Raw genomic sequence first — 56,376 nt, forward strand, 5'->3', positions numbered from 1 at the left:
CGCGCACCACGGTGTCGATCCCGGAGACCCACACCTTGCCGTCGCCGATGCGCCCGGTCTGCGCGGTCTTGACGATGATCCCGACGATGTCGTCGGCGTCCTCGTCGTCCACGACGATCTCGATGCGGATCTTGGGCACCAGCGCGATGTCGTACTCCGCGCCGCGGTAGACCTCCGTGTGGCCCTTCTGGCGGCCGTAGCCGCTGACCTCGCTGACCGTCATGCCGGTCACGCCGAAGGTCTCGAGCGCCTCGCGGACGTCCTCCCACTTGTGCGGCTTGATGACTGCGGTGACGAGCTTCATCTTCCCACTCCCTCCGGCCCCTTCGGGTTCGTGCGCCTCACCCAACGCGGCCGAGGTTTCGGCCCCGCCGTCGTCGTGTTTCAGACGTGTAACAGCGTCCCAGGCCGAGGTAACTTCCGTGCTCAGCCGAGCAGGGCGTCCACGAACGCGCCGGCGTCGAAGGGCGCCAGGTCGTCGGGGCCCTCCCCCAGACCGACGAGCTTGACCGGCACGCCGAGCTCACGCTGGACCGCCACCACGATGCCGCCCTTGGCCGACCCGTCGAGCTTGGTGAGCACGATGCCGGTGACGTCGACGACCTCGCTGAAGACGCGCGCCTGGACCATGCCGTTCTGACCGGTGGTCGCGTCGAGCACGAGGAGCACCTCGGTGACGGGCGCCTGCTTCTCGATCACGCGCTTGACCTTGCCCAGCTCGTCCATCAGGCCGGCCTTGTTCTGCAGGCGACCGGCGGTGTCGACCAGGACCGTGTCGACGTCCTCGGCCACGCCCTGCTTCACGGCCTCGAACGCGACGCTGGCCGGGTCGGAGCCCTCCGGCCCCCGCACGACCGGCACGCCGACCCGCTCGCCCCAGGTCGCCAGCTGCTCGACCGCGGCGGCGCGGAACGTGTCCGCCGCGCCCAGCACGACCGAGCGGTCCTGGGCCACGAGGATCCGGGAGATCTTGCCAACGGTCGTGGTCTTGCCGGCGCCGTTCACGCCGACCACGAGCACGACGCCCGGAGCGCCGTCGGCGCCGCTGACCTTGAGCGTGCGGTCCATCGTCGGGTCGACGAGCTTGACCAGCTCCTCGCGCAGCGCGGCGCGGACGTCGACGGAGTCGCCCTCGACGCGCAGGCGGGTGCGCAGGCCGTCGACGAGCTCCTGGGTGGGCGCGACACCGATGTCGGCGGTCAGCAGCGTGTCCTCGATGTCCTCCCACGCGTCGTCGTCGAGACGGTCGCGCGACAGGATCGCGAGCAGTCCGCGGCCCAGCCCGCCCTGGGAGCGCGAGAGCCGCTGGCGCAGCCGCACCAGGCGCGACGCCGTGCCCTCGGGCTTCTCGACGACGGGCGTCGGCACCGCCGTCGGCGCCTCCGGCTCCAGCGGCTCGACGACCGCGTGCGTGGGGTCCTCGGGCGCCTCGACCGGGCGCGGTGGCGCCAGCGTGTCGGAGCCCGGCGTGTCGGGGGCCTGCGAGTCCGGCGCCTCGACCGGCGGCACGGGCCGGCGCCGGCCGACCGTGACGAGTCCGACGATGACGACGACGGCCAGCACGGCCACGCCGATGACGAGGTACAACCACTCACCCATGGGCGCCATCCAACCACCCGGGCCCCACGGGTCCGAACGCGACCGAGGTCCGACGCGGCCCGGCGGGACGGGTCACCGGAGCACCCATCCGGTTCGGCGTCCGGGACCGCTGGCTCGGACGCCGGCGGACCTCGCCGGCGCGGTGGGCATCTCACGTCGGCGTCTGTACGCCTCCACGCCCGGCATCGAGGCGCTAGCGATCGACGTGCTGCGCGACGGCCACCAGCGCTGGGTCGTGGCCGCCCGCGACGCGACGGCGGAGGACCCGGCCGCGGTGAGGGATCCGCTGGCCCGGCTGGTGGCCCGGTCGACCGACGGTCTCCCGACGACGAGCGCGGTGCCCCGCCTGCTGGTCGAGCTGCGCGGGCGGGTGGGCGAGCCGGAGCGGGTGCACGCGCAGGTGTGCGCGGAGCGGAGGCGGATCGTGACCGACACCTGGCCGGACGCACCGGACCACCTGCTGATGCTCGCGGAGCAGCCGGTGATCACGGGAGCCGGTGATCACGCGAGCTGGTGGTCACCGGCGCAGGTGCACGTCCTCGTCCTCGCGGATGACCGGCAGGGTCGGCAGCGCGTTGCGGACCCGCTGCGCGAGGGGGTGGTCGGCGGCCTCCCGCGACGAGCTCGCGACGACGGCCACGACGCCGCCCGCGACGAGGAGGATGACGAAGAGGGACACGGCGATGACGAGCACGGGGAAGGCCTTCCGAGAACGGTCCAGCAGCGAATGACGACAGCGTCGTTCACAGGGTGACAGGCGCCACCAACAACCGCCAAAGGCTCAGTCGCGGCGCAGCGGCTCCACGGCGGCGCGGATCTCCGGGGGCACCGGCACGCTGGTGCGTCCGTCGGGTCCGCCGGTGTTGTCGACGTAGACGTGGACGAACCGGCCCTCCGCCGCGGCCTCCTCGTCGGGCCCTCCGTCCGGGCCCTGGAACAGGCCGATCCGGTACGTCACGGACGACGTGCCGAGCCGCTCCACCACCAGGCCGGTGTCGATGGGCGCGGGGAACCCGAGCTGACGGAAGTAGCGGCAGGACGTCTCCGCGACGACGCCGATCTGCGGGAGCGCCCGGACGTCGAGGCCGGTGGCCTCGTAGAGGTGGGCGTTCACGGCCGTGTCGAACAGCTCGTAGTAGGTCGCGTTGTTGAGGTGGCCGTACGCGTCGTCGTCGCGCCAGCGGGTGGTCACGCGGCGCCAGGCCACGAAGTCGGACCGGGTGGGGCGGGCGGGACGGGTCATGCGGAGGCCTCCTCGCGCAGTCGCTGGCTGATCACGGCCGACACGCCGTCGCCGCGCATGGTCACGCCGTAGAGCGCGTCGCCGACCTCCATCGTCCGCTTCTGGTGGGTGATCACGAGCAGCTGGGAGCTCTCGCGCAGCTCCTCGTAGATCTCCAGCAGCCGCCCCAGGTTGGTGTCGTCGAGGGCCGCCTCGACCTCGTCGAGGATGTAGAACGGCGACGGGCGGGCCTTGAACAGCGCCACCAGGAACGCCACCGCGACGAGCGAGCGCTCGCCGCCCGAGAGCAGCGAGAGCCGCTTGACCTTCTTGCCGGGCGGGCGGGCCTCGACCTCGACGCCCGTGGTGAGCATGTCGCTCGGGTCGGTCAGGAGCAGGCGCCCCTCGCCGCCCGGGAAGAGCCGGGCGAAGACGTGATCGAAGGCCTGGCGCACGTCCTCCCACGCCTCGGTGAACACCTGCTCCACCCGGGCGTCGACCTCGCGCACGATGTCCAGGAGGTCCTTGCGGGTCTTGCGGAGGTCCTCGAGCTGCTCGGTGAGGAACTGGTGACGCTCCTCCATCGCGGCGAACTCCTCCAGCGCCAGCGGGTTGACCCGGCCGAGCTGGGAGAGGGCACGCTCCGCGGAGCGCAGCCGCTTCTCCTGCTCGGCGCGGACGTACGGCGTCGTGGCCGGCTCGGGGTGCGCGTCGCCGTCCCCGCCCCCGTCGGCGTCGACCGCGTCGCCCTCGGCCCCGGCGGGCGCGTCGACCGGCACCGGCACGTGGGGCCCGTACTCCGCCACCAGCACGTCCGCGTCCGTGCCCAGCTCGTCGACGGCGCGCTGCTCCAGCTGCTCGACCCGCATCCGCTGCTGCGCGCGCGCCATCTCGTCGCGGTGCACGCCCTCGGTGAGCTCGTCGTGCTCCTTCGCGAGGTCCCGCGCCCGCGCCCGGACGGCCACGAGGTGCTCCTCGCGCCCCCGACGGGCCTCCTCGATGCGGCCCCGGACGACGGCCGCCTCCGCCACCGACAGCTCGAGCCGCGCCAGGGTGACGTCGGCGCCGGCGAGGACGGCCCGTGCGGCGGCCGCCTGGCGGCGTACCCGCTCCCTGCGCTCCGCCGCCCGCGCCCGCGCCTCCCGCTCCTGGCGGGCCTGGCGCAGCAGGGCGTCGGCGCGGCCGTGGATCGCGCGAGCCCGCTCCTCGGCGGTGCGCAGGGCGAGCCGGGCGTCCATCTCGCCCTGCCGAGCCTCCCGGGCCGCGGCGGCGCGCTCCTCCCGCTCGGTCGTGTCGGGCTCCTCGTCGGGCGCCGACTCCGCCTCGGCGAGGCGGCGCTCGAGGTCGGCGAGACCGGCCACGCCCTCCTCGCGGGCCTTCTCGGCCGCGGCGATCGCCTTCTCCAGCCGGTCAGCCTCGCCCCGGGCGGCCCGCGCCTGGGACCCGTGCTGCGCCAGCTCCTCGGCCACCGCCGCGAGCGCGGCGTCGGACTCGTGCAGGCGCGCGAGCGCCGCGTCGACCCGCTGCCGGGCGCCGGTGAGCTCGCCCTCGGCCTGCGCGAGGTCGGCGGCCAGCCGCTCGACCTCCCGGTCGGCCGCGCCGAGCTGGTCGGTCGCCTCGTCCACCGCCGCCTGGACCTCCAGCAGGCTCGGCTGGGCCTGCGACCCGCCGCGCGCCCAGTGCGTGCCCAGCACGTCGCCCTCCTGGGTCACCGCGACGAGCTCCGGGTGGTCGTCCAGGAGGTCGCGGGCGGCCGCCAGGTCGTCGACGACGACGTGGCGCTCCAGGAGGTGCGCGAGGGCCGGCCGAGCGGCCGGCGGCGCCTCGACGACGTCGATGACGTAGGTGGCGCCCGGGGGCAGCGGCGCGCGTCCGGCCCCGGCCGCGGGGTCCGCCGGGGCGCCCGGGCCGCCCGCGACCACCAGTCCCGCGCGGCCGGCGTCGTCGGCCTTGAGCAGCTCGATGGCCGCGGACGCGGAGCCGACGCCCTCCACGACGACCGCGTCGGCGGCTGCGCCCAGGGCGGCGGCGACGGCCGTCTCGTGGCCCGCCCGCACGGTCAGCACCGCGGCCGTCGACCCGGTGATGCCGTCGAGCCGGTCGCCCGCGGCGAGCAGCGCGCCGGCGGCGTCCTTGCGCGCGAGCCCGAGCTCGAGCGCCTCCTTGCGGGCCGCGAGGGCCGCACGCTGCTGGCCGGCTCCCTGCTGCGCCGCGCGCAGCTCCGCGATCCGCTCCTCGACGCCACCGAGCAGGTCGCTGGCGGTCTCGTGCTCCGCGTCGAGCCCCTCCTCACCCTCGTCGAGACCCGCGACCGTGCCCTCGAGCGCCGCCAGGTCCTGCTCGGCTCGCTCGGCCCGGGCGAGGGCGTCGGCGCGGGCGAGCGTGAGCCGACCGACCTCGTCCTCGGCCGCCGTGGCCCGCGAGCGCACCACGTTGACCTGGCCGTGCAGCCGGGCGAGGCCCTCACGGCGGTCCGCCGCGGCCCGCTGCAGGGTGGCGATGCGTCGCTCCTCGGCGGCCGCGGCCTCCTCCGCCTCACCGCGACGCTCCACGGCCTGCTGGAGCGCGGCGGACTTCGCGGCGACTTCGGCAGCGATCCGCTCCTCGTTCTCGCGCACCTTCGCGGCCTCGGTCTCGAGCTGCTCGGGGTCGCGGCCGGAGGTCGGCGCGGGCTCCGCGTCGGCGGCCGTACGCACGCGCTCCGCGGCCAGCGACCGCGTGCCCTGGATCCGGTCGCGCAGGCCCGCGAGCCCGAACCAGGTCTCCTGCGCGGCCGCCAGCGCCGGCAGGTCCTCGCGCAGCGCCGCCTCGACCTGACCCTCCTCGGCGCGCGCGCTCTCGAGAGCGGCTGCGACCTCCTTGCGCCGCTCGACCAGCACGGACTCGTCGGCCAGCTCCTGCGCCAGGGCGTCGCGGGCGGTGACCAGGTCGTCGGCGAGGAGGCGGGCGCGGGCGTCGCGCACGTCGGCCTGCACGGTCCTGGCCCGCCGGGCCACCTCGGCCTGCCGGCCCAGCGGCTTGAGCTGGCGCCGGATCTCGGTGAGCAGGTCGCCCAGGCGCGTCAGGTTGCCCTCGGTCGCGTCCAGCTTCCGCAGCGCCTTCTCCTTGCGCTTGCGGTGCTTGAGGACCCCGGCCGCCTCCTCGATGAAGCCCCGCCGGTCCTCCGGCGTCGCGTGCAGGATCGAGTCGAGCTGGCCCTGGCCCACGATGACGTGCATCTCGCGGCCGATGCCGGAGTCGCTGAGGAGTTCCTGCACGTCGAGCAGGCGGCAGGCGGTGCCGTTGATCGCGTACTCCGACCCGCCGTTGCGGAACATCGTGCGACTGATGGTGACCTCGGCGTACTCGATCGGCAGGGCGCCGTCGGCGTTGTCGATGGTCAGGGCCACCTCCGCGCGGCCCAGCGGCGGGCGGCCGGAGGTGCCCGCGAAGATGACGTCCTCCATCTTGCCGCCGCGCAGGCTCTTGGCGCCCTGCTCCCCCATCACCCACGCGAGCGCGTCCACGACGTTGGACTTGCCGGACCCGTTGGGCCCGACGATGCAGGTGATGCCGGGCTCGAGCAGGAGGGTCGTCGACGAGGCGAAGGACTTGAACCCCTTGAGGGTCAGGCTCTTCAGGTACACCGGCACGCTCCTCGTCGGAAGATGGTGCGGGTCAGGCTAGTCCTCGTCGTTGTCGGCGTGGGCGATCCGGGGAAGCCAGGACCAGATCAGCGCGAGGATCAGCGCCGAGCCGACGCAGCTGACCGCGAGGGTGAGGCGTACCCCGCCCAGCTGGGCCAGCGCTCCGCCCGCGAGCGCGCCGACGACGATGCCGCCGCGCACGCCGAGCAGGTAGACGCTGGTCACCCGGCCCTGCATCCGGTGGGGCACGGCGCGCTGGCGCACGGCGGTCGAGGTGGTCCCCCACACCGACGCCTGGAAGCCGAACAGCACGAGCAGCGCCCCGGCGACCGCCGGGATCGTCGTGATCGCGAGGAGCCCGTGCAGGAGGGTCTCGTAGAGCAGCCCGAGCCGCATCATCGACCCGAGGGCGAAGCGGCGCTCGAGCCGGCCGTACACCGAGGCCCCGACGACACCGCCCACCGCGGCGCAGGCGGTGAGCAGGCCGAAGCCGATCTCGCCGAGCCCCAGCTGCTGCGTCGCGTAGAGCACGAGGATGCTCCAGGTGGCGCCGAACGTCAGGTTGAACATGAGGATGGCCAGCGCCAGCGTGCGCACCGGAGGGTTCCCGGCCAGCCAGCGCACGCCCTCGACGACCTCGCGCACCAGCGAGGTGGACCCCGGCTCGCGCGGCGCCCGGGGCGGCAACCGCAACCGTCCCAGCTGCACAACGACGAGGGCGAGGAAGACGGCCTGCGTGACGACGGGCCAGTACGCACCCGCGGCGAACAGCGCCGCGCCCAGCGGCGGGCCGCCCAGCTGGTTGATGGTCATCACCCCGACCATCACGCGGGCGTTGGCGATGCCGAGGTCCCGCTTGGCGACGAGCATCGGCAGCAGGGTCGAGGCGGTGGTGTCCGTGAAGCACTCCGCGATCCCGAGCGCGAGCAGGCTGAGCAGCACCCAGGCGACGGAGACGCAGCCGGTGGTGATGGCGGTCGCCAGCACGACGAGCACGGCCACCCGCACGACGTTGGTGACCATCAGCAGGAGCCGGCGGTCGACCCGGTCGGCGATCGCCCCGGCGTACAGGCCGAAGGCGACCCAGCCGGCGTGCTGCGTCGCGGCGCCGAGGGCGATCAGGAAGGGGTCGCGCGTCAGCGACGCGACGAGGAGGGGGCCGGCGGCCAGCATGACGCCGTCGGCGAGGTTCGCGGTCCAGAAGGCGCCGAGCAGCCGGCGGAAGTCCGGGCCGAGGCGCGCAGGGGCGAGGAGCTCCGAGATGCTGCGCATGGGGGCACCCGCGCCGCAGGGGGTGCGGGCGTGCGGGCGATCAGGCTCAGGCGGGCTGCAGCTCGCTCGCGGCGTCCTCGAGGTCGAGGAGCACGGCGGCGTGCGCGGCGGCCAGCCTGTCGTTCTCGGCCTGGAGACGCAGCACGAGCGCCTCGAGGTCGCTGACACGCGCGCGGAGGCGGGCGTTGTCGACCGCCAGCCCCGAGGGAACCCGCAGGTCGCTGTTCAGGTAGCCGATCAGCGCCTTGGCCATGGACGTTCCTCCGGAGAAAAGTGCGTGGTGGGTGGGGTGGCCGGAATGGGCCGTCGTCAAATGTCTCACCCGGCCGCGCGTCGGTCAATCCGACGCGGGACCGGCTGGCAGCGGGGGCAGAAGTAGGAGGAGCGGTTCATGAACGCGACCCGCCGCACCGCGGTCCCGCACCGCCGGCACGGCCGACCCTCCTGGCCGTACGCGTCGAGCGAGCGGTCGAAGTAGCCCGACTCGCCGTTGACGTTGACGTAGAGCGCGTCGAACGACGTCCCGCCCTGCGCCAGCGCCTCCGCCATCACCGCGCGGACCTCGGTCAGCAGCGAGCGCACCTGCACCGGCCGCAGCCGCTGCCCCGGTCGCTCGCCGTGGATCTGGCTGCGCCACAGCGCCTCGTCGGCGTAGATGTTGCCGACCCCCGAGACCACCGTCTGGTCGAGCAGGATCCGCTTGACCGCCGACGCGCGCCGCCGGACCGCGGCCACGAACGCCGCGTCGTCGAAGTCCGGGTCGAGCGGGTCGCGGGCGACGTGGGCCATCTCGGGCGGGAGGTCCGCGCCGCCGACACTGACCGCGACGCCGCCGAACATCCGCTGGTCCACGAAGCGCAGGTCGGTGGCACCGGTGCCGTCGGGCCCACCGTCGGGGGCGCCGTCGAGGCGGAAGCGCACCCGCAGGTGCCGCTCGTCCGGGGCTGCGGCGGGCTGGACCAGCATCTGGCCGCTCATGCCGAGGTGGGCGGTGAGGGCGTCGCCGTTGTCGAGCGGCAGCCACAGGTACTTGCCGCGGCGCCGGGCCCCGACGATGCGCCGGTCCCGCAGGGCGTCGGAGAAGCCGGCGGGTCCGCCGGGGTCGCGGCGGACGGGACGGGGGTGGAGGACCTCGACCGCGGCGATCGTGGCGCCCACGACGTGGCGCTCGAGGCCCGCGCGGACGACCTCGACCTCAGGGAGCTCCGGCACCGTCGGTCGGCTCGGTGGCAGCGGTCTCGGCGGCGGGCTCGGCGGGCTCGGTGACCGCGGTCTCGGCGGGCTCGAGCGCGGCGACCAGCTCCTGGTACGCCGTCTGCGCGGCCTGCTGCTCCGCCTCCTTCTTGGAGCGCCCGACGCCGTGGCCGTAGACGCCCTCGCCGACGCGTACCCGCGCCGTGAAGGTCTTGAGGTGGTCCGGGCCCTCGTCGGTGATGAGGTACTCCGGGACGCCGAGCGAGCGCTCCGCGCCCAGCTCCTGCAGCGACGTCTTCCAGTCGAGGCCGGCGCCCAGCGCGGCGGCGGCCTCCATCAGAGGGTCGAAGAGGAGGTGCACGACGTCGGCGGCGACCGTGATCCCGCCGGAGAGGTGCACGGCGCCGATCACGGCCTCCAGGCAGTCGGACAGGATCGACGCCTTGTCACGACCACCGGTGGCCTCCTCGCCCCGGCCGAGCTTGATGTTCTCGCCCAGTCCGATGCCGCGGGCGACCTGCGCCAGGGCGCGCGCGTTCACGACCGCGGCCCGCAGCTTGGCGAGGCGGCCTTCGGAGAGGTCCGGGTGCGCCTCGTACAGCGTCTCGGTCACGACGATCCCCAGCACCGAGTCCCCGAGGAACTCGAGGCGCTCGTTGTGCGGGAGGCCGCCGTGCTCGTACGCGTACGAGCGGTGCGTCAGCGCGCGGTCCAGCAGCTCGGGGACCAGGTGAGGGTCCCCGAGCGCTGCCCGGAGGTCTGCGTACTCGGTCAGGACGACGAGCGTGAGGAGTCGTGCCGGGTCAGAGGACCTGGCGACGGCTCGCCTTCGCGCCGTACTGGCCGCAGTTGCCGCACGCGCGGTGCGGCAGGTGCTGGGCACCGCAGGCGGGGTTCACGCAGGTCACGAGGGACGGCACGGACGCCTTCCACGCCGACCGACGGTGACGCGTGTTGCTGCGCGACATCTTCCGCTTCGGGACAGCCACTTCTCACTCCTGTTTCGTTGGCCGACGGGGGTCCGCCGGCACCTGACGGGACGCTCTGCGCCCCGGACGTTCAGTTCTCGCCGGTCCCGGAGGAGCCGGCGTCCTTCAGCTCGGCGAGACCGGCCCACCGGGGGTCGATCGGCTCGCCGTGCCCGTGCTCCGGGTCGTCCGCGAGCCGCGCACCGCACTCGGTGCACAGCCCCGGGCAGTCCTCGGAGCACAGCGGCTGGAACGGCAGTGCGAGCACCACCGCGTCCCGCAGCATCGGCTCGAGGTCGACCAGGTCGTCCACGAGCCGCCGGACGTCGAGCTCCTCGTCCGCCTCGGCGTCCGCGTTCCCGTCGTCGTAGACGAACAGCTCCTGGAAGTCCGCCGACATCTCGTCGTCGATCTCCTCCAGGCACCGCACGCACTCGCCGACGAGGACGGCGTGCGCCGTGCCTGTGACCAGGACGCCCTCCATGACCGCCTCCAGGCGCAGGTCGATCTCGACCGGCGCACCTTCGGGGACACCGAGGACCTCGATGCCGAGCTCTGCCGGCGCAGGGACGGTGGTGGACACCTGGTGCTGGGACCCCGGGCGGCGGCCGAGCTCGCGTGTGTCGAGCACGAGCGGCGCTCTCGGGTCCAGGCGGTTCAGGGTATTCACTTCCGACGCACGGGCAGACAGAACCGGGGAATGGTACCCACCGCCCGCCGACGGGACCAAACCCGAGGTCACCGCTGCGCGAGACGCGCGAGGAGCCGCTCGTGGACCGCGGGGGTGAGGAAGGCGGAGACGTCGCCCCCGAGCGAGGCGACCTCCTTGACCAGGCTCGACGAGACGTGGGTGAACTGCGGCCGCGCCGCCACGAACACGGTCTCCACGCCGGAGAGGTGGTCGTTCATCCGGGCCATCGGCAGCTCGTACTCGTAGTCGGTGGACCCCCGCAGCCCCTTCACGAGCGCCTCGGCGCCCTGCTCGGCGCAGAAGTCGGTCAGCAGGCCGGTGAAGCCCTCGACGCGGACCCCCGGGAGGTGGGCGGTGGCCTCGACGAGCATGTCGATGCGCTCCTCGGGGGTGAAGAGCCGGCGCTTGGAGGCGTTCGTGCCGATCGCGACCACGACCTCGTCGAAGAGCCGCGCGGCGCGCGTGACGATGTCGAGGTGGCCCAGCGTCACCGGGTCGAACGAGCCCGGGCACACGGCGCGCGTCATGGCGCGTGACCGTACCAGAGCGTGGTCTCGCCGTAGCGCCGGCTGAGCTCGCGCTCGAGGCCGTCCGGCCAGGTCGGCTCCGGGCTGCGCGAGGACCGCTCGACGACCACCGCGGCGTCGGGCGCCAGCCACCCGTGGGCCACCAGCGCCGCCAGGTCGGCGGCCACCGCGGCCTCGGGCAGCGGGTACGGCGGATCGGCGAAGACCACGTCGAAGACGGCCCCCTCGACCGGTCCGCGCTCGAGGAACGTGGCCACGGCGGCGGTGACGACGCGGACCTCCGCGCCGGCGCCCAGCTCCCTCACGTTGGCGGCGACCACCCCGGCCGTGCGGCGGTCCGACTCGACCAGCGTCGCGGTGGCACCCCGCGACCAGGCCTCCAGGCCGACGGCGCCGGAACCCGCGTACAGGTCGAGGAACCGCAGCCCGTCGACGTCGCCGAGCAGCGAGACCAGCGTGGAGAAGAGGGCCTCGCGCACCCGGTCGGACGTGGGCCGGGTCGCGTCGCCCCTGGGCGTCGCCAACCGTCGCCCGCCCGCGCGGCCGGCCACGATCCGGGTCACGACTTCTCCAGGAACGAGGCGTTGGCCGAGGCCTCCAGCTCGTCGGCGGCCGCGCCGACCTGCGGCAGGCCGCGCAGGGCCGGGTCGGTCTCGAGCAGTGCGAGCGCCTCCTCGCGGGCCGCGACGATCGTCTTCTCGTCGCGCAGGACCCGCAGGTTCCGCAGGCTGGAGCGGAAGCCCGACTGCGAGGCCCCCAGGACGTCGCCCTCGCGTCGCTGCTCGAGGTCGACGCGGCTCAGCTCGAAGCCGTCGGTGGTCGCCGCGACCGCGTCGAGCCGGTCCCGGGCCGGGGTGCCCACCTGGGCGCGGCTGACCAGCAGGCACAGCCCCGGCAGCCCGCCACGGCCGACCCGGCCGCGCAGCTGGTGCAGCTGCGAGACGCCGAACCGGTCGGCGTCGAGGAGCACCATCGTCGTCGCGTTCGGCACGTCGACGCCCACCTCGATCACGGTCGTCGCGACGAGGACGTCGATCTCCCCCGCCGCGTAGGAGCGCATCACGCGGTCCTTCTCCTCGGCCGGCAGCTTCCCGTGCAGGGCGGCGACCCGCAGGCCCGCGAGGGGGCCCTCGGCGAGCTGGGCCGTCGTGGTCTCCACCGCCGCGGGCTGCTCGGTCGGCGGGGCCAGCGCCTCGCCCTCGGCGTCCAGGTCGACCGCGTCGCTCTCGCCCTGCTCGGCGTCGCCGTCCGTGATGCGCGGGCACACCACGTACGCCTGGTGGCCGCGGGAGACCTCCTCGCGCACGCGCTCCCAGACGCGGTCGTACCAGCGCGGCGCGTCGGCCAGCGGCACGACGGTCGACTGGATCGGGGCGCGGCCGGCGGGCAGCTCGGCGAGCACGGAGGTCTCGAGGTCGCCGAAGACGGTCATGGCGACGGTGCGCGGGATGGGCGTCGCGGTCATCACCAGCACGTGCGGCGGCGTGGCCGCCTTCGAGGTGAGCGCCGCGCGCTGCTCGACGCCGAAGCGGTGCTGCTCGTCGACGACGACCAGGCCGAGGTCGGCGAACGAGACCGTGTCCTCCAGCAGCGCGTGCGTGCCGACCACGATCCCCGCCTCCCCCGACGCGATGTCGAGGAGCGCCGGGCGCCGCTGGGCGACGCCCATCGAACCGGTGAGCAGGCGTACGCCCGTCGCCTCGTCCGCCCCGCCGAGCATCCCGGGCTGGGCGAGGTCGCCCAGCATCCGGCTCAGCGAGCGGTGGTGCTGCTGGGCGAGCACCTCGGTCGGGGCGAGCAGGACGGCCTGGCCCCCGGAGTCGACGACCCGCAGCATCGCCCGCAGCGCGACCAGCGTCTTGCCGGAGCCGACCTCTCCCTGGAGCAGCCGGTTCATCGGGTGGTCGGCGGCGAGGTCGGCGGCGATCTCCTCGCCCACCTGGACCTGCCCCGCGGTCAGCTCGAACGGCAGGCGGGCGTCGAAGGCCTCCAGCAGTCCGCCACGCGTGCCGTCGGGGGCCACGCCCGTGCGCGGGGCCGCCGCCACCGCGCGCAGCGCCGCCCGGCGGCGGGCGAGCACGACCTGCGTGACCAGCGCCTCGTCGAAGCGGAACCGGCCGAGGCCACGCTGGACGTCTCCGTAGGAGTCCGGCTGGTGCACCCGCGAGAACGCCTCCCGCAGCCCGACGAGCCCACGCCGCTCCCGCAGGTCCTCGGGCAGCGGGTCCTCCGGCGCCTCGACGACGCTCAGGGCGAACCCGACGGCCGCCTGGAGGTCCCACGACTCCACGCCCGCCGTGGCGGGGTAGACGGGGAACAGGTCGCGCAGGCCCGCGACGGCGACCCGGCCGGCCTCGTCGCGCTGCGTGGTCGGCGCCGTCGTCTCCAGCGGCACCATCGTGGGGTTGGTCAGCTGCCAGCGACCGTTGAAGACGTCGGCCCGGCCGAGGAAGACGCCCAGCGTGCCGGGTCGGTGCCGGCTCTCGTGGTGGCCGGCCAGGCCCTTGTGCTGGGCGAAGTACGTCAGCCGCAGCGCGGGACCGTCGGTCTCCACGACCACCTCGACGCGGTAGGCCGTGCGGCCGGTGCGGCGGTCGCGGTACGTGCGTACCTGCGTGTCGGCGACCCGCCCGACGATGGTCAGCTGCTGGCCCTTCTCCAGGTCGCCGACCTGGGTGAGCTCGCCGACCTTGAGGTAGGTCCGCGGGAAGTGGCGCAGCAGGTCCCCGACGGTGACGAGGCCCAGCTGCTCCTTGACCTTCGCGACCTTCTTGGGGGCGCCGCCGAAGACGGTCTCGACGGGCGAGTCGAACGTGATCATCCGCGCGCCACGCTCACTCGACCGACACCAGCAGCGGGTAGCGCGGCTGGCCGCCGTCGTAGGTGACCACGTCGACGCCCGGGTAGGTCTGCTCGACCCACCGTACGACCCGGTACGCCAGCCCGTCCGCCTCGGCGCCCGCGACCACCGTCACGAGCTCGCCGCCGACCGCCATCAGGCGCGTCAGCACCTCGACGGCCGCCGCGTACAGGTCCTCGCCCACGACGGCGAAGTCCCCCATCACGACCCCGAGCGCGTCGCCCGGCTCGCAGGGGCCGGCCGTGGTGATGGCCCGGCGGGCCGCGCGGGTGACGGCGCCGTGGCGGCAGTGCCGCACGGCGGCGGTCATCTCCAGCACGTCCGCGCCGAAGCCGCGGCCGGGCTCGTGCACCGCCAGCGCGGCCAGACCCTGCACCTGCGTGCGGCTCGGCACGACGGCGACCCGCACGTCGCCGTCCTCCTCCGCGGTGCGCGCCGCCACCTCGGCGGTGCGCACGGAGTCGGGGTCGTTCGGCAGCAGCACGACCTCGGCCGCGCCGCTGCTGCGCACCGCGTCGAGCAGCATGCCGGCCGAGGGCCGCTCGCCCGGGCCACCCGGCACCGGCACGGCGCCCGCGTCGGCGAACACCTGCTCCAACCCCGGCCCGGCGCTGACCGCGACCACGGCACGGCCCGTGCGGCGCACCGACGGGCTCGTCCGGTCGGCGGCGTCCCGGTCGTGGCCGTCCGTCGCCGGCCCGTGGCCGTCGTGGTCGTGGCCCGCGCCGGCGGGTTCGTCGTGGTGGGCGTGCGCGGCCTCGTCACCGAAGTGGGTGATCCGGATCTGGTGCGGCCGGCCGGCCTCGACCCCGGCCTCGACCGCGGCGCCCGGGTCGTCCGTGTGCACGTGCACGTTCCACAGGTCCTCCTGGCCGATCACGACCAGCGAGTCGCCCAGGCCGCCCAGCCGCCGCCGCAGGCCGGCCACGGCCTCGGGGGTGGAGCGGTCCAGCAGGTACATCACCTCGTACGCCGGGGTGCCCGGCGCCGCCTCGCCCGCGGGGCGCGCGAGGGGGATCGTGTGCTGCCCCAGCTGCGTGCGCACCGGCAGCGGGCGGCGCCCGGTCAGCGCGGTCTCCGCGGCGTCGAGGATGACCGTCAGCCCGCGACCGCCCGCGTCGACGACGCCGGCGTCGGCCAGCGCCCGGAGCTGACCGGGCGTCGCCTGCAGGGCCTCGCGGGCCGCGGCTGCCGCAGCGACGTACACGTGCCGGCTGCGCGCCTCGGGGCGCTCGGCCACCGCGACGGCGGCCTCGCTGGCCGCGCGGGCGACCGTGAGGATCGTGCCTTCGACCGGGTCGCCGACGGCCTCGTAGCTGGCGCGCGTGGCCTCCGCGAGGGCGCCTGCCACCAGGGTGGCCGCCCGTACGCCCGGCTCCGCGTGTTCGAGGTGGTGCGTCACCGCACCGAGCATCTGGGCCAGGATCACCCCGGAGTTGCCGCGGGCCCCCAGCAGGGCGCCGCGGCCGAGGGCACGCAGCGCCGCACCCAGGTGCTCCGGCGTGATCTCCACGTCGGGCGCGCCGGCGTGCGCGTCGCCGGCGATGTGCGCCAGGCCGGCGTCCCGCAGCGCCTGCCCGAGGGCCTCGCGGGCAGCGGACATGGTGAGGAACATGTTGGTGCCGGTGTCGCCGTCGGGCACGGGGAAGACGTTGAGGGCGTCGATCTCCTCGCGCGCGTCCGCCAGGGCGTCCGCCGCGATGTCCACGAAGCGGGTGACGATCTCGAGGCGGACGGGCTGCACGAGGGGTGAGGGTAGTCGTCGGGACCGACGGCCCGCACGGTCATCGGCGTCGATTCGCACCCCTCGCTCCCCTGGGCTACTCTTCCGTGGTTGCTCAGTCGACGTTGCGTGCCCGCAGCCGACCGAGGACACCCGATCAAGACTCAATCTCGACTTCAGGAGTTCACGGTGGCTGCCGTCTGTGACATCTGCGACAAGAAGCCGGGCTTCGGCAACAACAGGCCGTGGTCGCGGAAGATCACGAAGCGTCGCTTCGACCCGAACATCCAGCGCGTGCGCGCCAAGGTGGACGGCACCCCGAAGCGCCTCAACGTGTGCACGGGCTGCCTCAAGGCCGGCAAGGTCAGCCGCTGACCCTGCGCCTGCGCAGCTCTTCGAAGGCCCTCCCGGTCGAGACCGGGAGGGCCTTCTGCTGTCCCCGGACGGCCTCCTGACCGGCCTGGCGACCAGCGCGACGCCCGGCGGGCTCAGAAGTGCCGCCACCCCAGGTCGCCCTCCGGCACCTCGCCGTCGACCGTGACCGCGGAGGTGTCGTCGACGCGCAGCTCGTGCACCGCGCCCACCGCGCGCCAGCCCTCCGGCAGGGTCGCGCCGGCGGGGAACGTGCCCAGCAACGGGTGGTCGTCACCCCCGGTGAGCACGAACCGCAGCGGGTCCGCCCCGAGCGCCGACCCGACGGCGTGCAGCGGCTCCGCGACCTCGAGGTCGGCGGTGCGCAGGTCGATCCGCACGCCCGAGGCCTGCGCGACGTGGCCCGCGTCCGAGAGCAGCCCGTCGGAGACGTCCACCAGTGCCGTGGCCCCGGCCTCCGCGGCGGCCGGGCCCGCGGCGTACGGCGGCTCAGGGCGCCGGTAGGCCTCCACCAGCACCCGCGGGGAGCGGAAGCCGCGACCCAGCACGGCCAGGCCGCCGGCGGCCCAGCCCTGGCGCCCGCAGAGGGCGACCACGTCACCGGGTCGCGCGCCGGAGCGCAGCACGGGGGCCTTGGCGACGGTGCCCAGCACCGTCACGGCGACGACCACCTGGTCGCCGCCCGTGACGTCGCCGCCGACCACCCGGGCGCCGACGCGCGCGGCCTCGGTCGCGAACCCGTCGGCGAACTCGCGCACCCAGGCCAGCGGCAGGTCGGAGGGCAGCGCCAGCCCGAGCGTGAGCGAGTGGGCCCGACCGCCCATGGCGTTGATGTCGGAGAGGTTCTGGGCGGCGGCGCGGTGGCCGACGTCGGTGGCGGAGCACCAGTCGCGGCGGAAGTGGCGGTCCTCCACCAGCAGGTCGGTCGAGACCACCGCGTGGCCGCGGCGCACGCGCAGGACGGCAGCGTCGTCGCCCGGGCCGACCAGCACGTCGTCGGGCTCGCCCGCCGCGGGACCGAGCGCGGCGAAGCGCTCCAGCAGGGTCGCCACGACCGCGTCCTCCCCCACGTCCGCGAGCAGCCCCGCGCCCGTGCCGCCCGCTCCCGACCCGGCCTCCGACGTCACCATGGCCCCATCCCACCACCCGGCACCGACCGTGGGACGCTGGGGCCTCCCGCCACGACGACCACCCGGGAGGCCGACCGCATGCGTCCCAGCACCCGCCGCACGCGCTGCGCGCTCGGCGTACCCCTGTCGGCGGCGCTGCTGGTGCTCACGGCGTGCGGAGCCGGCACGGTGACGGTCGAGGGCGCCGCGCAGCTCGAGGACCTGGGAGCGGCCGAGGAGGCGTGCACGGGCCTCCTGGACGCCCTGCCCGACGAGCTCGGCGGCCAGGAGACCCGCGACGTCGAGCCGGCCGGGGTCGCCGCGCAGGCGTGGGGCGACCCGGTGGTCGTGCTGGTGTGCGGCGCCGAGATGCCCCTGGCCTTCGGGCCGACCTCGCCGTGCGACGTGGTCGAGGAGGTCCAGTGGTACGTCGACGAGCGCTCCGCGCTCGACCCGGCCGCCGACGTCGTGCTCACCACGATCGGCTACGAGCCCGTCGTGCAGGTGCGCATCCCGGCGCGGCTGCGCCCACCGGCCGACGAGATGGTGGCGCTGGCGCCGGCCATCCGCGAAAACGCGGAGCTGGTCGAGTCCTGCACCTGAGCGCTCAGCGCAGCCCGGCCTCGCGGGCCAGGGCCAGGCGCACCAGGCGGTCGACCAGCGTCGGGTAGTCGACCCCGCTCGCGGCCCACATCCGCGGGAACATCGACAGGCTCGTGAAGCCCGGCATCGTCTCGACCTCGTTGACGACCACCCGGCCGTCGGGGAAGACGAAGAAGTCGACCCGGGCCAGGCCCTCGCAGTCCAGCGCCTCGAACGCGGCGACCGACAGCTCGCGCACCTGCCGCGCCACCGCCTCGTCGAGCACCGCGGGCACGTCCAGCGCCGTGTTCTCCTCGGGCAGGTACTTCGCCTCGAAGTCGTAGAACTGGTGGTCCCCCGTCACCCGGATCTCGGCGATCTCGCTGGTGCGGTGGTCGCCGAACGACTCGCCCTCGAGCACGCCGCACTCGACCTCGCGGGCGCCGACGGCCGCGGCCTCCACGACCACCTTCGGGTCGTGGCGACGCGCCTCGTCCAGCGCCGCGTCGAGGTCGGTGAGGTCGTCGACGCGGGAGATCCCGAAGCTCGACCCGGCACGAGCGGGCTTGACGAACACGGGCAGCCCCAGGTCGGCGACCCGACGGCGTACGCCCGCCTCGTCGCGCGCCCAGTCGCGCGGCGTGATCGCGACGTAGGGCAGCACGGGCAGGCCGGCGACCTCGAAGAGCCGCTTCATGAAGATCTTGTCGGTGCCGACCGCGGACGACAGCACGCCCGCGCCGACGTAGCGCACGCCCGCCATCTCCAGCAGGCCCTGCAGCGTCCCGTCCTGGCCGAACGGGCCGTGCATGACCGGGAAGACGACGTCGACCTCGCCGAGCACGGGCGGCACCTCGCCCGGGTCGGTGGCGACCAGCTCGGGCGCGTCCCCGGCGACGATCTGCACGCCCGTCCCGCCCTGCACCGTCGGGAGCGCGCCACCCGGGCCGAGCTCGAGCCGGTTGGTCGTCGGGTCCTCCAGCACCCACCGCCCGTCGGTGGCGATGCCGACCGGGACGACGTCGTAGCGCTCCGGGTCGAGCGCCGCGATCACGCTGCCCGCCGAGATGCAGGAGATCGAGTGCTCGGCCGACCGGCCGCCGAACACGACGGCGACCCGCGGACGGCGGGAACTGGGCTCGCTCATGGCGCAGGACCCTACCGGCCTACGCTGGTGGCCATGCCTGACGACGCCCCGCGCCCGACCGTGTCGGTCCCCACGCCGGACACCTCCCCCCAGCACCGCCCCGCGACGCGCGCCGTCCACGCCGGCCGCCCGGCCGTCGTACCGGACGCTCCGCTGAACACGCCGCTGACCATGGCGGCCACCTACGTGGCGGGCGGGGACGTGGAGTACGGGCGCTACGGCAACCCGACCTGGACGGCGTTCGAGGAGGCCCTCGGCGAGCTCGAGGGCGGCCGCGCGCTGGCCTTCTCCTCCGGGCTCGCCGCCGTCGCCACCGTGCTCGACCTCGTCGCCAACGACGCGGTCGTGGTGGCCCCGCAGCACGCGTACCAGGGCACCCTCGGCCAGCTCGGCGACGCGCAGCTGCGCGGTCGCGCGCGCTCGCGCCTCGTGGACATCGAGGACACCGACGCCGTGCGCGCCGCGCTCGACGACGACGTGGCGCTGCTGTGGCTCGAGTCGCCGACCAACCCGGCGCTCGAGATCGCGGACATCCGCGCGCTGACGGCCGCGGCGCGCGAGGCGGGGGCGTACTCGGTGGTCGACAACACCTTCGCGACCCCCCTGCTGCAGCAGCCGCTGGACCTGGGCGCCGACATCGTCGTGCACTCGGCGACGAAGTACCTCGCCGGGCACTCGGACGCGCTGCTCGGCGCGGTCGTCGTGCGCGACGACGAGCTCCACGACGTGCTGAAGAAGCGTCGCGACCTGCTGGGCGCCACCCCCGGCACGCTCGAGACCTGGCTGGCCCTGCGGGGCATGCGCACGCTGCACCTGCGCGTCGAGCGCGCGCAGCAGAACGCGACCGAGCTGGCGCGCCGCCTCGAGGCCCACCCGGCCGTCACGCGGGTGCGCTACCCCGGCTTCGGCGGCATCGTCGGCGTGGAGCTGGCCGGCGGCGCCGGCGCGGCGGACCTGCTGTGCCACGCCACGCAGGTGTGGGTGTACGCCACCAGCCTCGGCGGCGTGGAGTCCAGCCTGGAGCGTCGTCGCCGATGGAGGACCGAGGCCGCGACGATCCCGGAGTCGCTCGTGCGGCTCTCGGTCGGCATCGAGGACGTCGAGGACCTGTGGGACGACCTCGACCGGGCGCTGCGCGCCTGGTCCTGAGGCCCGTGGGCCCCGGCGGGGCTCAGTCCGACTCGGCCTTCGTCTCGCGGGCCACGAACGCCGCCATCATGTCGCGGGCGGTGATCTTGCCGGCGACCACCTCGTCGACGTGCTCGGCGATCGGCACGTCCACGCCGGTGCGCTCGGCGAGGTCGCGCAGCGAGCTGCAGGACTTCGCGCCCTCGGCGACCTGCCGCGTCGAGGCGTAGATCTCGTCGGTGGTCATCCCGCTGCCCAGGCGCTCGCCGAAGGTGCGGTTGCGGCTCAGGGGCGACGAGCACGTCGCGACCAGGTCGCCCAGGCCGGCCAGGCCCATCAGCGTCAGCGGGTTGGCGCCGAGGGCGACCGCGAGCCGGGCGGTCTCCGCGAGGCCCCGGGTGATCACCGAGGCGGTCGTGTTGTCGCCGAAGCCCAGCCCGACCGCCATCCCGACGCCGAGCGCCACGACGTTCTTGTAGGCGCCGCCGATCTCGCAGCCGACGACGTCGGTGGAGGTGTAGGGGCGGAAGGCGGGCGTGTGGCACAGCCGCTGCAGGCGGCGCGCGGTCTCCTCGTCCTCGCAGGCCACCACGGAGGCGGCCGGCTCGCGCCGCGCGATCTCCTTGGCCAGGTTGGGGCCGCTGATCACGGCCACCTGGCGGCTCGGCACGTCCAGCGACTCGGCGATCACCTGGCTCATCCGCTCGACCGTGCCGAGCTCGACGCCCTTCATGAGCGACACCGAGACCGCGTCGCGGGGCACGAGGTCGCGCCACTCGGCGAGGCTGCCGCGCAGGGTCTGCGAGGGCATCGACCACACGACGATGTCCGCGCCCGCGAACGCCTCCTCGGCGTCCGTGGTCGCGGTGACGCTGGGCGGCAGCTGGATGCCGGGCAGGTAGTCGGTGTTCTCGTGCCGCGTCGTGATCCGCTCGGCCACCTCCTCGCGGCGTGCCCACAGGGTCACGTCGCTGCCCCCGTCGGCGAGCACGAGCGAGAACGCCGTGCCCCAGGACCCGGCGCTCGCCACCGCGATCTTCGTCATGCCTTCTCCTCGTCGGTGGTGGTCGGGCGGTCCTCGCCGCGCGCCTCGCGCGGCGGGTCCGACGGCGGCACGGCCTCGGGCCGGCCGAACTCGCTGACGCCCGCCGCGCGCGGGTCGAACCGCTCGCTCGGCGGCTGCTCGTGGCGGATCCCGGCGAGCAGCAGCGTGACGGCGTCCATGATCCGGTGCGTCGCCTCCCTGGCCCGGGCGGCGGCGTCGTTCCCACCCGCACCGTCACGGCCGGCCGCGAGGTCCAGGAGGTCCGCCAGGTCCACCGGGGGGCCGGCCTGCACCGTGACGTGCTTGCGCGGCAGCAGGCGCGGGGCCCTGGCGTACGGCGCCAGCACGTCCTGGGCGCCCCACTGGGCCACCGGGATGACGGGGCATCCCGTAGCCAGCGCGATCCGCGCGGCGCCGGACTTGCCGGTCATGGGCCACAGGTCCGGGTCGCGGGTGATGGTGCCCTCGGGGTAGACCACGACGCACTCCCCCGCCCGCACGGCCGCGACGGCCGCCGCGTACGCCGACGCACCCGCGCTCTCGCGCTGCACCGGGATCTGGCCCGCGCCGTGCAGGAAGCCGCCGAGGCCCTTGACCTCGAACAGACCGGACTTCGCGAGGTAGCGCGGCAGCCGACCGTGGTCGTAGAGGAAGTGCGCCGCGAACAGCGGGTCGACCTTGGTGACGTGGTTGAGCGCGACGACGCAGCCCCCGGTCGCGGGCACGTGCTCGCCGCCGCCCCAGGTATGCCCGACCGCGGAGAACAGCGTCGGCTTCAGGATCCCCGCGCCCAGCGCGTACGCCCAGCCCCGCGGCTGGTCGAGCGGTCGCACCGGTCGCAGTCCCACAGCCCGCACCCCCTCGTCGTCTCGTCGTCGCCCACGGGCCCTGAGCCGGGCCCCGGAGCAGGATAGGTGGTGGCCCGGCCGGTCACCTTCCGGCCACCGGCGCGGGGCTGGGAGGATCACCCCACCATGTCCACCACCACGGCCACCGCCTCCGTCGTCCTGCCGGTGAAGCCCCCGGCCGTCGGCAAGTCGCGCCTCGCGGTCGGCACGGAGCTGCGGGGCGCGCTCGCCGCCGCCTTCGCCCTCGACACGGCCACCGTCGCGCTGGACACCCCCGGGGTCGTCGGCGTGCTCGTGCTCTGCGACGACCACCGCTTCGCCGCCGAGCTGCGCGCGCTCGGCTGCGTGGTCGTGCCCGACCCGCTGCACGGCGACCTGAACGGCACCCTGCGCCAGGGTGCGGCCGAGGCCGTGCGCCGTTGGCCGGACGCGCTGCCGGTCGCCCTCTGCGCCGACCTCCCCGGCCTCGCGGTCGACGACCTCGCCGCGGCCGTGGCCGCCGCGACCGACCTCGGCGCCCCCTGCTTCGTGGCCGACGCCGACGGGACCGGGACGACGATGTACGCCGCCCCGCTCGCCGAGTTCGCGCCCGCGTTCGGGCCGGGCTCCGCGGCCGCCCACGCGGCCCGGGCCAGCGCCATCCCCGGCGACCTCGGCACCCTGCGCCACGACGTGGACGACGCGGCCGCGCTGGCGGCGGCCGCCGCCCGTGGCGTGGGGCCGCACACCGCCGCGCTGCTGGCCTGAGGGCTCAGTCCGCCGAGCCGCCGTCGGCCGGCGTCCCGGTCGCGGTCTTCGTGGCCGGGGCCTTCTTCGCGGGGCTCTTCTTCGCCGGGGCCTTCTTCGCCGGGCTCTTCTTCGCCGTGGCCTTCTTCGCCGTGGTGGCCTTCGTGGTCGTGCCCGACGACTTCTTGGCGGGAGCCTTCTTCGTCGTGGTGCCCGAGGCCTCCGGCGTCGGGCTCTTCGTCGCGGGGCTCGTCTTCGCCGTCGTGGCCTTCGTCGTGGTGCCCGCCGACTTCTTGGCCGGAGCCTTCTTCGCCGGCGCCTTCTTCGCCGGCGCCTTCTTCGCGGGGCTCTTCTTCGCCGACGACTTCTTCGCGGGTGCCTTCTTCGCGGGCGACGTGCTCGCCGCCGTCTCGCTCGCCGGTTCCGCGGCCGAGCCGGTGGCCGGGGAGGACCCGGCGGGCCGGGTCGACCTCGCCGGCGCCTTCTTGCCGGTCACCTTCGCGACGAGCCCGGTCGCCGCGTCCGCGGCGACGCCCACGGTCGCGGCGGGCAGCTGCTTGGCGCCCGAGATGACGTTGCGCAGGTCGGCGCCCGGGGTGAACTTCGGGACCGCCTTGCGGGCCGCCTCGATGAGCTCGCCGGTCTGCGGGTTGCGGACGGTGCGCGCCTCGCGCACCCGCTGCTCGAACGCCCCGAAGCCGGTGATGACGACCTTCTCCCCGCGGGCGACCTCGCGGGTGATGGTGTCGACGACCGCGTCGAGCGCCTCCGCCGCCGCCTTCTTGTTGCCCTCGAACTTCGAGGAGAGCGCGTCGATGAACTGCGACTTGTTCACTGCCGATTCCTTCCGGTGCGCCCCGGGACGGCCCCGTGCCTCGCGGGTGCTGTGCCGCACGCTAGGCGGATGTGGCGGCCGCCACAACGACCCCGGCCCGGTGCGTCACCGGGCCGGGGTCGTCGCGGTGCGGCCGGGAGCCGCTCGCGGGGGCCTCAGCTGCGGCCGAGGAAGTCGAGCAGCGCCGCGTTGAACTTCTCGGCGTGGCTGACGTTGAACCCGTGCGGGGCGTCCTTGACGACGACGATCTCCGCCTGGGACACCGCCTTGCCCGTGCGCTGCCCCGACACCTCGTAGGGCACGGTGGCGTCCGCCGAGCCGTGGATGACGAGGGTCGGCACCCCGATCCGCGCGAGGTCGTCGCGGAAGTCGGTGCGGGCGAACGCGTTCACGCAGCCGGCCAGCGACGCCGGCGTGGCCGACTTCTCCAGCTCCAGGGCCTTGCGCCGCTCGTCCTCGCTGACGGCGAGGGTCCCGTCCACCGAGAAGAAGTCGGTCGTGAAGCCGTCGAGGAAGCCCTCGCGGTCGTTCGTGACCCCGTCGACGAAGCCCTGGACGTCCTCCTCGGTGAGCCCGCCGTCGGGGTTGTCGTCGCTCTTGAGGAGGTAGGGGGGCACCGCGGCCGCGAAGACCGCCGCGCGGACGCGCTCGGAGCCGTGCGTGCCGAGGTAGCGCGCCACCTCGCCGCCGCCCATCGAGAACCCGACCAGGGTGACGTCGGTGAGGTCGAGCTGGGTGAGGACGGCGTCGAGGTCGGAGGCGAGCGTGTCGTAGTCGTAGCCCGTCTCGGGCTTGTCGGAACCGCCGAAGCCGCGGCGGTCGTAGGTGACGACGCGGTAGCCGGCGCCGGTCAGGGCCGGCACCTGGTGCTCCCAGGACTCCCCGCTCAGCGGCCAGCCGTGGATCAGCACGACCGGTCGGCCCGCGCCGCCGGTGTCGGTGTGGTGGAGGTGGACGCCGTCTGCCGAGATCGTGGTCACGCGGACTCCTCTTCGTCGGTGCTGCGGTGCGGCGCGCCCGGTCGGCGCGCCGTTCGTTCCACCGTAGTTCGACGGCGGAGCGCGACCGGATGGCCGCGCTCCGCGATCAGGCCCGCTGGGTGACCGGCTTCCAGCCCGGCCGACGCGACTCGTACGCCGTGATGTCGGCGTCGTGGCCGAGCGTGATGCCGATGTCGTCGAGGCCCTCCAGCAGGCGCCAGCGGGTGTAGTCGTCGATGTCGAAGGAGTCCTCGATCGCGTCCGGGCCCTCGCCCGCGCGCACGGTGCGGGTCTCGAGGTCGACGGTCACCGAGGCGCCCGGCTGCTCCTCGAGCAGCGACCACAGCCGCTGGACGACCTTCTCGTCGACCTGGGCCGCCACCAGTCCGGCCTTGCCGGAGTTGCCGCGGAAGATGTCCGCGAAGCGGGGGCTGATGACCGCGCGGAACCCGTAGTTCTGCAGGGCCCACACGGCGTGCTCGCGCGACGAGCCGGTGCCGAAGTCGGGGCCGGCCACGAGCACCGAGCCCTGGGCGTACGCCGGCTGGTTCAGCACGAAGGTCGGGTCGTTGCGCCAGGCCGCGAAGAGCCCGTCCTCGAAGCCCGAGCGCGTGACGCGCTTGAGGTAGACGGCGGGGATGATCTGGTCGGTGTCGACGTTGCTGCGCTTCAGCGGGACGCCGACGCCGGTGTGCGAGGTGAACTTGTCCATGACAGCTCCCGGGTTCAGCTCGGGGCGCCGGCGACGGCCGGCTCCAGGTCGGCGGGGGACGACAGGGTGCCGCGGATCGCGGTCGCCGCGGCCACGGGGACGGAGACGAGGTGGGTGCGACCGCCCTTGCCCTGCCGGCCCTCGAAGTTCCGGTTCGACGTCGACGCGCTGCGCTCGCCGGGCTGGAGCTGGTCGGGGTTCATGCCCAGGCACATCGAGCAGCCGGCGCCGCGCCACTCGGCGCCCGCCTCGGTGAAGACCACGTCCAGGCCCTCCTCCTCCGCCTGCAGGCGCACGCGCACGGAGCCGGGCACGACGAGCAGACGCGTGTCGGCGGCGACGTGGCGACCGCGGACCACGTCGGCGGCCGCGCGCAGGTCCTCGATGCGGCCGTTGGTGCAGGAGCCGACGAAGACGGTGTCGACCTTGACCTCGCGCAGCGGGGTCCCGGCCTCCAGGCCCATGTAGGCGAGGGCCTTCTCCGCCGCGAACCGGTCGTCCGGCTCGTCGAAGTCGTCGGGCGACGGGACGCTCGCGCCGAGCGGCGCACCCTGACCGGGGTTGGTGCCCCAGGTGACGAACGGGGTCATCTGCGAGGCGTCGAGGACGATCTCGCGGTCGAAGACGGCGTCCTCGTCGGTGACCAGCGTCTTCCAGTGCGCCACGGCCGCGTCCCAGTCGTCGCCCTGCGGCGCCTCGGGACGGCCCTGGATGTAGTCGAAGGTCGTCTGGTCGGGCGCGATGAGACCGGCCTTGGCGCCCCACTCGATCGACATGTTGCACACGGTCATCCGGCCCTCCATCGAGAGCTCGCGGATGGCCTGGCCGCGGTACTCCACGATGTAGCCCTGGCCGCCGCCCGTGCCGGCGTGCGTGATCAGCGTGAGCACCATGTCCTTCGCCGTGACGCCCTCGGGCAGGGAGCCCTCGATCGTGACGGCCATGGTCTTCGGCTTGGCCTGCGGCAGCGTCTGGGTGGCGAGCACGTGCTCGACCTCGGACGTGCCGATGCCGAAGGCGATCGAGCCGAACGCGCCGTGGGTCGAGGTGTGCGAGTCGCCGCACACGATCGTCATCCCGGGCTGCGTCAGGCCCAGCTGCGGGCCGATGATGTGCACGATGCCCTGCTCGACGTCGCCGAGGGGGTGCAGCCGCACGCCGAACTCCTCGGCGTTGCGCCGCAGCGTCTCGACCTGCGTGCGCGAGACCGGGTCGGCGATCGGCTTGTCCCAGTCGACGGTCGGGACGTTGTGGTCCTCGGTCGCCAGCGTGAGGTCGGGCCGGCGCACGGGGCGCCCGGCGAGGCGCAGGCCGTCGAAGGCCTGCGGCGAGGTCACCTCGTGGAGGAGGTGGAGGTCGATGTAGAGGAGGTCCGGCTCGCCCTCGACGCTCCGCACCACGTGCTCGTCCCAGACCTTCTCGGCCAGCGTGCGCGCGACCGCACGGCTCTCCGTCCCACTCACGGTTCCTCCAACTGCGCCACAGAGGTCGGTGGATCTCATCCGACCCGCCGAGCACTCTAACCCTTGCATCCCAGTGAATGAGACGTCAGTATTGCCATATGGACAAGGGAAGTGGCGTCGGCGTGCTCGACAAGGCGGCGCTGGTGCTCACCGCGCTGGAGGCCGGACCGGCGACGTTGGCGGGGCTGGTCGCCAGCACCGGACTGGCTCGCCCGACCGCGCACCGCCTGGCGGTCGCGCTCGAGCACCACCGGCTCGTGGCGCGCGACATGCAGGGCCGCTTCGTGCTCGGACCCCGGCTCTCGGAGCTCTCCGCCGCCGCGGGCGAGGACCGCCTGCTCGCCGCCGCCGGCCCCGTGCTCGCACGCCTGCGCGACATCACCGGCGAGTCCGCCCAGCTCTGGCGCCGCCAGGGCGACCACCGCATCTGCGTCGCCGCGGCCGAGCGGCCCAGCGGCCTGCGCGACACCATCCCCGTGGGCTCCCAGCTGACCATGCGGGCGGGCTCCGCGGCGCAGGTCCTCCTCGCGTGGGAGGACCCGGACCGGATGCAGCGGGGCCTGCAGACCGCCGCGTTCTCCGCCACGGCCCTCTCGGGCATCCGTCGCCGCGGCTGGGCGCAGTCGGTCGGCGAGCGCGAGCAGGGCGTCGCGTCGGTCTCGGCCCCCGTCCGCTCCCCCAGCGGCAAGGTCATCGCCGCGGTGTCGGTCTCCGGTCCGCTCGAGCGCCTCTCGCGCCAGCCGGGCCGCATGCACGCCCCCGCGGTGCTCGCGGCCGCGGAGCGGCTCAGCGAGTCGCTGCGCCGCGCCGCCGCGGAGTAGCCGGGAAGGCCGCGAGCGGGGCCGGCTCAGAACAGCGCGCCCCGCTCCAGGTCGAGCAGCACCCGCTTGCGCTCGAGGCCGCCGGCGTACCCGGTCAGCGTGCCGTTCGCCCCGATCACCCGGTGGCAGGGCACCACGACCGGGACGGGGTTGCGGCCGTTGGCCAGCCCCACGGCACGCGAGGCCGCGCCGCTCATCCCGAGCCGCTGCGCCACCTGGCCGTACGAGGCCGTCTCCGCGTAGCCGATCCGCGCCAGCTCCGCCCACACGCGCTGCTGGAACGGCGTGCCGGCCGGGGCCAGGGGCAGGTCGAAGTGCGTCAGGGCGCCCGCGAAGTACGCCCGCAGCTGGCGCACCGCCTCGACGAGCACCGGGACGGCGTCGTCCCGCTCGTCCGTCGGACGCAGCGGCGCGTCGGGGAACGGCGAGAACTCGATCGCGGTGATCGCCCCCTCGTGCTCGACGATGCGCAGCTCGTCGATCGGTGAGTCCACGACGGTCCACATCAGCTCTCCTCCTCGTTCTCCGCCGACGGCGCCGCGGACGGCATCACGGTCGACCACAGGTGCAGCAGGGCGTACGAGCGCCACGGCCGCCACGCCTCGACCCGCTCCGGCGTCAGCGGCGGGTGGCCCAGCCCGGCGACCGCGCGGCGCACGCCGACGTCGGTCGGCAGGAACACGTCGGGGTGCCCCAGGGCGCGCAGGGCCACGTAGTCGGCCGTCCACGGCCCGATGCCCGGCAGCTCCACCATCCGTGCGCGGACCTCGTCGCGCTCGCTGCCGCGGTCGAGGCGCACGCGCCCGGACTCCAGCGCGGCCGCCAGCGCGAGCACCGCCCGGCCGCGTGCGTGCGGCATCGAGAGCCGCTCCGGGTCGGCCTCGGCCAGCGCCGCGGGCTCGGGGAAGACGTGGGTCAGGCCCGGTACGCACCCGCGCAGCGGCTCCGGCAGCGGCTCGCCGTGGCGCGCCACGAGGCGGCCGGTCACGGTGCGCGCGCCCGCGACGCTGACCTGCTGACCGATCACGGCGCGGATCGCGAGCTCGGCGCCGTCGACGGCGCCCGGCACGCGCAGACCGGGCCGGGCGGCGACGAGGGGCGCGAGGAGCGGGTCGGCGCCGAGGTGGCGGGAGGCGGCTGCGGTGTCGGCATCCGCGTCGAGCAGCCGACGCGCGCGCTCCAGGGCGGCCGCGGTGTCGCGCAGGTCGCTGAGCCACAGGCGTACCGGCAGCTGGGCGACGCCGGGCACCTCGGCCGGGACGTCGACGAGCTCCACCTCCAGGACCGCGGGGCCGTGGGGCAGCGCGAGGGTGCGCGCGTACGCCCGCCCGCGCACGACCTCCATGCCCGGCACGACGTGGAAGGCGAGGAAGGTCAGGACGTCGTCGCCCGCGTAGGGCGTGCGCACCGCCAGCCGCAGGTGCAGGGCGCCGCTGCCGTCGCCCGGCGGCGTGGTCGCGACCGTCCGAGCGGAGCGCAGCTCGCGCGGGGACGTCGCGTAGACCTCCTGCACCGTCGCGTTGAACTGGCGGACGCTGGCGAACCCGGCGGCGAAGGCGACGTCGGTGACGGGCAGGTCGGTGCTCTCCAGCAGGGTCCGGGCGGTCTGGGCCCGCCGTGCCCGGGCCAGCGCCAGCGGCCCGGCGCCGAGCTCGGCGAGGAGCAGGCGGTGGACGTGGCGGGGGGTGTACCCGAGGGCGTCCGCGAGGCCCTCGACACCGGCCCGGTCGACCAGCCCGTCGCCGATCAGCCGCATCGCCCGGCCCGCGACGTCGGCCGCGACGTCCCACTCGGGACTGCCGGGTGCGGCGTCGGGCAGGCAGCGCTTGCAGGCGCGGAAGCCGGCCCGCTGCGCCGAGGCGGCGCTGGGGTGGAAGGCGACGTTGGCGAGGGCGGGCGTACGCGCCGGGCACGACGGACGGCAGTAGATCCCGGTCGTGCGCACCGCCGTCCAGAACATGCCGTCGAAACGGCGGTCGCGGCTGCTCACGGCCCGGTAGCAGGCCTCGGGGTCGAGCCGGCGGGTCGTGGCGCCCGGCTCGGCGCCCGCACCCTCCGCCGCGTCGTCGCTCGTCGTCATGCCGCCCATCCTGCCGCGCCCGACCGACGCACACACGCGGGAATCGGACACGGCAGGGAGACCCTGCTCGGCGGCTCAGCCCAGACGCGCCGCGAGGTTCTGCAGCAGCTCGGTGTGGATCCGGCCCAGGCCCTTGGGGGCGAAGGTGCGCTCGAAGAACCCGCCGATGCCGCCGGCGCCCTGCCAGGTCGTGGTCGCGACCACGGTCGAGCCCGATCCCTGCGGGGTGACCCGGAAGACGGTGACCAGGGTCGAGTTGCGGTCCTTCTCGGTCACCGAGTCCTCGCCCACCGTGACGTCGGCGACGACGTGGCGCACGCGCTTCTTCGTCGCGTGCAGACGCCAGGTCGCGACCGTGCCGGCGCCCGTGCCGCCCTCGAGCACGGCGTAGTCGGTGTACTGCTCCGGCTGGATCGCCGGCCGGGTCTCGACGTAGTCCGCCAGGGCCGCGCGCACCTCGGCGGGGGCGGCGGGGACGGTCGCCTCGGCGACGGCGGTGACCTGGGCCATGGGGGTGCTCCTCGTGGTGGCGCGGGGGTGGACGACCGGACGGTCGGCCCCCGCCACCCTAGGACGCCCGCTCCCCACCGCCCGGTGTCGTCCCGCGCCGTGGAGCGTGACCTGTGTCCCCCCGGACCCCGGACCGCGGCGGACGGAAATGACGAAGGGCCCGGTCCGATGGACCGGGCCCTTCTGCCTGTACCCCCGACCGGATTCGAACCGGCGCTACCGCCTTGAGAGGGCGGCGTGCTAGGCCGCTACACAACGGGGGCATCGTCTCCGCAGATCCGCCTCGCGGCTTCCCTGTGGCAACTCGAGAGACTCTAGCGAAGCTGGCGTCTCACACAAAATCGCGGTTCCGGTGGCCACCAGGACCGCGATCTCGCTGGGATACAAGGACTCGAACCTTGACTAACTGAACCAGAATCAGTCGTGCTGCCAATTACACCATATCCCAATGGTTCCGGCCCTTACCGAGCCGAGGAGAGACCATACACGCGACCACGGGACGCGATCAAAACGGCCGAGTCGGCCCGCTTCCGCTCGCGCATCCACCGGTGCACCAGGAGGGCTCCGCCGAGGAAGACGGCGGTCCGCACGACCGTCACCGGCACGGCCCACCAGCTGCTCTCGGTGGCCGTCAGGACCTGGTCCATCTGACCGAGCAGCACGGCCAGCCCGAAGGCGAACCAGTTGTTGACCACGTGCATCGCGATGGGGGCCTCGAGCCCGCCGGTGAGGATGACCAGCACCCCGGCCATCACGCCGAAGGCGAAGCGGTCGAAGAACAGCGGCGGGTTCTGCGCCCCGTGCGCCAGGGCGAAGAGCGTCGCGGGCACGAGGACGGCCAGCACCTTCGCGAGCCGCTCCGAGGAGAAGATGCCACCGGCGACCTGGGTGAGGTAGCCGCGGAAGACGTACTCCTCCGCCGCCGCCTGGAACGGCGTCACCAGCAGCACGACCAGCAGGAAGTCGCGGGTCGTGGCCGACCAGCTCGCGAGGGTCACCTGGCTGTCGACGGCGGGGTCGACCTCGGCGAGCGACGGGTCGAGCAGGCTCACCACGACGGAGGTCGCCAGGCCGGCGATGAACGCCACCACGGAGACGCCGAGGCAGGCCAGCAGGAACTTCCAGCGGATCCGCGGGGCCACCGACGACAGCCAGCGGGGCTTGAGGCCGTGCAGCCGCCCGACGGCCCACACGACCGGGATCATCACCGCCAGCGACGTCAGCAGGTACGCCAGCGTGACCGGCCGCACCGGCTCCCCCGGATCGAGCACCAGGGCGTCGAGCGCGCCGTCGACCCCGCTGCCGGTCGCCGCGAGCACCGCCGCGAAGGCCACGAGCACCACGAGGGGCACCACGAGCATCATCGAGGCGGCGACGACCACCACGCCGAGCACGCCACGCCACCAGGCACGCTCACCAGCCAGGTGCAGCCGGTGGTACTCCAACGGCGGGTACGCCGCGTCGAGCTCCGCCGCCGTCGGACCGCCCCGCTCCCCCGGTACCGCAGACGGCGCCGGGGCCGGCGCCGGCGGGGCAGCCGGCGTCACCGGGGCGGCCGGGCCAGCCGGGCCCGCCGGCGGCGCGGAGGCACTGCCGGGCGGCGCCCACTCCGACGACATCAGACGAGCGCGCCGCGCAGCCGGCCCAGGCCGCGCTCGCGGCCGAGGAGCTCGAGGGACTCGAACAGCGGCGGCGAGATGCGTCGACCGGTGACCGCGACGCGTACCGGCCCGAAGGCGTTGCGCGGCTTGAGGCCCAGGCCCTCGACCAGCGCCACCCGCAGCGCCTCCTCGATGGCCGCGGTGGACCACTCGTCCAGCGCGGCGAGCGCGTCGTGCGAGGCCTCCACGACCTTGCGGCCGTCCTCGTCGAGCACCTTGGCGACGTCCGCCGGGTCCCGGGTGAACGCCTCCTCGTCGACGAACAGGAAGCCGAGCATGTCCACGGCCTCGGTGAGCTTGTTGATCCGCTCGCCCACGAGCGGCATCGCCTGCTCGAGCAGCTGAGCGTCCGCGTCGCTCACCGGGTCGCCCACGACGCCGGCGTCCTTGAGGAAGGGCAGGACCCGGTGCGTGATCTCGTCGAGCCCGAGCGTGCGCATGTGGGCGGCGTTGATCGCCTCGGCCTTCTTGGTGTCGAAGCGCGCCGGCTGCGGGTTGACCCGGCCGATGTCGAACGCCTCGACCATCTCGTCCATGGTGAACACGTCGCGGTCCTCCGCGATCGCCCAGCCCAGCAGGGCGAGGTAGTTCAGCAGGCCCTCGGGCAGGAAGCCCTCGTCGCGGTAGGCGAACAGGTGGGCCTGGGGGTCGCGCTTGGAGAGCTTCTTGCTGCCCTCGCCGGTGATCAGCGACAGGTGGCCGTAGGCCGGCGTCCGCTGCGCCACGCCGAGGGCGACCAGCGCGTCGAACAGGGCGAGCTGGCGGGGCGTGGAGGAGAGCAGGTCCTCGCCGCGCAGCACGTGGGTGATCCCCATCAGCGCGTCGTCGACGGGGTTGACCAGGGTGTAGAGCGGGTCGCCGTTCGCGCGGCACAGCGCGAAGTCGGGCACGAACTCGGTCTCGAACGTGATCTCGCCGCGCACGAGGTCGTCCCAGGTGAGCGACCCGTCGGGCATCCGGAAGCGCACGACCGAGGCCCGGCCCTCCGCCTCGAAGGCGTCGCGCTGCTCGGGGGTGAGCTCGCGGCAGAAGCCGTCGTAGCCCATCACCTTGGAGCCCGACGCCTTGCGGCGCGCGTCGACCTCCTCGTTGCGGCAGAAGCAGTCGTAGGTGTACGACGACGCGGCCAGCTGCGCCAGCACGTCGCGGTAGAGGTGCTCGCGCTCCGACTGGCGGTAGGGGGCGTGCGGGCCGCCGACCTCCGGCCCCTCGTCCCAGTCGAGGCCGAGCCAGCGCATCGCGCCGAGCATGGCGTCGTAGGACTCCTGCGTGCTGCGCGCCTTGTCGGTGTCCTCGATGCGGAAGACCAGGGTGCCGCCGTGGTGGCGGGCGAACGCCCAGTTGTAGAGCGCCGTGCGGGCGAAGCCGACGTGCGGGGACCCGGTCGGCGAGGGGCAGAAGCGGACGCGGACGTCCTTGCCGGTGGGGGCGTTCATCGGGAGACCACCTTGTTGGTCAGGGAGCCGAGGCCCTCGACGACGATCTCGACCTCGTCACCCGGCGCCATCGGGCCGACGCCCTCCGGGGTGCCGGTGAGGATGAGGTCGCCGGGCAGCAGGGTCATCACGCTGCTCACGTAGGCGACGAGGGTGGGGATGTCGAAGACGAGGTCGGCGGTCGTGCCATCCTGCACGACGTCGCCGTTGAGGTACGTCTGCACCCGCCGCCCCTGGGAGAAGTCGTGCGGGTCGAGGTCGGTCTCGATCCACGGGCCGACGGGGCAGAAGGTGTCGAAGCCCTTGGCGCGCGTGAACTGCACGTCGCCCTTCTGCAGGTCGCGGGCGGTCACGTCGTTGGCGATCGTGTAGCCGAAGATGACGTCGGTCGCCTTCTCGACGGGCACGTCGCGGCAGATCCGGCCGATGACGACGGCGAGCTCGCCCTCGTACTGCACGTCCCGCGACTGCTCGGGGTGCACGATCGCGTCGCCGGGGCCGACGACGCTGGTGTTGGGCTTGAGGAAGACCAGCGGCTCGCTCGGCACGTCGTTGCCCAGCTCGGCGGCGTGCTTGGCGTAGTTGCGCCCGATGCCCACCACCTTGCTGCGCGGGATCACCGGCGCGAGCAGCTTGACGTCGGCCACCCTGTGCTGGCGCTCGAGGAGCTTGACGCCGACGTACATCGGGTCTCCGGCCAGCTCGACGATCGTCGCGTCGTCGCTGAGCTGGCCGTGCTCGTCGAGGTCGCCCGTCAGGACGCCGTACTGGGGATCTTCACCTACGAGGAATCGGGCGATACGCACCCGGGGAGCCTATCGCCCACCTATATGACATCGTCACTGTCACATCCCTTGCCGCCCCCGACCGCGCCGCCCTATCGTCGCCGGGGTGACGACCACCACCTCCCGCACCGTCCGCACCAGCGACGGCGTCGACCTCGCCGTCGTCGAGGAGGGGCCCGTCGGCGCGCCCGTCCTCGTGCTCGTGCACGGCTACCCCGACGACCGCACCGTGTGGGACGGCGTGGCCGCCCACCTCGTCGACCGGTTCCGCGTGGTCCGCTACGACGTGCGCGGCTGCGGCGCGTCCGGGGTGCCCGCCCGCACCCGCGACTACGCCCTCGAGCGGCTGGCCACCGACCTGCGCGAGGTGGTCGACGCCGTGAGCCCGGGCGTACCCGTGCACCTGGCCGCCCACGACTGGGGCTCGATCCAGACGTGGGAGGCGGTCACCGACCCCGCCCACGCCGGGCGCTTCTCCTCCTTCACCTCGATCTCCGGCCCCAGCCTCGACCTGGCCGCGCGGTGGCTGCGCGCCGGGGCCCGCCACCCGCGCGCGGCGCTGGCACAGCTGGCCGCGTCCTCCTACATCGCCCTGTTCCAGCTGCCGGTGCTGCCGGAGCTCGCCGCGCGCTCCGGCCTGCTGGACCGGGCGGTCGCGCACTCGGAGCGGGCCGGTACGCCCTGGCGCCGCGGCCGGACGGTGACGCGACGCCCGCGCAAGGACGCCGTCAACGGCCTGGAGCTCTACCGCGCCAACTTCCTCGAGCGGATGCGACGTCCCCGCCGGGTCGGCACCGACGTGCCCGTCCAGGTGCTCGCCCCCACCCACGACGCGCACGTCTCGGTCGCGCTGCAGACCCGGGCTCCGGTCGGCTTCGCGACCCGGCTGCACACCCGCACCATCGTCGGCAACCACTGGGTGGTGGCCCAGCGGCCCGCGACCGTCGCCGCGAAGATCACCGACCTCGTCGACCACACCACCGGCGGCCCGCTCCCCCGCTCGCTGCGTCCGCGCTCGCGCCACGGCGACCTGGCCGGCCGGCTGGCCCTCGTCACGGGCGCGGGCAGCGGGATCGGCCGCGCGACCTGCGTCGAGCTCGCCCGCCGCGGGGCGGACGTGGTGGTCACCGACCTCGACGAGACGACGGCGAAGGAGACGGTCGGCCTGGTGGAGCAGGCGGGCGGCGAGGCGTGGGCGTACGTCCTCGACGTCACCGACCCCGCGGCCTGGGACCGGGTGGCGGAGACCGTGGCCACCGCCCACGGCGTGCCGTACGTCGTCGTCAACAACGCGGGCATCGGGATGGGCGGCCCGTTCCTGGCCACCACGCTCGAGGACTGGCGGCGCGTCGTCGACGTCAACCTGTGGGGCGTCGTGCACGGCTCCCGCGTGCTCGGCCGGATGCTCGCCGAGCACGGCGAGGGCGGTCACCTCGTCAACGTCGCCAGCGCCGCCGCGTTCGCACCGAGCCGGTCGCTGCCGGCGTACGCGGCGACCAAGGCCGCCGTGCTCAGCCTCACCGAGTCGCTGCGCGCCGAGCTCGCGTACGCCGGGATCGGCGTCACCGCGGTGTGCCCCGGCTTCGTCGACACCAACATCACGCGCACCACCCGCTTCGTGGGCACCGACCCGGACGAGCAGCGCCGGCTCAGCGAGCACCAGCAGGCCGCGTACCGCCGCCGCGACTACCCGCCGGAGCGCGTGGCGCGCCACCTGGTCGACGCGATGCTGGCCGACCGGCCGGTCGCCGCGATCAGCGCCGAGGCGCGGGCGCTGCAGCTGGGCCACCGCTACCTGCCGGCCCTGACGCGCCGCTTCGCCCGCCTGGACCTCAACGAGCTGTGAGCAGGCGGCGCCGAGGTCCTACCCTTGGTCGCCATGGTGACGACGGCCCCCGACCCGGTGCAGATGCAGGCGCCGGTGGAGGTGCTCAGCGAGGCCGAACTGGACCGCCGCCGCGACGCGCACGAGGCCCGCGTCGACGCGTTCGTCGCGCCCCACCTCGCCCGCCGCTCCGAGCGGGTCAAGCACCCCGTGCACGACTTCCTGTTCACCTACTACTCGCAGCGCCCGGCGCAGCTGCGGCGCTGGCACCCCGGCCACGGCGTGCGCGTCCCGGCGTCGCGGGCGCGGGCGTACGCCGGGCTCAAGGGCTACGTGGTCGACCCCGACGGCACCACGACGGTGGGTGAGGCGCACGTGCGCGCGCAGCGCCCCCTGCTCGAGGCGCTCGTGCGGCTGCTGCGCGCGACCGCGGCCCGGCCGGCGAACCTGGGCTGCTTCGGCCTGCACGAGTGGGCGATGGTCTACGGCCTCACCCCCGAGGAGGTCCGCCACGCCGACTGGCCGCTGCGGCTCGGCGCCGAGGGCACCGACCGCGTCGTCGAGGGCCACCGCATCGCGTGCTCGCACTTCGACGCGTACCGCTTCTTCACCCCCGCCGCGCGCCCGCTCAACCAGCTGGCGCCGAGCGCGGGCGACCGCGAGGCGCACGAGCAGCCGGGCTGCCTGCACGCCGGGATGGACCTCTACAAGCACGCCTTCCGGCTCACCCCGATGGTCTGCTCGGACCTCGTGGCCGACTGCTTCGCGCTGGCGCGCGACATCCGCGAGACGGACATGCGCGCGGCGCCCTACGACCTGCGCGCCCTGGGCTTCGAGCCGATCCGGGTCGAGACCGCCGAGGGCAAGCGGGCCTACGCCGACCTGCAGCGCTCCTACGCCGAGCGCGGCGCGCCGCTGCGCGCCCGGCTCGTCGCGGAGTGCGAGCGGCTGCTCGCGGTCGCCGACGGCTGAGGGTCAGATCCAGCGCGCCCCGATCTCGTCGTGCAGCTGCTGGGTCTTCTGCACCATCAGCACGCCCTGCTCCACCTTCGTCTCCAGGCCGACCCGCGTCGCGACCTCGACGATCGCGTCCCGCTCGGCCGGGTGCTCGTCGGCATCGCCGCCGTCCCACAGCTGCAGCCAGCGGTCGGTCGGGTCGTCGCTGCCGTGGTCGGCCCAGTGGCGGCAGACCAGGTCCAGCTCGTCCTGGGTCATCGGGCGGGTGGGGGTCGCGTACACGGGGGGTCTCCTGCCGGTCGGTGAGGGTGGGCGGCCGCACCGTGTCCCGGACCCGGCGCCGCGAAACCCCGCACTCAGTCGACGACGCCGGCCAGCACGACGGCGGCCACGACGCACGCCACGGCCACCCCGACCCCGACCAGCGCACCGACGGTGGCGGAGCCGCCCCGCGATCGCCGGACGCCGGCCAGCACGGCCCCGAGGACGACGCCGACCGCCGGCCCGCCGGCGCTGAGGAACCACACCGCGTTGACCATGCTCTGGCAGCCCCGCGGGCCGCCGTCGCCGCAGGCCGTGCCCGACAGCCCGGCCGCGCCCATCGTCCCGACGAGGAACATCATCGCTGCGCCGAACCCGAGACCGACCAGCAGCAGCACGGCCACCACGACGTCCGCCGTGCGTCCCGGGCCCGCCCCGCGCTGCTCGTCCATGCGCCGCGGTGTGCCCGGCCGCGCCGGGCCGGAAACGCGGCTGCGGCGGCCGGGCGCCGGGCGTACCGTGCCGCGGGTGGACCCCACCGACCTCCCCGCGCTGCCCGCCGCCGAGCGGGCGCGGGTGCTCGCCCAGTTCGTCGACGCCGACGGCGCGCTGCACACCATGCCGACGAAGCACACCAAGCGGCTGGTCGTGCTCGACCACGTGGCGCAGGTCTTCGAGCCCGGCGTGGTCTACCCCGAGCTCGAGGTGAACACGGCCCTGCGCCGCTTCCACCCCGACGTCGCCGCGCTGCGCCGCTACCTCGTCGAGAACGGGTTCCTGGAGCGCGAGGCGAACCGGTACTGGCGCTCCGGCGGCCGCGTCGAGGTCTGAGCGGACGACCGCGTACGCCGCTCAGGCGTGCGGCACCAGTCCGTCGCGCCAGCCGTCGAACGGGGCCAGGGCGCCCAGCGTGCGGTGCAGCACCGCCGGGTCCTCGGGCCCGAGGTCGGGCCGGAACGACCACGCCGTCCCGGCGAACGCGTCCGCCAGCCGACCGCCCGGGCCGCTCGGCAGGCGCAGCGCGGACGACCACAGCGACGCCAGCAGGCGCTGCTCGGCCGGGCCGCCCACCCGCGGGGCCTCGTCGGAGCCGGTCAGCACGACCTGCACCCCGTCCGGCGGGCCCGTCACGAGCTGGTCGACGAGCGGCAGGGTCTCGGCCTCCCAGGCGGTCGGCGCGTCGAGCAGCACGAGCACCACCGGGCGGAGCAGCTCGGCGTCGAGGGCGTCCATCGCCGCGCTCGACCGCGCGAGGTCGATCAGCTCGGCGCGCGCGACCAGGTCCCGCAGCACCGAGGTCAGCACGGGCGGGGAGGTCACCGGCGCCACCCACGCCGGGGGCAGACCCAGGTCGCCGCGGGCGCTGCCGAGGTCGGCCACGACGAGCCGCGGCCGGTGGGGCGCGAGCGCGGCCACGGCGCGCACCGCGATGCCCGTCGCCACCTGCGTCGCTGCCCGGTCCCCGCCGGCGTCGGCGCTGACCACCAGCGGGCGTCCGGGCACCCGCCACACGAGCGGCACCCGGAAGTCGCCGCCGGGCACTGAGGGCGGCAGGTCGGCCAGGTGGGCCGGCCCCAGCTCGCCCGCCCGCAGGGCCGTCACGGGGCCGGCGCCCGCCGAGGCCGGCGCCATCGTCTCCCAGCGCGACAGGGCCGGCGGCAGCGAGCGCTCGATCTCGGCCATCTCCCCACCCAGCTGCACGAGGTCGCGCAGGTGCGCCTCCCCGGCGCGGGCCACCAGGTCGTCGCGGCGGGCGCGGGCCGCGGCGCGCGCGGCGTCGCCGGCGGCCGAGACGCGCAGGGAGGCGTCGGCGACGATCGCCGCCTCGTCCCGCTCGAGCGCCTCGTCCGCGAAGGTCACGCTGGAGGAGTACGACGCCGAGCTGCGCGCCGCGTCCTCCAGCACCATGCCGATCAGCTGGACCGCACGGTCCGGGTCGACGGCCTGGGTGGCCGGGGTCGCGGCGGACGGCGGGGGTGTCGGGGGTGTCGGGGGCGCCGGCGGGGCCGCCGGCGGCGCGGGCCGAGCAGCTGGCTCGCCCTGCTGCGGCAGGGTCATCCGCACGCCGTGGAGGCGCTCGACGTCCGCGGCGGAGCCGTACGCCCGGCCCACCGCGCGCAGCTTCCAGCCGCTGCCGCGCCGGTACAGCTCCACCAGCGCGACCACGGTCTCCCCGCCCGGGGACGCCGCCGCACCGTCGGCCTCGGGCTGGAGGTCGAAGGTGACGACCGCACCGGCGTCGGCTCCGGTGCCCGCGCCGGGGTGGACCTGCAGCCGCAGGGCCCCCGGGTCGAGCCCCAGCACGACGAGGCGGGCGCAGGTGTCCGGCACCGCGGTGAGCGCGAGGCGTACGTCGCCCAGCGACCACAGGAGGCCGTCGGGCGTCAGCGCGCGGTCGTCCGCGCCGAGGGCGAGGACCGCCATCCGCCGCCCCGGCGCCTCGACCCGGCAGCCGGGGTGCGGCCAGGGCACGTTCTGCCCCGGCACGAGCGCGGTCACGTCAGCGGGCCGCGTCGCTCAGAGGAACTTGGTGAGCTGCGGGATGGCCTCGCTCGGCACCTTGGCGTTGAAGCCGTCGCCGATGGCCTGCATCTTCCAGCCGCCGCCCTCGCGGTAGACCTTCGCCATCACCAGCGCGGTGAACGGCATGCCGCCGGCGAGGGTGAAGCGCGCCAGCTCGCCGTCGGTCTGGTCGATGAGGCGGCAGAACGCGTTCGAGACGTCCTGGAACGTCTGGCCCTGGTAGCTGGTGACGATGAAGACCAGGTTGTCGACGTGCACGGGCACCCGCGTCAGGTCGACCACGATCGTCTCGTCGTCGCCGTCCCCGTCGCCGGTGCGGTTGTCGCCGAGGTGGCGCACGGAGCCGTCGCGGGTGGTGAGGTTGTTGTAGAACGCCAGGTCCACCGCCTGCTGGCCCGCGAACAGGACCACCGAGGCGTCGAGGTCGATGTCGACCTCGCGGGAGCCGAAGAGTCCGCCCTTGCGCAGCGGGTCCCACCCGAGGCCCATCCGCACCTGCGTCAGCGCCTGCCCGCCGTCCTTCTGCAGGGAGACCCGCTGGCCCTTCTGCAGCGAGACCGACGCGCCCTTGCGCAAGCTGACCTCGCCGCCCTGCTGGGGGGCGGGCGGCTGCTGGGCCGGCGGCTGCTGGGGGGCCTGCTGCCCGTACGCCGGTGGCTGCTGCTGCCCGTACGCGGGCGGCTGCTGGCCGTAGGTCGGCGCCGCCGGGGGCTGCTGCCCGTACGCCGGGGGCGCCGGCGGCGGCGGAGAGCTCGGGGTGCCCCAGGTCGGAGCGCTCGGCGGCTGCTGCGGCGCCGGAGCGGGGGTCGGAGCCGGGGCCGGAGCGGGGGCCGGGGTGGGAGCGGGCGCGGGGGCCGGCGCAGGCGCGGCAGCAGGTGCCGCCGGGGCGTCGTCCACGCTCACACCGTGGTCGGCGATCAGGTCGGCGAGACCGCCGTCGTAGCCGCGACCCACGGCGCGTACCTTCCAGTCCGCGTTGCGGCGGTAGAACTCGACCGCGACCACGATGGTCTCGCGGTCCAGGCCCGTCATCGCGAACTCCGCGACCTGGCTGCCCCCGCTGCTCACGCGGGCGACGGGCTGGCCGACCTGCCCGAACACCTTGCCGCCGTCGTCGAGCGACGTCACGAAGCGGACGGCGTGCACGTCGGCCGGCACCTGGGTCAGGTCGACGTCGACCCGCCACTGGCCGCCGCCGTTCGGCGGCACGCAGGTGACGCCGGGGCCCTGCGGCTGGTTGTAGAAGACGAAGTCCGCGTCGCTGCGCACCTTGCCCTGCTCCGTCACCAGCAGCGCCGAGAGGTCGGCCGAGGCGGAGACGTCGACGGTCACGGACAGCCGGGTGGCGCTCAGCGGCGCGTTGGCGCCCTTCACCAAGGAGGTCACGAGCCGGGAATCTATCGGATCGGACCACGTCGCAGGGGCGTCGTAGCCTTCTCGGTCGTGGCCCTCTCCCTCGTCTCGCTGCACCACTACCCCGTGAAGTCCCTGCGCGGCACGAACCTCCCCACGGCGGTCGTCGAGCCGTGGGGTCTCGCGGGCGACCGGCGCTGGATGCTGGTCGAGGCCGAGGGGCCCGCGACCGGCACGTTCGTGTCGGCCCGCAAGGACCCGCGGATGCTGCCGCTGCACGCCGAGGCGCAGCCGGACGACGCTCTCGTGCTGCGGGCCCCGGACGGCTGGGACGTGCCCGGTCCGCTCCACGTCCCCGTGCCCCCGCCGCGCGACCACCTGCGGGTCGACGTCTGGGGCTCCGAGCTCGACGCCGCCCCCGCCGGCCCGGCCGCCGACGCCTGGCTCAGCGCCGCGCTCGGGCGCCCGGTGCGGCTGGTGCACCTCGACGACCCGACGCGCCGCCCCACGAGCCCCGCCTTCTCCGAGCCCGACGACCGCGTCTCCTTCGCCGACGGCTTCCCCGTGCTGCTCACGACCCTCGCATCGCTGCGCGCGCTCAACGACGACCTGCTGGAAGCCTCCCAGGGGGCCGAGGCGGCCGTCGCCATGGACCGGTTCCGGCCCAACGTCGTCGTCGACGGCGACGTCGCCTGGGCGGAGGACGACTGGCGTCGGGTGCGGATCGGCGACGCCACCTTCCGTGCGGTCAAGGGCTGCGCCCGCTGCGTGCTGACCACCGTCGACCCCGCGACCGCCGAGAAGGGGCGCGAGCCGCTGCGGACGCTCGCCCGCACCCGGCGCTTCGACCAGGGCGTCTGGTTCGGCGTCAACCTGGTGCCCGACGCCCCGTTCGGGACACGTCTGCAGGTCGGGGACCCGGTCGAGGTGCTCGAGGCGGTGCTCCCGGGCGAGGGGCCGCTGCGCTCCCCCGCCTGAGCTCGGCCGGCCCCCTGGCCGCGCGAGGTCGCGGCTGGTAGGCATGGCCGGCGAGGGCGGTGGCGACGACGCCACGGCCGAGCGAGAGAAGGGACGTGCTCATGACCGCATCCCCCGGCCTGGCCGGCAAGACCGCCATCGTGACCGGTGCCAGCCGCGGCATCGGCCTCGCCGTGGCGCAGCGGCTCGTCGACGAGGGTGCGCGCGTGGTGATCACGGCCCGCAACACCGAGGCTCTCGACGAGGCCGTCGCCGAGCTCGGCGGACCCGACAAGGCGCTGGCCGTCGCCGGCCGCGCCGACGACCCCGAGCACCAGGCCGACGCGGTCGCCCGCGCGATCGAGACGTTCGGCAGCCTCGACCTGCTGGTCAACAACACGGGCATCAACCCCGTCTACGGCTCGCTCATGGAGCTGGACCTCGACGCGGCCCGCAAGATCCTCGAGGTCAACGCCATCGGCACGCTGGGCTGGACCCAGCACGCGGTGGGCGCCTGGATGAAGGACCACGGTGGCGCCGTCGTCAACGTCGTCTCCGTCGCCGGTCTGCGGCCCGCGCCCGGCATCGGGTTCTACGGCGCCTCCAAGGCCCTGCTGGTGCACCTCACCGAGGAGCTCGCGGTCGAGCTCGGCCCCGACGTACGGGTCAACGCCGTCGCCCCGGCCGTCGTGAAGACCCGCTTCGCCGAGGCGCTCTACAGCGGCCGCGAGGAGGAGGTGGCCGCGGCGTACCCCCTGCGCCGCCTCGGGCTGCCCGAGGACGTGGCCGGGGCGGTGGCGTACCTGCTCTCCGACGACGCCGCCTGGACGACCGGCCAGACCCTGGTCGTCGACGGGGGCCTGACGCTCAGCGGCGGGGTGTGAGCGGGTAGGTCTGCACGAACTCCGTCAGCCGCGCGAGCTGGTCGGGGTCGGTCGACGGGATGACGCCGTGCCCGAGGTTGAAGATGTGGCCGCGGGCGGCGCGACCGGCCTCGATGACCTCGGCGGCGCGCGCGGTCATCACCTCGGTCGGCGCGAACACCAGCGTGGGGTCGAGGTTGCCCTGCACGGCCCGGTCGCCGACCCGACCGATCGCGTCCTCGAGCGGGGTGCGCCAGTCGACGCCGACCACGTCGGCGCCCGCCTCGCCCATCGGCCCCAGCAGGTTCGAGGTGCCGACCCCGAAGTGGATCCGGGGCACGCCGAGCTCGCCGATCGTCGCCAGCACCCGGGCCGAGTGGGGCTGGACGTACGCCGCGTAGTCCGCCGGCGCCAACGCACCCGCCCACGAGTCGAACAGCTGCACGGCCGACGCGCCGGCGCGCACCTGGACCGCGAGGAACTCGGCGGCGATGCCGCCGATCTTGCGCATCAGCGCGTCCCAGACGTCCGGGGCGCCGAACATCATCGCCTTGGTGCGGGCGTGCTCCTTGGAGGGTCCGCCCTCGACCAGGTAGGACGCGACCGTGAAGGGGGCGCCCGCGAAGCCGAGCAGCGGGGTCCCACCCAGCTCGCGGGTCAGCGCCTGCACCGCCTCGGTGATGAACCAGACGTGCTCGGGCGTGAGGTCGGGGATGGCCTCGACGTCGGCCAGCGTGCGCACCGGCGACTCGACGACCGGGCCGATGCCGGGCTTGATGTCGAGGTCGACGCCGACCGCCTTGAGGGGCAGCACGATGTCGGAGAAGAACACCGCCGCGTCGACGCCGTAGCGCCGCACGGGCTGCAGCGTGATCTCGGTCGTCAGCGCCGGGTCCATGCAGGACTCGAGCATCCCGACGCCCTCGCGCACCGCGAGGTACTCCGGCAGCGAGCGTCCCGCCTGCCGCATGTACCAGACCGGCGTGTGCGGCACCTCCTCCCCGCGGGCCGCCTTGAGGAAGGCGGAGTCGGCGAGGCGGGGGTCGGGCGTGGGAGCGACGTTGCTGGACACCCCGTGATCCTCGCAGGTCAGGCGGCGTGGCGCAGCGGCGACCTCGCGACCTCGGCTTACCGTGGGCCTCATGCCCGCAGGACACGACGCGCACCCGGGGACCGATCCCGCCCCGGTGCCGCGCGCCTTCGCCGACGCGGTCGCCGCCATGCGCGCCGCCTCCGTGCGCCCCGAGGTGCGTCTCGAGGAGATGACCGCGCCCCGCCGGATCGCCACGTACGCCTTCGCCCTGACCGGCGACGTCGTCGTCCGGGAGGACGAGCTCGCGACCGGCCGGATCATCCTGCTGCACGAGCCGGACGGCAACGACGCGTGGGAGGGGACCTTCCGGTGCGTCACCTACGTGCGCGCCGAGACCGACGCCGAGGCCGTCGACGAGGGCCAGGGCATGATGGGCCAGGTCGGCTGGTCGTGGCTGACCGAGGCGCTCGAGGCGCACGGCGCCGAGCACCACGCCGCCGCCGGCACCGTCACGTGCGTCGTCACCCAGGGCTTCGGCCAGATGGCCGACGAGGCCCGCACCACCCAGGTGGAGATCCGCGCGTCGTGGACGCCCTCGGGCCCCGACCTCGCCCGTCACGTGGCGGCCTGGGCCGACCTGATGTGCCAGGCCGGCGGCATCGAGCCCGTGCCCGACGGCGTCGCCGTGCTGCCGAACCGGCGGCGGGCCGGGTCGTGACCCGGCCCGAGGCCGACCGCACCGACCAGACCGACCAGACCGACCGGACCGGCGAGGCCGACGCCGGCACGAGCGGGACCACCGAGGCTCCCCCGCCGCCGCTGCTCGAACTGCGTGACGGGCTGACCGAGGTCGTCGACACCCCCGAGGCGCTGGCGGCGTACTGCGCCGCGCTCGCCGCCGGCACCGGTCCCGTCGCGATCGACGCCGAGCGGGCCTCCGGCTACCGCTACTCCTCGCGGGCGTACCTGGTGCAGCTGCGGCGCGAGGGCGCGGGCACGGCGCTCGTCGACCCGATCGCGTTCGACGACCTGGCGCCGCTGCAGGAGGCGATCGGCGAGACCGAGTGGATCCTGCACGCCGCGACCCAGGACCTGGCCTGCCTGGCCGAGGTCGGCCTGCGTCCCGCCCGCCTCTTCGACACCGAGCTGGCCGGGCGCCTGCTCGGGCACCCGAAGGTCGGGCTCGCGACGCTCGTCGAGACCGTCCTGGGCCGCCGCCTGCGCAAGGAGCACTCGGCGGTCGACTGGTCGACGCGGCCGCTGCCGGTGCCGTGGCTGGAGTACGCGGCGCTCGACGTCGAGGTGCTCGTCGAGCTGCGCTCGGCGCTCGGCGCCGAGCTCGAGGAGGCCGGCAAGACCGAGTGGGCCCGGCAGGAGTTCGAGAGCCTGCTGCGCTTCGAGCCGAACGTGCGCGCCGAGCCGTGGCGCCGGGTCGGCACCCACAAGCTGCGTGGACGTCGCGCGCTCGGCGCCGTGCGCGCCCTGTGGGAGACCCGCGACGACATCGCCCGCAGCCGCGACGTCAGCCCCGGGCGCGTGCTGCCCGAGGCGGCGATCGTCGCCGCCGCCGAGGCGATGCCGACCACGCGCGCCGCGCTGCTCTCGACGCCGGGGTTCAAGGGCCGCGGTGCCGACCGGTACGCCTCGCGCTGGCTGGCCGCGATCACCACCGCGCTGGAGCTGCCCGACGCGGAGCTGCCGGCGCGCAGCCCGCGCGGCGACGGCCCGCCGCCGCCCCGGGCCTGGGCCGACAAGGACCCGGTCGCCGCCCGCCGGCTCGTGCTGGCCCGCGAGGCGGTCGCGCAGCGCGCGGCCGAGCTGCGTCTGCCGACCGAGAACCTGCTGACGCCCGACTACCTGCGCCGCGTGCTGTGGACGCCGCCGGTCGAGCGCGCCCCGCAGCCGCTGGCCGCGGGCGTCGCCGAGCGGCTCCGCGACCTCGGGGCCCGCCCGTGGCAGGTCGACATCGTCACGCCGATCGTCGTCGAGGCCGTGCTGGCCGCCGACGTCGAGCCGGCGGACGAGGCCCCGGGCGACCCGGACGTCTGAACCTCCGGGCGACCCGGGCGATCCGGGTCAGTCCTCCTCGGCCTCGCCGCCCAGCGCGAGGCGGGCGGCCTCGTCCAGGTTGGCCGTCGTGGCGGCGATGCTCTCCGAGTTCACGATCGCGTCGTTGAGCAGGGCGTCGAGGTAGGGCGCCACGGCCTCGTCGAGGGCGGCACGGTCCTGCACGGCCGGCAGGAAGTAGGTCCAGCGCAGGTTGTTCGGCCACACACCGGCGTCCTCGGGCAGCTGGTCGGGCTGCAGGAACGCGTCCGAGGCGGCCACCTCGAGCAGGGCCGGGACGCTGTAGCCCGCCTCGGCGACCGCCGAGACGACCTCGGGCGAACTCAGACCCACGATGGTGTCGGCGGCGGCCTCCTGGTGCTCGCTGGCGGCGGACATGCAGATGCCGGTCGCGGTGCCGACGGTGGCCCGGTCGTCGAGGGTGGGCGGGAAGATCACGTCGAAGTCGAGGCCCTCGACGCCGCGCAGCTCGGGCACCAGCGAGCGCGGCGCGAGCATCATCCCGAGCCGCCCGGAGGTGAACCACTCGAGCGCGTCGGCCTGCGCGAGCTCGTCTGGCGTGAGGGTGATGAGGGGGTCGCGCAGCACCTCGAGCGTGCGGGTCAGCGCGTCCACGGCGGCCTCGTCCGACAGCGCCGTCGACGTCGGCGGCTCGCCCTCGGCGAACACGCTGCCGCCCCCGGAGAGCACGAACGGCGCGATCTGGTCGAGCGTCGGCGCCACGTAGAGGCCCTTCGTGCCCGCCTCCGGGTCGGAGGCGAACTCGGCGGCCGCGCGCAGCCGGTCGAGGTCCCACCGGCCGTTGCTGGGAGTGGGCAGGCCCTCGGCGTCCATGGCCTCGAAGTCGACGAGGTCGGGGTTGTAGACCACCACCTGCGGGTCCATCCCGAAGGGCATGCAGGTCAGGCGGCCGTTGACGGTGAAGGCCTGCACCCCGTCGTAGGAGAAGTCGTCGCCGAAGTCGACGTTGCGCTCGACCATGGCCCGGTCGACGGGCTCGATGACGTCGCCGGCCTCGAGCCAGGCGAGGTCCTCGTTCGAGGCGAAGAACAGGTCGGGCAGCGCCTCGCCCGCCGTGACCGCCTCACGCAGCGTGGTGTCCGAGGTGGTGAGCTCGACCGAGCGGGTGGTGGTGTCCTCGTTGAGCCGCTCGACCTCGGTCTGCAGGGCCGTCACCTCGGCCTCGGGGAGCCCGTAGGTCCCGAGCGTCAGCCGGGCGGGGGCCGCCTCGGTGGGCGGTCCGGGCTCCGGCTCCCCCTCGCTCGTGCACGCCGCGAGGAGCGGCACCGTGAGCGCGAGCGCGACGAGCCGCCGCCGAGTCCTACCAGCCTGACCAGCGTGCACCGCGTCGTGCTCCTCTCGTTTCCCCCGACGGCGCCGGGGCGCCCGGGAGAGGATACCGACCGGTCACGGCCCGGCCCGCACGCGGGAGCGGCGAGGTGGAGTGACGTGCACCGGACCGGGAGCGCCTCACGGCGCGTGGCCGCTCGTAGCGGCTTCAATTGGGACCCGGGGCTGCCACGGCCCGGTGCACGACATCGATTCTAGGACGCACGTGCCGGGACTCAACCCGAACCCCGGATCTCATCCCAGGTCGCCGGCGAGCTCGAGGTGACCGGCGCGCTCCAGCTGCTCGGAGAGCACCAGCACGCGCTCGGTCTCCTCGGTCCCGGCCCCCGTCTCGGAGCGGCCGGCGGCGACCACCCGCGCGAACGCGGCCGCGCGCAGGAGCACGTCGGCGAAGTCGCGCTCGGCGATGCCGCGCAGCACGTGGTCGACCATCCGGCGCAGCTCGTCGGGACCCGGCGGCTCGGCGACCCCGGCGACGACCCACGCCACCGGGGCCCGACGGCGTCCCGCGTCGAACTCGCGAGCGGCGCCGACCGGGTCGGCGTGCACCCACGAGCGCAGGAGGTAGAGCCGCCACAGGCACCCGGCGACCGAGTCCGGCGCGGCGCCCGACCACAGCTCGGCCAACGTGTCGATGCCCTCGGTGTCGGCCAGGCGCACGACCCGGTCGGCCACCCGGGCGTCGTCGGCGCCGCGCGCGCCGCGCACGAGGAGCAGGGCGGCACGGTCGGCCGCGGCGGTGACCTCGGCAGGATCGGCTCCCCCGTCCTGCGTCTCGAAGAACGCGGCGCCGGGCCGGGTGGGGCGGTGGTGGCGGCGCTGCTCGCTCATCCGGCCAGCACCTTCCGGATCCGGCCGTCGCTGACGGGCACGGCGGTGCCGAGCTGCTGGGCCCACAGCGAGACGCGGAACTCCTCGAGCAGCCAGCGCACCTCCCGCAGGGCCCTGCCGGGCGGGCGCCCGGTCGGCAGGGCGGCGACCTGGTGGGCGTACGAGCGCTGCAGGTCCACGACCTGCGCCGTGAGCGTCCGGTCGCGCTGCAGGGCGGCGGCCCCGCCGGCCACCAGCCGCTCGTGCCGCTCCTCCATCGCGCGCAGGTAGGTCGGGTAGCGACGCAGCCACGTCGGGCCGGCCTCGGCGACGAACCCGTCGTGCACGAGCCCGGCGAGCTGGGCCTTGAGGTCGCTCATCGCGTCCAGCAGGTGCATGTCGACGCGCCCGGTCAGGCGGCGGTCGACCGCGCGGTGCGCGGCCAGGGCGCGGCCGACGTCGGCGACCACGGTGCGTACGCGGGGTTCCAGGTCGCCGCGCACGGCCGCCAGCAGCGCGGTGAACGCGGCCTCGTCGCGCACGGCCGGGCGGGCGTCGACGGCCTCGGCGACCACGGCGGCCCGAGCGTCGGCGAGCAGCGCGTCGACCGACGGGTAGGGCGAGCCCACGAGCCCGAGCTTGGCGTTGGTGTCGAGCGCGCCGCCCACCCGCGTCAGCAGGCCCGGCTGCTCGGCGTCCAGCGCCAGCAGCAGCAGCCGGCGCACCCCGAGCCGGTGGCGCGCCTCCTGCTCGTCGGTCGTCGAGACCACCGTCAGGCCCACGCCGGACCCCTCGTCGTCGAGGGTCGGGAAGCCGCGCACCTCGTGGCCGGCGCGCTGCTGGGTGAACGACTTCTCGATCGTGCCGAACACCCAGGTCGTCGCACCGCTGACGGCCTGGCCGGCGTCGGCGGCCACCTCCGCGATCGCCTGCTCCAGCGAGGGCCGCAGGGGCTCGGCGAGCGCGCGCAGGTCCTTGCCGCGCGACACCTCGTCGCCGTCGGCGCCGAGGACCCGGAACGTGGGCCGCAGGTGGGGCGCCACCTTGTCCCAGTCCCAGGCCTCGCGCGGCACGACGATGCCGGCGGTGTGGCGGGCGTACCGCTCCAGGGCGTCGAGCAGCGGCTCCGAGCCCGGCGGCGTCGCGGCCAGGAAGCGGCGGGCGTGGTCGGGGGCGGGCACCAGGGCCGTGCGCAGCTGCTTGGGCAGGGAGCGGATCAGCGCGGTGACCAGCTCCTCGCGCAGCCCGGGCACGTTCCAGGAGAAGTCGCCCGGCTCGAGCTGGTTGAGCGCGGCCAGCGGCACGTCGATGGTCAGCCCGTCGTCGGCGGCGCCCGGCTCGAAGTGGTAGCTGATCGGGAAGGTCAGCGGACCGCCCCCGGCGCCGGTCGAGGACCAGCTCTCGGGGTAGTCCTGCGCCTGCACCTCACCGGCGGTGCCGTGCGTGAGCATCGCCGGGTCGAAGACCAGCAGGTCCGGCCGCTTCTGCCGCTCGCGCTTCCACCACTGGTCGAAGTGCGCGGCGCTGAGCACCGTGGCCGGCACCCGCGCGTCGTAGAAGTCGAAGAGCGTGTGCTCGTCGACGACGATGTCGCGCCGGCGGGCGCGGTGCTCCAGCTCCTCGGCCTCGGCCAGCAGGCGCTGGTTCTCGACGAGGAAGCGGTGCCGACCGGTCTCCGCGGCGCCCCACTCGCCGTGGACGAGGGCGTGGCGCAGGAACAGCTCGCGCGCCAGCGCCGGGTCGACCCGGCCGAGCTGCACGGTGCGGTCGGCCGCGAGGGGTACGCCGTAGAGCGTCACCCGCTCCTTGGCCACCGCGCTGCCCCGCTTCTTCGACCAGTGCGGCTCGGCGTAGGTCCGCTTGACCAGGTGGGCGCCCAGCCGCTCGGCCCACAGCGGGTCGATCGCCGCGGCCTGCCGCGCCCAGAGCCGACCGGTCTCGACCAGCTCGGCGGCCATCAGGTACTGCGGGTTCTTCCCCTTCAGGACGCTGCCGGGGAAGATCGCGAACCGGCTGCCGCGCGCCCCCACGTACTCCCGCGGGCCGGGGCGACGGCCCTTCGCGCGGGCACCGGGCGCCTCCTTCTCGCGCTCCTCCAGCAGCCCGATCTGCGAGAGCAGACCCGACAGCAGGGCCTGGTGGATGCCGTCGGCGTCCGGCTGGTCGGCCGGCGTGCCGACGTCGACGCCCATCTCCTTGCAGACCTGGCGCAGCTGCGACTCGAAGTCCTGCCACTCGCGCACCCGCAGGTAGTTGAGGAACTCCGCGCGGCACATCCGGCGGAACGCGCTGCCCGACAGCTCGCGCTGCTGCGCGCGCAGGTGGCGCCACAGCTGCAGCCACGTCAGGAAGTCGCCCGACTCGTGCTTGAACCGGGCGTGGGCCTGGTCGGCCTGCGCGCGCTGCTCCTCGGGGCGCTCGCGGGGGTCCTGCAGGCTGAGCGCGGCCGCGATCACGACCACCTCCCGCACGCAGCCCAGGCGCTCGGCCTCGAGGATCATCCGGGCCAGGCGCGGGTCGATCGGCAGGCGCGCCAGCCGGCGGCCCACGTCGGTCAACCGGGTGCGGCCCTCGGCCTGCTCCAGCGCGCCGAGCTCCTCGAGCAGCTGCGTGCCCGCCGAGACGTTGCGCCGGTCGGGCGGCTCGACGAACGGGAAGCGGGCGATGTCGCCCAGCCCCAGGCTGGTCATCTGCAGGATGACGCTGGCCAGGTTGGTGCGCAGGATCTCGGGGTCGGTGAACTCGGGGCGCGCCTCGTAGTCCTCCTCGGCGTAGAGCCGGATGGCGATGCCCTCCGCGACGCGGCCGCAGCGGCCCGAGCGCTGGTTCGCGCTCGCCTGGCTGATGGGCTCGATCGGCAGGCGCTGCACCTTGGTGCGCACCGAGTAGCGCGAGATGCGGGCCAGGCCCGAGTCGACGACGTAGCGGATGCCCGGGACCGTCAGCGACGTCTCGGCCACGTTGGTCGCCAGCACGACCCGGCGACGCGAGCCGCTCGGGGAGAACACGCGGTGCTGCTCGGTCGACGAGAGCCGGGAGTAGAGCGGCAGCACGTCGACCCCGCGCGGACCGCTCACCTTCGCGAGGTCGCCCAGCGCCTCCGCGGTGTCGCGGATCTCGCGCTCGCCGGGCAGGAAGACCAGGACGTCGCCGGGCCCCTCGGCCGAGAGCTCCTTGACGGCCTCGACCACGGCTTCGGTCTGGTCGCGGACGACCGGCTCGCCGTCCTCGTCGTCGTCGCTCAGCTCCATCAGCGGGCGGTAGCGCACCTCGACGGGGAACGTGCGGCCCGAGACCTCGATGATCGGCGCCGGCCGGCCCTGCGCGTCGCCGAAGTGCGCGGCGAAGCGCTCGGGGTCGATGGTGGCCGAGGTGATGATGAGCTTCAGGTCGGGGCGGCGCGGCAGCAGGCGGCGCAGGTAGCCCAGGAGGAAGTCGATGTTGAGGCTGCGCTCGTGGGCCTCGTCGATGATGATCGTGTCGTAGCGGCGCAGGTCGCGGTCGCGCTGCAGCTCGGCGAGCAGGATGCCGTCGGTCATCAGCTTGACGCGGCTGGAGCGGGAGGTGCGGTCGGTGAACCGCACCTGGTAGCCGACCAGGTCACCCAGCTCGGTGCCCGTCTCCTCGGCGATCCGCTCGGCCACGGCGCGGGCCGCGATCCGGCGCGGTTGGGTGTGGCCGATCAGCCCGCCGCGGCGGCGCGTGCGGCCGTCGCGGCCGACGTGCTCGACCGCCTGCCCGCGGCCCAGCTCGAGGCAGATCTTGGGCAGCTGGGTGGTCTTGCCCGAGCCCGTCTCGCCCGCGACGATCACGACCTGGTGGTCGCGGATCGCCGCCGCGATGTCGTCGCGACGGGCGGAGACCGGGAGCTGGGGTGGGTAGTCGATGCGCACAGCGCCGACCATTCTCCCCCACGGGCGGCAACGCCGCGGCCCGCCCCGCAGCCGGGCCTCAGCCCTCGTCCGCCGCGCCCGGCGGTGGGCCGGGGGCGGAGCCGTCGGGGCCACCCTCGGGGGGAGCCTGCTGGTCCGTGCCGGGACCGGCGGCGGCCGCGGCGTCGTCGCCCAGCGCACCGGCGGCGAACCCTCCGCCCGCGCCCAGCACGAGCGCGGCGATCGCGACGGCGGCGCTGGCCCGGGCCGACACGACGCGCTCACGCCAGGGCGTACGCGCCGGCCTCGGCGCCGCGGGCGGCTGCGGCGGGAGCGGCGGGAGCGGGGCGGGGGTCGGCTGCTCGGTCATGCCGACCACGATGGCCGCGCCGGCTGAGGTGGTGCTGTGCCCCACGGAGGTCGATCCTGTGAGGCGACGCCCAGCAGGTCCACAGCGAACGCACAGCGACCTGGGGCAGAGTCGCCCCCATGGACCTGACCCGCCCGGACGGCTCCGCGCTGCGCGTGCTCGTCGTCGACGACGAGGTGAACCTCGCCGAGCTGATCGCGATGGCGCTGCGCTACGAGGGCTTCGAGACCGCGATGGCGCACACCGGACGGCGCGCGGTGGACACGGCGCGCGACTTCGGCCCCGACGTCGTGGTGCTCGACATGATGCTGCCGGACTTCGACGGCCTGGAGGTGCTGCGGCGGGTGCGTGCGTACGACCCGGGCGTACCCGTCCTGTTCCTCACCGCCCGCGACGCCGTCGAGGACCGGGTCGCGGGCCTGACGGCCGGCGGGGACGACTACGTGACCAAGCCGTTCTCCCTCGAGGAGGTCGTGGCCCGGCTGCGCGCCCTGCTGCGCCGCGCGGGTGCGCGCGACGCGGAGCGGCAGAACGTGCTGGTGGTCGGCGACCTCGTGCTCGACGAGGACAGCCGCGAGGTCCGCCGCGGCGACGTCGAGGTGGCCCTGACGGCGACCGAGTTCGAGCTGCTGCGCTACCTGATGCGCAACCCCCGGCGGGTGCTCAGCAAGGCGCAGATCCTCGACCGGGTCTGGAACTACGACTTCGGCGGTCAGGCCAACGTCGTCGAGCTCTACATCTCCTACCTGCGCAAGAAGATCGACGCCGGCCGGGCGCCGATGATCCACACGATGCGTGGCGCGGGCTACGTGCTGAAGCCGGCGGAGTGAGCGTGGCCCGCTCCCGGCTGCGGCCGGCGACGCTGACCTCGCGGCTCGTGCTGACCACGGTGGTGCTCGCGACCCTCCTCGCGATCGCGATCGCGGGGGCGACCACGTTCGCGATGCGGGCCAACCTCACCCACGGCCTCGACGTCGAGGTCACCTCGATCGTGCCGCGGGCCGGCGGCGGCGACTACCAGCCCCCCGACGACGTGGCGGGCCGGCCGGGAGGCGAGGAGCCCGGCTACGGCGGCGGCTGCGACCGGTTCCTGCCCGGCAACCAAGGCCCCGGCACGCTGCTCGCCGCGCTGTCGGACGGCTCGGCCGGCAGCGCCGCCCGCGGCAGCGTGCTGACCGAGGAGGTCTGCGGCGAGCGCGCGCTGTCGTCCGGGGCCCTCGACCAGCTCGCGGACGTGCCCGTCGACGGCCGCGTGCACGCCCTCGACGTCGACGGTGTCGGCTCCTACCGCGTCGTCGCGACCCCGACCGACGACGGCACCGTGCTCGTGGCCGGCCTGCCCACGTCGTCGGTCGACGACGCGGTCCGCTCGCTCGTGGGCTACGAGGTGCTGATCGGCCTGCTCGGCGTGCTGGCCGCCGGCGGTGCCGCGACGCTGGTGGTACGCCGCCAGCTGCGGCCCCTGCGCGACGTCGCCGCCACGGCGCACGAGGTCGCCACGCTGCCGCTGGACACCGGCGAGGTCGACCTGGCCGGCCGGGTGCCGGCGAGCCTGCGCGACGCGCGCACCGAGGTGGGCCAGGTGGGGGTCGCGCTCGACACGCTCCTCGCCCACGTCGACGCCTCGATCGCCGCGCGGCACCGCAGCGAGCAGCAGGTGCGCCGGTTCGTCGCGGACGCCTCGCACGAGCTGCGCACGCCGCTGGCGACGATCGCGGGGTACGCCGAGCTGGCCCGCCGCCGGCCCGACGACGCCGAGGCGGCCCGTACGGCCCTGGCGAAGGTGGAGGGCGAGTCGGGGCGGATGCGCGTGCTGGTCGAGGACCTGCTGACCCTGGCCCGGATCGACGCCGGGCGACCGCTCGCGCGCGACGACGTCGACGTCACCCACCTGCTGCTCGAGGCGGTCGGCGACGCCCGCGTCCTCGCCCCCGCCCACCGGTGGCACCTCGACCTGCCGGACGAGGCCGTCGAGGTGGTCGGCGACGCGCACGCCCTGCACCGGGTGGTGTCCAACCTCCTGACCAACGCCCGCCGCTACACCCCCGACGGCACCACGGTGACCGTCCGGGTGGCCCTCGACGAGGCCGGTGGCGGGGCCGGCGGCTCCGTGCTGATCGCCGTCCACGACGACGGGCCGGGGTTCGCCCCGGAGCTGGTCGACAGCGCCTTCGACCGGTTCGTGCGCGGGGACGCCGCGCGGACGCGTACCCCCGTCGACGCCGGCGGGTCGGGCCTCGGACTGGCCCTGGTGCGGGCCATCGCGCGGGCCCACGGCGGCGACGTGCACTTGAGAAGCGCTCCCGGAGACACCACGGTGGAGGTGGCGATCCCGCGACGAGCGGCTACGCTGACCGACGGGCAGATTGTCTGACAATCCTGACCGTGACCGGGTTCCGTCCCGGCCCGTCTGCCCGCACCGACGAGGAGGAGGCGAGATGTCCCGCACGACGAGCACCGAGGCGCCGCGCAGCCAGGCGTACTTCCGCGAGGCCCAGGAGCGCACCGCGCACAACTACCACCCGCTGCCGGTGGTGGTGGAGCACGCCGAGGGCGCCTGGATGACGGACGTCGACGGCACGCGCTACCTCGACATGCTCGCCGGCTACTCCGCGCTCAACTTCGGCCACGGCCACCCCGAGCTGCTGCAGGTCGCGCACGCGCAGCTCGACCGCCTCACCCTGACCAGCCGCGCCTTCGTGCACGACCAGTTCGGCACGTTCTGCGCCGCCCTCGCCGACCTGTGCGGCAAGGAGCTGGTGCTGCCGATGAACACCGGCGCCGAGGCCGTCGAGACCGCGATCAAGGTCAGCCGCAAGTGGGGCTACGACATCAAGGGCGTCACGCCCGACAGCGCCGAGATCGTCGTCGCGACTGGCAACTTCCACGGCCGCACCACGACGGTCGTCGGGTTCTCCGACGACCCCGACGCCCGCGACGGGTTCGGTCCGTTCACCCCGGGCTTCGTGCCGGTGCCCTACGGCGACGCCGCCGCCCTCGAGGCCGCGATCACGCCGAGCACCGTCGCGGTCCTGATCGAGCCGATCCAGGGCGAGGGCGGCGTGGTGATCCCGCCGGACGGCTACCTGCGCGAGGTCCGCGACATCACGCGCCGGCACAACGTCCTCTTCGCCGCCGACGAGATCCAGGCCGGCCTCGGCCGCACGGGCCGCACCTTCGCCTGCGACCACGAGGACGTGGTGCCCGACCTGTACGTCCTCGGCAAGGCCCTCGGCGGCGGCATCGTGCCCGTCTCCGCCGTGGTCGCGGACCGCGACGTGCTCGGCGTGCTGCACCCGGGCCAGCACGGCTCCACCTTCGGCGGCAACGCCCTGGCCTGCGCCGTCGGCACCAAGGTCGTCGAGCTGCTGGCGAGCGGTGAGCTGCAGGAGCGCTCGAGCACCCTCGGCGCCGTGCTGCGCGACCGGCTCGAGGCGCTGGTCGGCAAGGGCGTCCTCGCCGTGCGCACCCGCGGCCTCTGGGCGGGCGTCGACATCGACCCCACCGTCGGCACCGGCCGCGCGGTCTGCGAGGCGCTGATGGAGCGCCGCGTGCTGGCCAAGGACACCCACGGCTCGACCATCCGCCTCGCTCCCCCGCTCGTCGTCAGCGAGGACGACCTGCACTGGGGCCTCGACCAGCTCGAGGCGGTCGTCACCGGCGGGTGACGTCGCGGAGCGTCCGTCCGGCGCGGCGGACGCTCCGGTCGGGGGCCGTCGCTCGGACACGGCCCGCGCTGAGGACTGTGTGCCGGAACGCTCGACCTGGACCCCGTTCGAACGGGGTCCAGGTCGAGCGTTACCCGGTGAACCGGGTAATCCAGAGGGCGCTCACCCGATGCACACGCCTCACATGGCGCTGCGCAGGACCGGCGAGCCGATGCGGTCGAACGGCCGGCCACAGGCGCGGAAGACCTCAGCGGGCCGGCCGCGGCCGCCGGCCGGCTTCACCGAGGCGCCGGTGCTCTCGAGGAAGTCGGGGGCGGCGCGGAGCTTGCGCTGGAAGTTGCCCGGGTCGATGGGGTGGCCCCACACGGCCTCGTACACCCCCCGCAGCTGCGCGAGGGTGAACTCGGGCGGCAGGAACGAGGCGGCGAGCTGGGTGTACTCGATCTTCGACGCCACCCGCTCCCGCGCGTGGGCGAGGATCTCGTCGTGGTCGAAGGCGAGCCGGCCGGCCACCTCGTCGACCGGGAGCCACACGGCCGCCCGGG

At 74.9% G+C, this 56,376-nt stretch carries 55 protein-coding genes and 2 tRNA genes (3 of these 57 only partly in view); 16 read left to right on the forward strand and 41 right to left on the reverse strand.

The window, feature by feature from the left end; genetic code table 11:
• Positions 1–32 carry the 5' end (the start) of a [protein-PII] uridylyltransferase gene (locus RDV89_RS12485; RefSeq protein ID WP_315733379.1) on the reverse strand. It extends 2,266 nt beyond the left edge of the window, so 32 of the gene's 2,298 nt are visible here — the first part of the coding sequence; its start codon is at positions 30–32; the stop codon falls past the left edge of the window.
• Positions 1–304, reverse strand: the 5' portion of a protein-coding gene (locus RDV89_RS12490) for a P-II family nitrogen regulator (protein WP_315733380.1). It extends 35 nt beyond the left edge of the window; the window shows 304 of its 339 coding nt (coding positions 1–304); it begins with the start codon at positions 302–304; its stop codon lies beyond the left edge, outside the window. Before RDV89_RS12490 ends, RDV89_RS12485 begins: the two co-directional genes overlap by 67 nt.
• A 122-nt stretch (positions 305–426) precedes the next feature.
• Complete coding sequence (gene ftsY, locus RDV89_RS12495; RefSeq protein ID WP_315733381.1) at positions 427–1,599, reverse strand: signal recognition particle-docking protein FtsY; 1,173 nt, start codon at positions 1,597–1,599, stop codon at positions 427–429.
• Positions 1,600–1,804: 205 nt separating this feature from the next.
• Between ftsY and RDV89_RS12500 the strand changes: the two genes are divergently transcribed.
• On the forward strand, positions 1,805–2,353 hold the full coding sequence (locus RDV89_RS12500; RefSeq protein ID WP_315733382.1) for a hypothetical protein: 549 nt from the start codon (positions 1,805–1,807) through the stop codon (positions 2,351–2,353).
• 27 nt (positions 2,354–2,380) lie between these two features.
• On the opposite strand, the gene RDV89_RS12505 is transcribed toward RDV89_RS12500, so the two are convergent.
• From RDV89_RS12505 to RDV89_RS12560, 12 genes are all read right to left on the reverse strand, one after another.
• On the reverse strand, positions 2,381–2,842 hold the full coding sequence (locus RDV89_RS12505; RefSeq protein WP_315733383.1) for an acyl-CoA thioesterase: 462 nt from the start codon (positions 2,840–2,842) through the stop codon (positions 2,381–2,383).
• Positions 2,839–6,447, reverse strand: coding sequence for a chromosome segregation protein SMC (gene smc / locus RDV89_RS12510; protein WP_315733384.1), 3,609 nt, complete (start codon positions 6,445–6,447; stop codon positions 2,839–2,841). The genes RDV89_RS12505 and smc overlap by 4 nt, the downstream gene beginning before the upstream one ends.
• 36 nt (positions 6,448–6,483) lie before the next feature.
• Positions 6,484–7,719 (reverse strand): MFS transporter, encoded by a 1,236-nt coding sequence (locus RDV89_RS12515; protein ID WP_315733385.1) that lies wholly within the window; start codon positions 7,717–7,719, stop codon positions 6,484–6,486.
• A 46-nt stretch (positions 7,720–7,765) separates the two neighbouring features.
• Positions 7,766–7,972 carry a hypothetical protein gene (locus tag RDV89_RS12520; protein WP_315733386.1) on the reverse strand — a complete coding sequence of 69 codons (207 nt, stop codon included), beginning with the start codon at positions 7,970–7,972 and terminating at the stop codon, positions 7,766–7,768.
• Positions 7,973–8,037: 65 nt separating this feature from the next.
• Positions 8,038–8,931 (reverse strand): bifunctional DNA-formamidopyrimidine glycosylase/DNA-(apurinic or apyrimidinic site) lyase, encoded by an 894-nt coding sequence (mutM, locus tag RDV89_RS12525; RefSeq protein ID WP_315733387.1) that lies wholly within the window; start codon positions 8,929–8,931, stop codon positions 8,038–8,040.
• A complete protein-coding gene (rnc, locus tag RDV89_RS12530) occupies positions 8,915–9,796 on the reverse strand; it encodes a ribonuclease III (protein ID WP_438823278.1) in 882 nt (293 codons plus the stop codon). Before rnc ends, mutM begins: the two co-directional genes overlap by 17 nt.
• Positions 9,717–9,902 carry a 50S ribosomal protein L32 gene (gene rpmF, locus RDV89_RS12535; protein WP_315733388.1) on the reverse strand — a complete coding sequence of 62 codons (186 nt, stop codon included), beginning with the start codon at positions 9,900–9,902 and terminating at the stop codon, positions 9,717–9,719. The genes rnc and rpmF overlap by 80 nt, the downstream gene beginning before the upstream one ends.
• Before the next feature lie 70 nt (positions 9,903–9,972).
• The gene (locus tag RDV89_RS12540; RefSeq protein WP_315733389.1) at positions 9,973–10,512 is read right to left on the reverse strand and encodes a YceD family protein; all 540 of its coding nucleotides are present in this window, start codon (positions 10,510–10,512) and stop codon (positions 9,973–9,975) included.
• Positions 10,513–10,619: 107 nt separating this feature from the next.
• Complete coding sequence (coaD, locus tag RDV89_RS12545) at positions 10,620–11,099, reverse strand: pantetheine-phosphate adenylyltransferase (protein WP_315733390.1); 480 nt, start codon at positions 11,097–11,099, stop codon at positions 10,620–10,622.
• A complete protein-coding gene (gene rsmD / locus RDV89_RS12550; RefSeq protein WP_315733391.1) occupies positions 11,096–11,662 on the reverse strand; it encodes a 16S rRNA (guanine(966)-N(2))-methyltransferase RsmD in 567 nt (188 codons plus the stop codon). Before rsmD ends, coaD begins: the two co-directional genes overlap by 4 nt.
• Positions 11,659–13,920: an ATP-dependent DNA helicase RecG gene (locus RDV89_RS12555; RefSeq protein ID WP_315733392.1), complete on the reverse strand. Its 2,262-nt coding sequence runs from the start codon at positions 13,918–13,920 to the stop codon at positions 11,659–11,661. The genes rsmD and RDV89_RS12555 overlap by 4 nt, the downstream gene beginning before the upstream one ends.
• Positions 13,921–13,933: 13 nt before the next feature.
• Entirely contained in the window at positions 13,934–15,703 is a 1,770-nt protein-coding gene (locus tag RDV89_RS12560; protein ID WP_315733393.1) for a DAK2 domain-containing protein, read from the reverse strand.
• Positions 15,704–15,871: 168 nt separating this feature from the next.
• On the opposite strand from RDV89_RS12560, the gene rpmB reads away from it, so the two are divergent.
• Positions 15,872–16,057 (forward strand): 50S ribosomal protein L28, encoded by a 186-nt coding sequence (gene rpmB, locus RDV89_RS12565; protein WP_315733394.1) that lies wholly within the window; start codon positions 15,872–15,874, stop codon positions 16,055–16,057.
• Between the two features lie 113 nt (positions 16,058–16,170).
• On the opposite strand, the gene RDV89_RS12570 is transcribed toward rpmB, so the two are convergent.
• Positions 16,171–17,184 (reverse strand): thiamine-phosphate kinase, encoded by a 1,014-nt coding sequence (locus RDV89_RS12570; RefSeq protein ID WP_315733395.1) that lies wholly within the window; start codon positions 17,182–17,184, stop codon positions 16,171–16,173.
• Positions 17,185–17,262: 78 nt separating this feature from the next.
• Between RDV89_RS12570 and RDV89_RS12575 the strand changes: the two genes are divergently transcribed.
• Entirely contained in the window at positions 17,263–17,766 is a 504-nt protein-coding gene (locus RDV89_RS12575; protein ID WP_315733396.1) for a DUF3515 family protein, read from the forward strand.
• 4 nt (positions 17,767–17,770) lie between these two features.
• Here RDV89_RS12575 and RDV89_RS12580 read toward each other — a convergent pair whose 3' ends face one another.
• Positions 17,771–18,892: a D-alanine--D-alanine ligase family protein gene (locus RDV89_RS12580; protein WP_315733397.1), complete on the reverse strand. Its 1,122-nt coding sequence runs from the start codon at positions 18,890–18,892 to the stop codon at positions 17,771–17,773.
• Between the two features lie 33 nt (positions 18,893–18,925).
• Between RDV89_RS12580 and RDV89_RS12585 the strand changes: the two genes are divergently transcribed.
• The gene (locus RDV89_RS12585; RefSeq protein ID WP_315733398.1) at positions 18,926–20,041 is read left to right on the forward strand and encodes a trans-sulfuration enzyme family protein; all 1,116 of its coding nucleotides are present in this window, start codon (positions 18,926–18,928) and stop codon (positions 20,039–20,041) included.
• 22 nt (positions 20,042–20,063) lie between these two features.
• Here the strand turns inward: RDV89_RS12585 and RDV89_RS12590 are convergent, their stop codons facing one another.
• Both RDV89_RS12590 and RDV89_RS12595 read right to left on the reverse strand, forming a co-directional pair.
• On the reverse strand, positions 20,064–21,065 hold the full coding sequence (locus tag RDV89_RS12590) for an NAD(P)H-dependent glycerol-3-phosphate dehydrogenase (protein WP_315733399.1): 1,002 nt from the start codon (positions 21,063–21,065) through the stop codon (positions 20,064–20,066).
• A complete protein-coding gene (locus RDV89_RS12595) occupies positions 21,062–21,913 on the reverse strand; it encodes a lysophospholipid acyltransferase family protein (protein ID WP_315733400.1) in 852 nt (283 codons plus the stop codon). Before RDV89_RS12595 ends, RDV89_RS12590 begins: the two co-directional genes overlap by 4 nt.
• Before the next feature lie 126 nt (positions 21,914–22,039).
• Here RDV89_RS12595 and RDV89_RS12600 point away from each other — a divergent pair, with 126 nt between their 5' ends.
• Positions 22,040–22,660: a 2-phospho-L-lactate guanylyltransferase gene (locus RDV89_RS12600; protein WP_315733401.1), complete on the forward strand. Its 621-nt coding sequence runs from the start codon at positions 22,040–22,042 to the stop codon at positions 22,658–22,660.
• 4 nt (positions 22,661–22,664) lie between these two features.
• Here RDV89_RS12600 and RDV89_RS12605 read toward each other — a convergent pair whose 3' ends face one another.
• The 4 genes from RDV89_RS12605 to leuC form a co-directional block, all read right to left on the reverse strand.
• Entirely contained in the window at positions 22,665–23,474 is an 810-nt protein-coding gene (locus RDV89_RS12605; RefSeq protein WP_315733402.1) for an HU family DNA-binding protein, read from the reverse strand.
• Between the two features lie 155 nt (positions 23,475–23,629).
• Positions 23,630–24,454, reverse strand: a complete 825-nt coding sequence (locus RDV89_RS12610) for an alpha/beta fold hydrolase (protein WP_315733403.1) — start codon at positions 24,452–24,454, stop codon at positions 23,630–23,632.
• 106 nt (positions 24,455–24,560) lie between these two features.
• Positions 24,561–25,166: a 3-isopropylmalate dehydratase small subunit gene (gene leuD / locus RDV89_RS12615; protein ID WP_315733404.1), complete on the reverse strand. Its 606-nt coding sequence runs from the start codon at positions 25,164–25,166 to the stop codon at positions 24,561–24,563.
• A gap of 14 nt (positions 25,167–25,180) precedes the next feature.
• Complete coding sequence (gene leuC / locus RDV89_RS12620) at positions 25,181–26,629, reverse strand: 3-isopropylmalate dehydratase large subunit (protein ID WP_315733405.1); 1,449 nt, start codon at positions 26,627–26,629, stop codon at positions 25,181–25,183.
• A gap of 98 nt (positions 26,630–26,727) precedes the next feature.
• On the opposite strand from leuC, the gene RDV89_RS12625 reads away from it, so the two are divergent.
• Positions 26,728–27,450 (forward strand): IclR family transcriptional regulator, encoded by a 723-nt coding sequence (locus tag RDV89_RS12625; RefSeq protein ID WP_315733406.1) that lies wholly within the window; start codon positions 26,728–26,730, stop codon positions 27,448–27,450.
• 26 nt (positions 27,451–27,476) lie between these two features.
• Here the strand turns inward: RDV89_RS12625 and RDV89_RS12630 are convergent, their stop codons facing one another.
• The 8 genes from RDV89_RS12630 to RDV89_RS12665 form a co-directional block, all read right to left on the reverse strand.
• Positions 27,477–27,956: a methylated-DNA--[protein]-cysteine S-methyltransferase gene (locus RDV89_RS12630; protein WP_315733407.1), complete on the reverse strand. Its 480-nt coding sequence runs from the start codon at positions 27,954–27,956 to the stop codon at positions 27,477–27,479.
• Positions 27,956–29,530, reverse strand: coding sequence for an AlkA N-terminal domain-containing protein (locus tag RDV89_RS12635; protein WP_315733408.1), 1,575 nt, complete (start codon positions 29,528–29,530; stop codon positions 27,956–27,958). The genes RDV89_RS12630 and RDV89_RS12635 overlap by 1 nt, the downstream gene beginning before the upstream one ends.
• Positions 29,531–29,605: 75 nt before the next feature.
• Positions 29,606–30,040: an SRPBCC family protein gene (locus RDV89_RS12640; protein ID WP_315733409.1), complete on the reverse strand. Its 435-nt coding sequence runs from the start codon at positions 30,038–30,040 to the stop codon at positions 29,606–29,608.
• Between the two features lie 190 nt (positions 30,041–30,230).
• Positions 30,231–30,303, reverse strand: a tRNA-Glu gene (locus tag RDV89_RS12645).
• A gap of 113 nt (positions 30,304–30,416) precedes the next feature.
• Positions 30,417–30,488 (reverse strand) — tRNA-Gln (locus RDV89_RS12650).
• A 13-nt stretch (positions 30,489–30,501) separates the two neighbouring features.
• Positions 30,502–31,434, reverse strand: coding sequence for a CPBP family intramembrane glutamic endopeptidase (locus tag RDV89_RS12655; protein ID WP_315733410.1), 933 nt, complete (start codon positions 31,432–31,434; stop codon positions 30,502–30,504).
• Between the two features lie 224 nt (positions 31,435–31,658).
• The gene (gene gltX / locus RDV89_RS12660; RefSeq protein WP_315733411.1) at positions 31,659–33,137 is read right to left on the reverse strand and encodes a glutamate--tRNA ligase; all 1,479 of its coding nucleotides are present in this window, start codon (positions 33,135–33,137) and stop codon (positions 31,659–31,661) included.
• Positions 33,134–33,943, reverse strand: a complete 810-nt coding sequence (locus RDV89_RS12665; protein ID WP_315733412.1) for a fumarylacetoacetate hydrolase family protein — start codon at positions 33,941–33,943, stop codon at positions 33,134–33,136. The genes gltX and RDV89_RS12665 overlap by 4 nt, the downstream gene beginning before the upstream one ends.
• 85 nt (positions 33,944–34,028) lie before the next feature.
• Between RDV89_RS12665 and RDV89_RS12670 the strand changes: the two genes are divergently transcribed.
• Both RDV89_RS12670 and RDV89_RS12675 read left to right on the forward strand, forming a co-directional pair.
• Positions 34,029–35,768, forward strand: a complete 1,740-nt coding sequence (locus tag RDV89_RS12670; protein WP_315733413.1) for an SDR family oxidoreductase — start codon at positions 34,029–34,031, stop codon at positions 35,766–35,768.
• 33 nt (positions 35,769–35,801) lie between these two features.
• Positions 35,802–36,719, forward strand: coding sequence for a 3-methyladenine DNA glycosylase (locus tag RDV89_RS12675; protein WP_315733414.1), 918 nt, complete (start codon positions 35,802–35,804; stop codon positions 36,717–36,719).
• A gap of 3 nt (positions 36,720–36,722) precedes the next feature.
• Here the strand turns inward: RDV89_RS12675 and RDV89_RS12680 are convergent, their stop codons facing one another.
• Positions 36,723–36,986 (reverse strand): hypothetical protein, encoded by a 264-nt coding sequence (locus RDV89_RS12680; protein WP_315733415.1) that lies wholly within the window; start codon positions 36,984–36,986, stop codon positions 36,723–36,725.
• Positions 36,987–37,060: 74 nt separating this feature from the next.
• The gene (locus tag RDV89_RS12685; protein ID WP_315733416.1) at positions 37,061–37,417 is read right to left on the reverse strand and encodes a hypothetical protein; all 357 of its coding nucleotides are present in this window, start codon (positions 37,415–37,417) and stop codon (positions 37,061–37,063) included.
• A 76-nt stretch (positions 37,418–37,493) separates the two neighbouring features.
• Here RDV89_RS12685 and RDV89_RS12690 point away from each other — a divergent pair, with 76 nt between their 5' ends.
• Positions 37,494–37,796 carry a DUF2087 domain-containing protein gene (locus RDV89_RS12690; RefSeq protein ID WP_315733417.1) on the forward strand — a complete coding sequence of 101 codons (303 nt, stop codon included), beginning with the start codon at positions 37,494–37,496 and terminating at the stop codon, positions 37,794–37,796.
• Between the two features lie 21 nt (positions 37,797–37,817).
• Here the strand turns inward: RDV89_RS12690 and RDV89_RS12695 are convergent, their stop codons facing one another.
• Both RDV89_RS12695 and RDV89_RS12700 read right to left on the reverse strand, forming a co-directional pair.
• Positions 37,818–39,464 carry a hypothetical protein gene (locus tag RDV89_RS12695; RefSeq protein WP_315733418.1) on the reverse strand — a complete coding sequence of 549 codons (1,647 nt, stop codon included), beginning with the start codon at positions 39,462–39,464 and terminating at the stop codon, positions 37,818–37,820.
• Between the two features lie 18 nt (positions 39,465–39,482).
• A complete protein-coding gene (locus tag RDV89_RS12700) occupies positions 39,483–40,874 on the reverse strand; it encodes a TerD family protein (protein ID WP_315733419.1) in 1,392 nt (463 codons plus the stop codon).
• Between the two features lie 57 nt (positions 40,875–40,931).
• On the opposite strand from RDV89_RS12700, the gene RDV89_RS12705 reads away from it, so the two are divergent.
• Together RDV89_RS12705 and RDV89_RS12710 are read left to right on the forward strand one after the other, a co-directional pair.
• The gene (locus tag RDV89_RS12705; protein ID WP_315733420.1) at positions 40,932–41,819 is read left to right on the forward strand and encodes an MOSC domain-containing protein; all 888 of its coding nucleotides are present in this window, start codon (positions 40,932–40,934) and stop codon (positions 41,817–41,819) included.
• Between the two features lie 101 nt (positions 41,820–41,920).
• Positions 41,921–42,682 carry an SDR family oxidoreductase gene (locus RDV89_RS12710; protein ID WP_315733421.1) on the forward strand — a complete coding sequence of 254 codons (762 nt, stop codon included), beginning with the start codon at positions 41,921–41,923 and terminating at the stop codon, positions 42,680–42,682.
• On the opposite strand, the gene hemE is transcribed toward RDV89_RS12710, so the two are convergent.
• The gene (gene hemE / locus RDV89_RS12715) at positions 42,666–43,733 is read right to left on the reverse strand and encodes a uroporphyrinogen decarboxylase (protein WP_315733422.1); all 1,068 of its coding nucleotides are present in this window, start codon (positions 43,731–43,733) and stop codon (positions 42,666–42,668) included. The genes RDV89_RS12710 and hemE overlap by 17 nt on opposite strands.
• Positions 43,734–43,803: 70 nt before the next feature.
• Between hemE and RDV89_RS12720 the strand changes: the two genes are divergently transcribed.
• Positions 43,804–44,412, forward strand: a complete 609-nt coding sequence (locus RDV89_RS12720; protein ID WP_315733423.1) for a DUF3000 domain-containing protein — start codon at positions 43,804–43,806, stop codon at positions 44,410–44,412.
• Positions 44,409–45,743 (forward strand): HRDC domain-containing protein, encoded by a 1,335-nt coding sequence (locus tag RDV89_RS12725; protein WP_315733424.1) that lies wholly within the window; start codon positions 44,409–44,411, stop codon positions 45,741–45,743. Before RDV89_RS12720 ends, RDV89_RS12725 begins: the two co-directional genes overlap by 4 nt.
• A 27-nt stretch (positions 45,744–45,770) precedes the next feature.
• On the opposite strand, the gene RDV89_RS12730 is transcribed toward RDV89_RS12725, so the two are convergent.
• From RDV89_RS12730 to RDV89_RS12745, 4 genes are all read right to left on the reverse strand, one after another.
• Positions 45,771–47,105: an ABC transporter substrate-binding protein gene (locus RDV89_RS12730; RefSeq protein WP_315733425.1), complete on the reverse strand. Its 1,335-nt coding sequence runs from the start codon at positions 47,103–47,105 to the stop codon at positions 45,771–45,773.
• Between the two features lie 240 nt (positions 47,106–47,345).
• Positions 47,346–47,942 (reverse strand): hypothetical protein, encoded by a 597-nt coding sequence (locus RDV89_RS12735; RefSeq protein WP_315733426.1) that lies wholly within the window; start codon positions 47,940–47,942, stop codon positions 47,346–47,348.
• Positions 47,939–51,826 carry an ATP-dependent RNA helicase HrpA gene (gene hrpA / locus RDV89_RS12740; protein WP_438823279.1) on the reverse strand — a complete coding sequence of 1,296 codons (3,888 nt, stop codon included), beginning with the start codon at positions 51,824–51,826 and terminating at the stop codon, positions 47,939–47,941. Before hrpA ends, RDV89_RS12735 begins: the two co-directional genes overlap by 4 nt.
• 46 nt (positions 51,827–51,872) lie before the next feature.
• On the reverse strand, positions 51,873–52,208 hold the full coding sequence (locus RDV89_RS12745) for a hypothetical protein (protein WP_315733428.1): 336 nt from the start codon (positions 52,206–52,208) through the stop codon (positions 51,873–51,875).
• A 74-nt stretch (positions 52,209–52,282) separates the two neighbouring features.
• Between RDV89_RS12745 and RDV89_RS12750 the strand changes: the two genes are divergently transcribed.
• The 3 genes from RDV89_RS12750 to rocD all read left to right on the forward strand — a co-directional run bounded on the left by RDV89_RS12750 (position 52,283) and on the right by rocD (position 55,831).
• A complete protein-coding gene (locus tag RDV89_RS12750; protein WP_315733429.1) occupies positions 52,283–52,993 on the forward strand; it encodes a response regulator transcription factor in 711 nt (236 codons plus the stop codon).
• Positions 52,994–52,995: 2 nt separating this feature from the next.
• The gene (locus tag RDV89_RS12755) at positions 52,996–54,537 is read left to right on the forward strand and encodes a sensor histidine kinase (protein ID WP_315733430.1); all 1,542 of its coding nucleotides are present in this window, start codon (positions 52,996–52,998) and stop codon (positions 54,535–54,537) included.
• Between the two features lie 64 nt (positions 54,538–54,601).
• A complete protein-coding gene (gene rocD, locus RDV89_RS12760; protein ID WP_315733431.1) occupies positions 54,602–55,831 on the forward strand; it encodes an ornithine--oxo-acid transaminase in 1,230 nt (409 codons plus the stop codon).
• Positions 55,832–56,011: 180 nt separating this feature from the next.
• On the opposite strand, the gene RDV89_RS12765 is transcribed toward rocD, so the two are convergent.
• Positions 56,012–56,376 carry the 3' portion of an NUDIX hydrolase gene (locus tag RDV89_RS12765; RefSeq protein ID WP_315733432.1) on the reverse strand. The gene runs 340 nt beyond the window's last position, so only the last 365 of its 705 coding nucleotides appear in the window; the start codon falls outside the window, past its right edge; its stop codon occupies positions 56,012–56,014.

The organism is Nocardioides imazamoxiresistens, assembly GCF_032378595.1.
GTDB lineage: Bacteria > Actinomycetota > Actinomycetes > Propionibacteriales > Nocardioidaceae > Nocardioides > Nocardioides imazamoxiresistens.

Bases quoted from the DNA above. Each gene is read 5' to 3' on its own strand.
- RDV89_RS12575 (WP_315733396.1), top strand. From the start codon at position 17,263: ATGCGTCCCAGCACCCGCCGCACGCGCTGCGCGCTCGGCGTACCCCTG.
- RDV89_RS12520 (WP_315733386.1), bottom strand. From the start codon at position 7,972: ATGGCCAAGGCGCTGATCGGCTACCTGAACAGCGACCTGCGGGTTCCC.
- RDV89_RS12685 (WP_315733416.1), bottom strand. From the start codon at position 37,417: ATGGACGAGCAGCGCGGGGCGGGCCCGGGACGCACGGCGGACGTCGTG.
- RDV89_RS12720 (WP_315733423.1), top strand. From the start codon at position 43,804: ATGCCCGCAGGACACGACGCGCACCCGGGGACCGATCCCGCCCCGGTG.
- RDV89_RS12590 (WP_315733399.1), bottom strand. From the start codon at position 21,065: ATGACGAAGATCGCGGTGGCGAGCGCCGGGTCCTGGGGCACGGCGTTC.
- gltX (WP_315733411.1), bottom strand. From the start codon at position 33,137: ATGAACGCCCCCACCGGCAAGGACGTCCGCGTCCGCTTCTGCCCCTCG.
- ftsY (WP_315733381.1), bottom strand. From the start codon at position 1,599: ATGGGTGAGTGGTTGTACCTCGTCATCGGCGTGGCCGTGCTGGCCGTC.
- hrpA (WP_438823279.1), bottom strand. From the start codon at position 51,826: ATGGTCGGCGCTGTGCGCATCGACTACCCACCCCAGCTCCCGGTCTCC.
- RDV89_RS12625 (WP_315733406.1), top strand. From the start codon at position 26,728: ATGGACAAGGGAAGTGGCGTCGGCGTGCTCGACAAGGCGGCGCTGGTG.
- RDV89_RS12555 (WP_315733392.1), bottom strand. From the start codon at position 13,920: ATGATCACGTTCGACTCGCCCGTCGAGACCGTCTTCGGCGGCGCCCCC.
- RDV89_RS12750 (WP_315733429.1), top strand. From the start codon at position 52,283: ATGGACCTGACCCGCCCGGACGGCTCCGCGCTGCGCGTGCTCGTCGTC.
- RDV89_RS12635 (WP_315733408.1), bottom strand. From the start codon at position 29,530: ATGACGACGAGCGACGACGCGGCGGAGGGTGCGGGCGCCGAGCCGGGC.
- RDV89_RS12640 (WP_315733409.1), bottom strand. From the start codon at position 30,040: ATGGCCCAGGTCACCGCCGTCGCCGAGGCGACCGTCCCCGCCGCCCCC.
- RDV89_RS12570 (WP_315733395.1), bottom strand. From the start codon at position 17,184: ATGGTGACGTCGGAGGCCGGGTCGGGAGCGGGCGGCACGGGCGCGGGG.
- RDV89_RS12580 (WP_315733397.1), bottom strand. From the start codon at position 18,892: ATGAGCGAGCCCAGTTCCCGCCGTCCGCGGGTCGCCGTCGTGTTCGGC.
- RDV89_RS12505 (WP_315733383.1), bottom strand. From the start codon at position 2,842: ATGACCCGTCCCGCCCGCCCCACCCGGTCCGACTTCGTGGCCTGGCGC.
- RDV89_RS12735 (WP_315733426.1), bottom strand. From the start codon at position 47,942: ATGAGCGAGCAGCGCCGCCACCACCGCCCCACCCGGCCCGGCGCCGCG.
- RDV89_RS12515 (WP_315733385.1), bottom strand. From the start codon at position 7,719: ATGCGCAGCATCTCGGAGCTCCTCGCCCCTGCGCGCCTCGGCCCGGAC.
- RDV89_RS12710 (WP_315733421.1), top strand. From the start codon at position 41,921: ATGACCGCATCCCCCGGCCTGGCCGGCAAGACCGCCATCGTGACCGGT.
- RDV89_RS12600 (WP_315733401.1), top strand. From the start codon at position 22,040: ATGTCCACCACCACGGCCACCGCCTCCGTCGTCCTGCCGGTGAAGCCC.
- leuD (WP_315733404.1), bottom strand. From the start codon at position 25,166: ATGGACAAGTTCACCTCGCACACCGGCGTCGGCGTCCCGCTGAAGCGC.
- coaD (WP_315733390.1), bottom strand. From the start codon at position 11,099: ATGACGCGCGCCGTGTGCCCGGGCTCGTTCGACCCGGTGACGCTGGGC.
- rocD (WP_315733431.1), top strand. From the start codon at position 54,602: ATGTCCCGCACGACGAGCACCGAGGCGCCGCGCAGCCAGGCGTACTTC.
- RDV89_RS12675 (WP_315733414.1), top strand. From the start codon at position 35,802: ATGGTGACGACGGCCCCCGACCCGGTGCAGATGCAGGCGCCGGTGGAG.
- RDV89_RS12630 (WP_315733407.1), bottom strand. From the start codon at position 27,956: ATGTGGACCGTCGTGGACTCACCGATCGACGAGCTGCGCATCGTCGAG.
- RDV89_RS12585 (WP_315733398.1), top strand. From the start codon at position 18,926: ATGCCTGACGACGCCCCGCGCCCGACCGTGTCGGTCCCCACGCCGGAC.